This window comes from Acinetobacter chinensis, assembly GCF_002165375.2.
In the GTDB taxonomy this organism is placed as follows: domain Bacteria; phylum Pseudomonadota; class Gammaproteobacteria; order Pseudomonadales; family Moraxellaceae; genus Acinetobacter; species Acinetobacter chinensis.
Genome location: NZ_CP032134.1, coordinates 2,189,167 through 2,246,837, shown reverse-complemented (window position 1 = coordinate 2,246,837; position 57,671 = coordinate 2,189,167). Strand labels below are relative to the sequence as shown.

Genomic DNA, 57,671 nt, shown 5'->3' with positions numbered 1-57,671 from the left:
TTTGGATGATATTGGGGAAAAAGACGCCAAGTATATCCGTAAAGTGTATTCCACAATCCGCTATGCATCCATTGCAGGTCGTGCCTGTCTTTTTGCAGGATGGTTACCGCCGATGTGGCTGCTGGGTACAGGACTGCTTGGATTTGCCAAAATCATGGAAAACATGGAACTGGGGCATAATGTGATTCATGGTCAGTATGACTGGATGAGTGATCCTAAATTTCAGGGTGCGACCTATGAGTGGGATATTGTCGGAACTTCGGATAACTGGCGTCAGACCCATAACTTTAAACATCACACCTATACCAACATCAAAGGTATGGATGATGATATCGGCTATGGTTTGATCCGACTGTTTCCTGAACAGCGCTGGAAACCTGGCTATTTGCTGCAGCCGTTATACAGTATTCCTTTCTGTTTATTGTTTCAGTGGGGTGTTGCTATTCAGAACCTTGAAATTGGTCGGGTGCTTTATGGCAAAAAAACCAAAAAAGAATTTATGGAAGAATGGAAACCTTTACAGCGCAAAATGACGAAACAGCTGTTTAAGGATTATGTGTTTTTTCCTTTAATTGCAGGACCTGCGGCATTACCGGTATTGACCGGAAACCTGGTTGCAAACGGTATCCGTAACGTCTGGACTTTCAGTATTATTTTCTGCGGTCATTTTACCAAGGATGTGGAAGTTTTTCCGAAATCTGTTATGCAGAATGAAAGCCGTGGACACTGGTACATGCGTCAGATCCGTGGTTCATCCAACCTGACAGGCTCTGAAGCATTTCATATTCTGACGGGGCATTTGAGTCATCAGATTGAACATCATTTATATCCGGATATTCCAGCAAGACGTTACCGTAAAATGGCACCGAAAGTGCAGGCTGTATGTGAAAAATATGGTCTGAATTATAATAATGCGAGTCTGTTCAAACAGTATGGCAGTGTCATAAAACGGATCGTGAAATACGCATTTCCATTCAAAAAATAAATAAAACAACCACCTGCAAACAGGTGGTTGTTTATATGGGTTAGAGATGAAACAGGTTCAGACTGCTTCATCTGTCTCCCGATCAGTAATGCTGAACTGAGTGCGTAAAGCAGGAAGCTGAGAGCTTTCACCCACCATATAAGGATGATGTGCCAGTTCCAGCATGTCTAGGTCTTCATGGCTGTTGCCATAGGCATAAATGTGCCTGTAGCTGGACAGATCGTATTTATCTGTGACTCTGATTTTTTTCTGTTCACAGCTACAGTCTGCTGTGCTGTAAAGTCCCGTCAGTTTATCGTTTTTAATTTCAGGTTCAGTACAGATCAGGTCAATATCCAGCATTTCACAGACAGCGCTTAAATACAGACTGACCGATGCCGATACCAGCACAACATCGTCGCCCTGTTGCTGATGCTGTAACAGCTGTCTGAATAATTCAGTGTTGAAATGTGCAGGAAGTTCTTTGGCATATTCGTGAGCAAGTGCCTGTATTTCATTGAAATCAGCATTTCTGAACATCACATTGAACAGTCTTGCCCGCATGGCATGAGCAGGGTAGATATTTAAATAATAAGCCTGAACCCAGGGAATAATTTTAATGCCCCGACGCACAATCTGCCGTTTTTTTAAGGCATAAAAAATAAACCCTGTAAAACTGTCTTTGTTGTACAGTGTTCCGTCAAAGTCAAAAAGTGCTAAATTTTTATTCGTTTTGCCCGTTGCATACATGTCTGATAACGTCCGTTTACTCGTGTGGCAAACCAGTTGGTATTATAGTCACGACTCAGTTTGGGTCCTGAAATCACGACCTGAGGCATAATTGCATAAAAAGCGTCTTTACCTGTTTTTTCCCGATACAGCTTGGTCACTGCTCTGTATGTCGCTGTTTTTTCAAAGTCCTGATCTTTTTCTTTTTTCAGATCGGAACGGATCTGACGCGGAGTCACCAGTATATTATGGGTTGCAAATACATTGGTCAGCTCCCGTTCAGATTCACTCTTGGTCGCACGTGGTGAACCATCTTTGTTATAAAGCAACAGATCGCCATCGAGTGTCAGTTCAGCTGTGGTCAGATCATTCAGCATGCTCTGGAACGCGGCGTTTCGACTTGAATAACGACCTGAATTGTAATCGGCAAATCTGTAAAGAGGCTTATCATAGTCAGCAGGATACATCATCAGGCGGTGGATACCGTAATATAAACCGCCATACTGACTGTACATATCTGTTCTCAGTGCTGCAATGTTGCCACCCTGGCGTTTATGGTCTTTTGCGTACCCGATATGTACCTGCATTGACCCCAGTGTGGTAATAGGATTCAGCTTTTCACCAATGTCCTGACCAACCAGTCGGGCTGCACCAGTCAATGCACTGACATGATAATGCTTGGACATATAGTCAAAAATTTCACGATAAAGTTCATCCAGCTGACGCTCTGTTTTGACTCTGCGCATCTGACTTAAATAATTGTCTTCTGGGCTGGGCTGATTTTTCAGTACATCCTGAAAATATCCTGCAACTGTTCCCCCTATGGAGTCTCCCAGTTTATCTTTAAACTTTTCTTCCAGACGATCCTGTACTTCACGGACTGCTTTTTCACCCAGACCAGGTACCTGCGGATCAGCAACAAAATTGGATTCCTGATCAACGACCGCAACAATAGTGCAGATGTTTTCTTTGGTCTGGGGAATACCGAGCTGATCTGTAATATCGTAAATATCTTTTGCCCAGGACGGGCGATCACTGACCCGTGCAGGAATCAGTTTACGGATCTGTTCACTTTCAAGTGTTGGCTCATTATTTTTAGACCACCAGGAATTATCACCACAGGCTGTAATTCCAATAGACAATGACAGAATGGATAGAGATTTCAGAGAGCCTGTCAAAAAACTTTTTTTCATGCTGTGAAAAACCGTTCCTAAATAAATGAGCCAAAAGTGCAGACGAAGTATACTATGCTGGCAATAAAAGTTCAGAATATATATGTATATTGCATGGCAGAATCTGTCAAATGATTTGGTAGGCTGTTCTGTATGTATATGTCGTTGCTGATCAGGCTTTTCAGAGCCAGTTATACCTGTAGTCTCGATAAGACAGAGCGAGCGAATGGATATTTTCAGCTGAATTTACTAAAATACGCACCTTGTTGCAGTACCGGCTGCATCTATTCATCTGTTTTATCTCTCCAGTCACTGAGCGCGCAAAAGCGGTCATGCACCATGATGCTGGAAATGAAACAATCAGGCAAAGTTAAATGAGGCGACTGAATTGAGTCAACACAGTGTAATCAATGAATTGTTTGACAGATCAATTGATAGAAAACTTTGGGTCGCTCCCATGGCAGGCGTGACTGACAGGCCATTCAGAACGCTGTGCAAGTATTTTGGTGCAGGTCATGCTGTCAGTGAAATGATGACCTCTGACAAAACCTTGCGTATGAGTAAAAAAAGTCTGTACCGCGCAAATTTTGATGGTGAAATTGCTCCGATCTCAGCTCAGATTGCAGGTTCTGAACCGGCTGATCTTGCTGAAGCGGCGCGTTATCAGGTTGCAAATGGCGCTCAGATTGTAGATATCAATATGGGTTGTCCTGCCAAAAAAGTCTGTAACAAACTGGCAGGTTCTGCTCTTTTAAAAGATGAAGATTTGGTTGCACGTATTCTGGATGCTGTAGTTGCAGCCGTGGATGTTCCTGTAACACTGAAAACCCGTCTCGGTTTTTTAAATGGTCATGAAAATATTATGCGGGTTGCAAAGCGTGCAGAAGAAGCAGGAATTGCTGCTCTGGCACTGCATGGGCGTACCCGTGAAGATATGTACCTGAATACTGCGCGTTATTCATTGATTAAAGAAGTGAAGCAGCATATTGCAATTCCTGTGATTGCTAACGGTGATATTGACAGTCCTGAAAAAGCAAAATATGTACTGGATTATACGGGTGCAGATGCAATTATGATTGGTCGTGCTGCACAGGGGCGTCCGTGGATTTTTCGTGAAATTGGGCATTATCTGCAAACCGGAGAACACCTGGCAGCACCTTCCATACAGGAAGTGAAAGATGTTCTGCTTGGGCATTTATCTGAGCTGTATGAGTTTTATGGTGAATACTCAGGTTGCAGAATCTCCAGAAAACATATTGCCTGGTATACTAAAGGGCTGCGCAGCAGCAATGAATTCCGTCAGAATATGTATAAAGTTGAAAGCACAACAGCGCAGTTTAAAGTAGTGGAAGACTATTTTAATCAGTTGCTGGTACATGGCGAAATCATGAGTGATGTTCAGATTGAACAGGTCAATCTGCTGGACACAAAGTAAGCTCTGATCTAAAGAAAGTTACTTACTTTTAGTAATAACCATGCTTTGCAGTGTTTCAGTTGTTTCCGCTGTAACCTGATTCTGATCCGGCTGATTTTTTTCTGAATGTTCAGCCTGAGTGGCAGTTTTATTTTTCGTAATTTTTTCAGCCTGATAATGCTGTACGCTGTCTACTGAAAAGCCAATCAGCACCAGGCAAAGTAATGCAATCCCCATAATTGTACAACTTAAAAAGTTAAATAATTATGAGGCAAATTACAGGGGATATGATGCAAAATATATCCCCAGAACTGGGGATATTGTGACCGGTTCAGGTGAGATTCATTTCAAGTATTAACTGATTCATCAGGTCTCTGGCATCCATGTCTCTGATCTGAGCAACATTTGTGCCTGCCCAGAATGCACCATAACCTGAATCACCAGCTTTAGTTGCTGCTGCGTGCAGCTGTTTACCCAGATCATAGGCATATGGATAGGCGGGTACAGCCAGACGATCTGGCTGATCTATATCGCAGTGCCAGTGATTGATGATACCTCGTGCAGGGCGTCCCGAAATACTGGCAGTAATCTGCGTGGCGGGTTTGCTGAACAGGGCTTTTCTGTATGCGTCATTGATAGCAGATGATTTGCACTGAACAAATGCAGTGCCCATCTGTACAGCATCCGCTCCTGTCTGAAGCATCAGGCGTGCCTGTTGACCATTCATAATACCTCCTGCTGCGACAACAGGGATGCTGCAGTATTTTTTACAGAGCCGAACCAGGTCAGCGGTCTGAACTGCACTGTCATAGGATTCATTGAAAATCCCACGATGACCGCCAGCCTCAATGCCCTGGGCAATAATGATATCAATACCGGCCTGTTCAATCATTCTGGCTTCAGCAATATTTGTTGCAGAGACCATGGTGATAATACCAGCTGCTTTCAGTGCCTGAATCTGGTGTGGATGAGGAATTCCAAAATGAAAACTGACTGCCTGGGGAGAGGTTTCCAGTACCAGGTTCAGAAAGTCATCATTGTCTTTAAAACTTGGGTAAATACAGTTCAGGCTTTCAGGTGCAGCAGCATTGAATTTTTCAAATAATGGGCTGAAACTCTTGATCCACTGTTGAGTGATCTGTGGATTCTGTTCAACACTTTCATGACAGAAAAAATTAACCTGAAAAGGTGCATCTGTCAGAGATTTCGTCTCGATAATCTGTTTTCTGGCTGCTTCAACAGATGCTGCACCCAATCCGAGTGAGCCTAAACCGCCCTGATTGGAAACTTCTGCTGCAAGCTCAGGTGTGGAAACCCCAGCCATTGGTGCCAGTAGAACAGGATGTTTAATTCCAAGTAGTTGAAGTATAGACATGATCAGGCTCCCTTAGTTCATTATCACTTTGCCTAAGAGTGCAGGCTTTGGCAAATTATATTCGCTATTTCGTTTTTTAATATTTATACCGAAACATTGGCAGAACGTGGGTTTGTTGGATGGAAGTGTACAGATAGCAGTTAACAGACTGAGTATATTTCAGTCTGTTAACTCAATAAAACTGATCAGCAGGAGCTGAGTTTTTCAGGTTGTGGTTTTTCACTTGGAAAGAAGAAAGGTCGTAACTTTACACCAAAGCTGTTGCCGGTAAATGCACAGATCAGCCATAACCAGCCGTGTAAACTGCCTGAAGCAATACCACTGAAATATGCACCGATATTACAGCCATAAGCGAGACGGGCACCATATCCCAGCAGTAAGCCACCGATGACTGCAGCAATCAGAGAGCGTTTTGGAATATTCAGATTAGGTGCAAATTTACCTGCCAGGCTTGCAGCCAGTAATGCACCCAGCATAATGCCGAAGTTCATCATGGATGTTACATCCTGCCATAAAGGACTGTTCAGTGCTTTTGCATTGCCTGCCTGTTGCCAGTAGTGCCAGCTGCTGACATCTATGCCCACTGTGCTGACCGCTTTTGCTCCCCATAATGCCAGTGCTGATGTGACACCCCAGGGTTTTCCTGCCAGTGCAAGCGTTGCAAAGTTCAGCAGGGTCAGAATAATCCCGCCCAGAATGAGTGGCCAGGGACCTTGCAGAAAGCGTTTCCAGCCATGAATCTGAGATGTACTGACGGTTTCAAGTGAACCGTGGCGTTTCTTTTCCATTTTTACAGTAATAAAAGCAATGACTGCGAACAGGATTAAGTTCAGTAATATGGCAGGAGTAGCGCCGAACTGATCAATCACTGAAATGGGAGCCAGATGGGGCAGATTGAACCACCAGTCCAGGTGCGATGTTGCAATCACAGACCCCAGGCAAAAGAAAAGTAAGGTCACCACCATGCGGGCACTGCCACCGCCTACAGTATAAAGTGTGCCTGAAGCACAGCCACCACCGAGTTGCATCCCTATACCAAAAATGAAAGCACCAATGGCAACAGACATGGAAACAGGACTGACATTACCTTTTACGGGGTTGCCAAATAGTTCTCCTGCGCTGAGTGCAGGGAAGAACAGAAGTACCGCAAGTGTAAGCATAATCATCTGTGCACGCAGACCACGACCTCGGCGTTCTTTAATAAATACCCGCCAGCTAGAGGTAAAGCCAAAGGATGCATGATACAGGGTCATTCCCAGTGCACCGCCAATTAAAAACAGCAGTGCCTGATTGATGCCTACCAGGCTGTAAGCACTTATTGTTCCAACAGACAGCAACAGTAAAGCAACCCAGACGGTGGTGCTGGGTCGGCTGGTTTTTTCGGTAATTACAGACATGAAATTAAAGTAAATCTAAACAAATAATGTGTCGATATTTTAATTCAATCTGATCGCCATATATTATGTAAATACATAGAATATTAAAAATTCAACTGAGTATTTCTTATAATTTATATTGGTAAAAGTGATTTAAATTTCATTTAAAAATTCAAACATTTTGCTGTTTATTCACTCGATAAAGAGCTAAACAGGCGTGACATTAAAGAGAGAGCCAATCCAGCTGGCAAATGCCATGGCAAGAATGCCCCATAGGGTGACTCTTGCACTGCCTCTGAAAATGGATGTTCCTGCAAAATAGCTGGACAGACCACCCAGTGTTGCTAAGGACAGTATGCCAACAATCATAACAACCGTGGAAATATACTGATCTGGACTGAGCAGTATAGAGCACATTGGAAACAGTGCGCCCAGTGAAAATGCAAGTGCTGAGGAGCCTGCTGCCTGAACAGGATTTGCAGCAGTATTTTCATGTATGCCTATCTCATCACGGGCATGTGCTTCCAACGCATCTTTGGCAGTCAGCTGAACAGCAACTTCATGTGCCAGTTCTGGAGTTAAGCCACGCAGGGTATAAATATGGGTCAGTTCTTTAAGTTCATGCCCAGGATTTTTTTCAAGTTCGCGGGCTTCCATATGCAGGTCTGCTTTTTCAATATCGACCTGTGACTTTACAGAAATGTATTCTCCTGCTGCCATGGAAGTTGCACCGGAAATTAATCCCGCAATGCAGGTGACCAGCAGGGTATGAGTGGATGCTCCACTGGCAGCCATCCCCATGATTAAACTGGTGACTGAAATAATCCCATCATTTGCTCCCAGTACAGCTGCACGTAACCATCCGGTACGGTGGATATAATGCTTTTCCTGATGGTGGGAGTAACTCATTGTAAAGCTGTCCTTTATAACGAAGTCCGGTGATGACTGTTTATGTGATGATCTGTTTTCAGGCAGGATGCAGACTTAAAGCTGCATCAGAAATATTATTAAAAATAATACAGTTATTCGTTCAATTAAGCTATGGCGAAGTGTTTTTTGATGCCAGTGTCCTGGTTGAATATTAAAAAAGAAAATAATCAGTTATCAGCAGGCAGGATTCAGCAGGCAATAAAAAGCCTCCATCCCAGGATGAAGGCTTTTTTTATATTATTGCTGAGCTTTCTCTTTTACATCTGCAGCACCCTGTTCAACTGCAGCAGCAGTTGCAGCGGTTGCATTTTTAGCAGCATCAGTTGCATGTGCAGCAGCATTTTCAGCATGAGCCGCGGCATTGTCAGCAGCCTGAACCGCTGAGTCAGCAGCATTATCAACAGCTGTTGCAGTTGCATTGGCAGCATCAGCAGTTGCATTTTTCACATCTTCACCAGCTTGTGTAGCAGCATTTTCAAGATGCTCACCTGTAGTTGCACCCGTTTCAGGCGCTTTGTCTTTATTACAGCCTACAAGAGCAACGGTGGCAGCCAGACTTAAAGCAATAAGTAGTTTATTCATTTTCATTTTCCTTTTATTTTCATCTCCACAGTATGCGGATATATGGAATATAACGGAAAAAATGAACAGAAAAAGATCAAAAATTGTTAATGAAATGTAATTTTTAGATTAAAAAAGAATGCTGTATGTCTGTACTTCACATGACTTAAATTTTTGTATTGCTTTCCTGAATATCGCTATGGAGCTTAGGTTATATATCTGTGATTGAGAATGAAGCGGTGAATATTTCATGAATTTTTTGGGGGGGATGATGGATGTATCCGCTTTTCCTGATCAGTGGTCTGTCCAGATAGATATTATTTCAGTTCATTATTTAGATAAATAAAAAAGAATAAATAATCCCTGTATAGGATGGTTTTTTAACCTGCTTCAGGTGATTTGATCATTTCAACTGGTTCTATAAGATAATTATTACTGATAAATATAGAAAAATTCTTGTTAGTAGGAAAGTATGATATTTGAACATTAAAATTGGACTTATATAAAAAAACGATTAATTACAAAAGTTAACAATTCATCAGGCATCAAGTTTTCAGCGGAAAAATGCCGTAAATTTATTGATTGGTATAAATATATAATAAATATTAGATATTTAATAAAATCAGTGTACATTGCATTTGTTCGCATTTATGTGAACTTAATCATTATTTTTTAAAAAATTGAGTTTCTTAAGTGATTTTTCAGCAATATAAAATTGCCTTTGGGGGAACAATGGGAGCAGGTAAGTCTGCTGCCATTAAAGTGTTATCCGATATTGATGTCGTTTCAACTGAAGCACGTAATACAGACGTTGAATCACATACTAAATATCTGACAACGGTTGGAATTGATTATGGGGAAATCTGCCTCGAAGATGGTATCAAAATAGGTCTGTATGGCACGCCAGGTCAGGACAGATTTAATTTTATGTGGTCCATTGTGTGTAAAGGGGCTTTGGGCACAGTTATTTTAATTGATCATTCACGGACTGAGCGTTTACAGGATCTTGAGTTTTATCTCGATGCATTTAGAGCTTATGGCAATAATATTGTCATTGGGATCACTCATCTGGATGAAAAGGATGATCAGGTTCTGAAAATATATCGTGACTGGATGCTGATCCGTGATCTGCATTTTCCTCTGTATGCAGTGGATGCCCGTAATCGGGATGATGTTTTGCTTATGATTGAAACCCTGATTGCATCAGTTGAGATCAATACTCAGTTCGGGCAGAAGTCCGCAGGAGTTTAAAATGAATTTAATGGAATCACGCCAGGTCCCAGAACATATTTCCAGGCTCGGAAAAGAGCATCTGACCGAACTGCTGAATTCAGTCAGTGGTATTAATTTTGTCATGCTGTGTACGTCAGATGGTTTTGAGCTTGCACTGGCTACGAAAAAAAACCTTGAAAATACAGGGAAAATCGCAGCTGTCAGCAGTTCAATTTTAGCCATGGTTTCTGCTTTTATTGCAGAAATCAGTCTGTCTGGATGTAATACCATCACTCTTGATGCAGACAATGGCAAGGTTGTACTGACAGCGGTGGATCATCCACAGTATCCCATGGCGATGGTTGCCAGTGCATCAATAGATGTTCTGATTGGGCAGTTGTTGTTTTATATGAAAAAGGAAGCTGAACTGCTTTCCCGCATTAAATAATTCAGCATCCAGCAGATAAGCTGAACGCCAATGGCTATGGTTAAAAAATGAAACATATTTTGAATATTGCGGTATTCGGTTTAAGTCTAAGCATTCAGGATCAGTTTAAAATTTCCATTAAATCTGCATTGCCGGCTGGTGTGCAGGTGTACTGGGCAGGTCTGTCTGAGCCAAATATTGATCTGTTTTTAATTAATGAAGCTTTTTATGACTCACATAATATTCAGAAGATTATAGAGCAGCAGAAACCTGTGGTTTTTAAACTGGTCAGAAGTAATGAGTCTGGTGGTCAGTTGCAAGGGGATACTTTATTTTATCCCATACTCCAGACGGATGATCTGAGAGCAGCATTACAGTCGTTGTTTTTTGATTATGAACCTGTCTCCAGACAGGTATCCAGCCTGGAGATTTTACAGGGAGAAAAAGGAATTCAGGGGCTGGAAAATGTTTTCCATGAAGTTTTTCTGCCCAGAAATGGCTATATTCAGCTTTTTGATGCCTATGGTCCAATTGCGCTGGTGGACTGTATGACCGAACGGGTCTGGCCTGTTCAGGAACACAATGGTCGCTCACTGAATATGACTTTGAACCAGTCTTATGCAACTGGACAACAGGCACTTGATATTACCCGTAATCAGCATGCTCAGGATCTGAGAATATGGTTGTGGCAGATGTTAATGCAGTCTTCAGAAATACGCATGAATGACATTCCTTTGAGTGAGAGTTTCAGGTTGGAAATGTGGCCACAATTTGAAAAAGGACTGCAACGGCGCGAACTGTTGAAAATCGCGAGCTGTTTTTCGCTGGGTGCAAATCTCAAAGATGTGCATCAGGCTTTAAATCTTTCAGCTGAGCGGGTGGGCAGATTTGTGGCAGTCGCACAGCTTTTGAATATGGGGAAAAGCATTCGCGCAGAAGATGCAGAGTTTCGGGTATCAGCTGAAAAGAATTCAGCTGAGGAACATCATGCAATTCGTAGTTTTTTTGGCAAATTGCGTAAAAAACTTGGACTTTAAGTTTTTATATAACATTGATTATGCTCTAGGAGAAAAATATGGCACGTATAACACTGGATACACTCAGTTCAATTGACGGTTTTGTTGCAGCAGCACTGATTGACAGTGACAGTGGTCTTGCACTTGCGACTCAGGGAAGTGGAATTGATCTGGAGCTTGCAGCAGCAGGGAATACGGAAGTTGTCCGTTCAAAGCGTAAAGTTGCAAAAGCACTTCAGCTGGATGACAACATCGAAGACATTCTGATCACACTGGGTAAGCAGTACCATCTGATCCGTCCACTTGATACAAATGAAGCACTGTTCCTGTATCTGGTACTTGACCGTTCAAAATCAAACCTGGCAATGGCTCGGTATGAACTGAAAGCTTTCGAAAAAGAACTCGATTTTTCTTAAGTTAAAAACCGCCGTAAGGCGGTTTTTTTATGATTGAATGTTATATTGACAGAATGATCCTAAAGGAAACGATGCATGATCGCTCAGGGTATTTATCAGCACTATAAGGGAAAACTGTATCAGGTTTTTCATGTCGCAACACACAGTGAAACAGAAGAAAAACTGGTGGTTTATCAGTGTCTGTATGGCGATTACTCGATGTGGGTCAGACCGTTGCAGATGTTTGCTGAAACTGTACAGCTTGAAAATGGTGAAGTGGTTCCCCGTTTCAGATTGATCCAGAAGACCTGAAAGCTGTCACAGGAATGACCTTTTGATTTTGCATAATAATGAATCAGTGTTGAATATGGCATGGAGTTGCTTATGAGTTTAAGTCCTGAATTTACTCAGCGTGTAAATGAGCTTTATCAAAGTTTTATTCAGTTTGATGCAACACAGTCTGACCGGATAAAGCGTTATCGGAATATTGAAACTGAATCGGCTCAGTACCTGGCGATGCTGATCCGTATTCAACAGTCTAAAAAAATATTCGAAATAGGTACATCGACTGGATATTCAACGCTGTGGCTTGCAGATGCTGCTCTTGTTACGGGTGCTAAAGTCACAACACTGGAGATTGATCCAGACAGAACAGCTCAGGCAAAAAGCTATGCTGAAGAACTGAATGTGGATCAGGTGATTGATTTCTGGACTGGTGATGCCAAAGATTTTCTTGAATCCAGTACAGAGCAGTACGATCTGATTTTACTGGATGCTGAGCGCCATACCTATATGGATTACTGGCCTTTCCTGAAAAATATGATCAGTCATTCAGGAGCAGTGCTTATTGTGGATAATGTGATTTCACATGCTGCAGAAGTTAAAAACTTTATCTGTGAAGTGAAACAGAATAGATCGTTTATGACAGCAACTTTGCCGATTGGCGCAGGACTGTTCATGGTGACGTATACCGAATAGTCTGTATAGGAATCAGGGAATATTCCCCTGATTCTGTTCAATGAAAACGAAAAGATTTATTCAATCGTAATGCGGTTAAAGTGCAGGTTATATTCTAAATATTTATGAATAAAGGCTGTTTTATCACTACAGCGGAGTAAGTTGTCATAAATGAATTCGGGCACTGGATGATACAGCTCACCAGAACCATTATTATAAAAAATTTTTAAATACCGTGAAGTCGTACTGTATTTCCAGGATGTCACAGTTAACGCTGTTCCCATAAGCAACCCCCTTATTTTTTTGATTATTTTACAGAAAATCATTTTCTGCATGCTTTGAAATTAGTTGATTTACATGCGGGACAGTGTTGCAGATTTGTAATTTATCACATTGATTTTTAACTATGTATATCCAGTTTTTGCATATTGTATAAGAGAGCAGGAAGTAAAAGGGATTTCTTGCTGAGACAGTCTGCTGATCTGATCAGTAAAATTGCTTATATCTCTGTCTGGTTTTAATCAGTCCTTTTTATTTGCTGGATTTTTCCTGTTGTTTTTAATCAAAAAACACTGACTGAAGCATATGCTTTTCAGCAGTGTCACGGTTTATGAGTCTGAAACTCATATATTGAAAAAATATATGATAAATATGATGTTCTGTTTCTGGTCTGATATCACTTATAAAAGGTGAGAGTATGAAAATTAATGAATTGTTTTCCCTGACGGATAAAGTCGCAATCGTGACCGGCGGTGCGGATGGAATAGGTAAAGCGACTGCACTACTTCTGGCTGAAGCTGGAGCGACGGTTGTTATTGCGGATCTGAATCTGGAAAAAGCACAACAACTTGTGGATGAGCTGGAAAAAAATGGTCAGAAATCTCTGGCTGTGAAATGTAATATTTTAGAAGATCAAAGCCTGGTTGATCTGGTGGATTTAACTGTCAGTACTTTTGGTACCGTGAATATCCTGATCAATAATGCAGGTGGTGGCGGTGGTGGGCGTGAAAATCCATTTAAAATCAGTGTCGATGATATTAAACGGGATTTTGATTTAAATGTCTTCAGCGGCTGGCGTCTGAGTCAGTTGTGCGCACCGCATATGAAAAAATCAGGTTATGGCTCGATTGTGTTCACATCTTCCATGTCCAGTAAAAATGCTTCTCCGAATATGAGCGGATACGGTGGATCAAAGGCAGCCGTGAATCATATGGTTGCAAACCTGGCGTTTGATTTTGGACCTGAAATCAGAGTCAATGCCGTTGGACCGGGGGCAACCCGTACCGTTGCTCTGGCCAGTGTGCTGACACCTGAAATAGAAAAGAAAATGCTGGAACATACACCGATTAAACGTTTAGGTACTGCAGAAGATATTGCAGGTGCAATGCTGTATTTTGCTTCGCCAGTGTCGTCCTGGGTCAGTGGGCAGACGATTTTTGTGAATGGTGGCGGTGTTCAGACTCTGGATTAGTGGCATACATTCAGTCATCTGAAAACTGATATAAAAAAACCACGCTGAAAAGCGTGGTTTTTCAATCAGTATGATCTAATTATAAAATTAGATTTTACCAACTAAGTCGATTGAAGGAGCAAGAGTTGCATCGCCTTCTTTCCATTTAGCAGGACATACTTCACCTGGGTGAGCGTGTACATACTGAGCTGCTTTAACTTTACGAAGAAGTTCCTGAGCATCACGACCGATACCACCAGCGTTGATTTCAACGATCTGGATTTTACCTTCTGGATCGATAACGAAAGTACCACGGTCAGCAAGACCTGCAGATTCGATCAGAACGTCAAAGTTTTTAGCAAGAGTCCAGTTCGCATCACCAACCATTACATACTGGATTTTTTTGATTTCTTCAGAAGAATCATGCCAAGCTTTGTGAGTGAAGTGAGTGTCTGTAGAAACAGAGTAGATTTCAACGCCTAATTTCTGGAATTCAGCATAGTTGTCTGCAAGGTCACCAAGCTCAGTTGGGCAAACAAAAGTGAAGTCAGCAGGATAGAAGAAAACAACAGACCATTTGCCTTTAAGATCAGCTTCAGTAACTTCGATGAACTGACCGTTCTGGAATGCAGTAGTGCTGAATGGTTTAACTTCAGTATTAATTAAGCTCATCATTATCTCCATGATTGAGGTTTGTATTTAATTTCCAATAGAGTATCGAACTTTTTGTTATTGCTGAAATGGTATTTTTACATTAACAGTATCGGAAAAACCGAATTGTGAAATGTATCAACTTTCAGCACTGACAGATTATTCTGTCCATTAAGCATCAGAATTATGATGTCTGAATGACAGAAGCATCTGTTGTTCGACCTGATAAAGAACATGATGCCTTTGGTCTTAAAATTCAAGGGTAAAATGCAAAAAAGTTAAAATTAAACAAAATGCATGTTCTTCCGCTCAGGGGGATTACAGCGTAAAATAGCTCGTTTCAGTATTTGATCAGGTATGAATTCTGTGCAGTGTGATTTAAATGTAGATAAGCTCGTTATGGTGCGTGATCGCCATCGTTTAAATCGTCTCAGAAAATCTACCGATGAAAACAGCGAGCAGTACCAAGCACTGTTTGAAAAATCCAGTCATCAGGTCAAAAAAAGATTCGCAAGTTTACCGACCATAAAGCTGAATCAGGATTTGCCCGTCACTCAGTATGCAGACAGGCTGATTGAGGCGATCCAGCAGAATCAGGTCATTATCGTTGCCGGTGAAACGGGTTCGGGTAAAACGACTCAGCTGCCTCAGATTGCCATGCTTGCAGGGCGTGGTCTGACGGGACTGATTGGTCATACTCAGCCACGCCGTCTTGCTGCCAGAAGTGTGTCAAAGCGGATTGCAGAGGAAGTGGGAGAAAAACTCGGAGAGTCCATTTCGTTTAAAGTCCGTTTTAATGAGCAGGGTTCAAATGATTCCATCGTGCGTTTGATGACGGACGGAATTCTGCTGGCTGAACTGGTCAATGACCGTTATTTATTAAAATATGACACCATTATTATCGATGAGGCGCACGAGCGTTCCTTAAATATTGATTTTATTATGGGGTATCTGAAACAGTTGCTGCCGCGTCGTAAGGATCTGAAAGTGATCATTACCTCTGCAACACTGGATGTGAACCGTTTCAGTCAGTATTTCAATGATGCCCCTGTTTTTGAAGTTGAAGGGCGCAGTTACCCCGTAGAAGTTCGTTACCGTCCGATCTCTGAGCTGAGCATTGGTGGCAGTGATGACGATGAGTTTGATGATTTTGAAGAAAATCTGCCACGGGCTGTTGTTTCTGCGGTGGAGGAATGTTTTCATGATGCGCAGAGTAAAGGTCATCCTGAACATGCAGATATTCTGATTTTTGCCAGTACGGAACAGGAAATTCGGGAACTCCAGGAAACCTTACAGAAATTTGGTCCCCGTCATACCGAAGTGCTGCCTTTATACGCACGACTGGCACTGTCTGAACAGGAAAAAATATTTAACCCATCGGGTGGTGGGCGACGGATTATTATTGCAACAAACGTCGCTGAAACAGCACTGACAGTACCCAATATCCGCTATGTGATTGACAGTGGATTTGCCCGTATATCCCGATATAACTACCGTTCCAGGGTTCAGCGTTTACCGATTGAAGCGGTTTCTCAGGCAGCAGCGAATCAGCGTAAAGGACGTTGTGGACGTATTGCCCCTGGTGTCTGTATCCGTCTGTACAGTGAGGAAGATTTTCAGAGCCGTCCTGAATTTACAGAACCTGAAATTAAACGAACCAACCTGGCATCGGTTATTTTACAGATGGCAAGCCTGGGGTTGGGTACGCTTGAAGACTTTGATTTCATTGAGCCACCTGATCACAGACTGGTGAACGATGGTCGGAAACTGCTGGTTGAACTTGGCGCGATTCACGATGAATCAGCATCAAAAAACCATGAGTCAAATTTAGAGAAACCTGCTCATTTACCCTCTAAAAAAGGCAATAAGGGCGATTTATCTAAAGGGGAACTCACCCGCATTGGGCAGCAGATGGCAAAAATGCCGATTGACCCACGACTGGCAAGGATGATTATAGGTGGCGCACATTTTGGTGTGCTGAATGAAATCCTGATTATTGTTGCTGCTCTGGCCGTTCAGGACCCACGGGAAAGACCTGCAGATAAACAGATGCAGGCAGATCAGAAACATGCACTGTTCCGTGAAGCAGATTCTGACTTCCTGTTTTATTTAAAACTGTGGGAAACCTTGCACGAAAACCGTGAAACCATGAGCGAAAACAAACGTCGGAATTTTGCTAAACAGCATTTTCTGAGCTGGCTTCGACTTCGTGAATGGAAAAAAACACATGAACAGCTGCTTGATCTGGCTCAGGGCTTGAAACTTTCATTCAATGAAAAGAAAGCAAGTTATGAAAATCTGCACAGAGCATTGCTGACAGGGTTGCTGTCTTTTATTGCCAATAAAACGGATGAGCGAAATGTCTTTATGGCTGTCCGTCAGCAAAAAGCCCGTATTTTCCCTGCATCCACTCTGCATAAAACCAATACGCCGTGGGTGATGGCTTTTGAAATGGTTGAGACCTCGCAGGTTTATCTGCGGACCATGGCAAAAATTGAACCTGAATGGATTTTACTGGCGGCACCGGATTTATTAAAGCATCATTATTTTGAGCCGCACTGGTCGAAAAAACCTGGCGTGGTCAATGCCTATGATCAGATATCACTGTTTGGTCTGATTATTGAGCCGAAAAGAAAAATTAATTATGAAAAAGTGGATCAGGCTACTGCTCATGAAATTTTTCTCAGAGATGCGCTGACCACGGGGAACCTTGGAACCACACCTGCATTTTTAAAACATAACCTGCTGAAACTTGAAGAAGTGGAGCGGGTGGAAGATAAGTTGCGCCGGCGTGATCTGGTTGTGGATGAAGAAACAATTTATCAGTTTTATGCGGCAAAAGTTCCTGAAGAAATTGCAAGCCGTCGCAGTTTTGAGGATTGGCGCGCAACCACAGAAGCAAAAAATCCCCGATATTTATATGTCGATGATGACGCTTTATGGATGAATGATCGTCCGACTACACAGCAGTTCCCAGACTGGTTAAGAAATGGTGAATTGAGACTGGCTGCAACCTACCGTTTTGATCCAGCACATGATGAAGACGGAGCTACGGTGACTGTTCCTGTTCAGGCTTTAGCTCAGCTGGATGAAAACATCTGGTCATGGGGGATTCCTGGATGGCGTCAGGATCTGATAGAGGCATTATTGAAAACACTGCCTAAAGATAAACGTCGGAATCTGGTTCCTGTTCCAGATACTGCCCGCAGACTGATCAAAGGTGTGGATGCTCAGCATCTGAATCAGCATATTTTCAGTTATCTGGCTTTTCAGCTTCGTGGTGAGCAGATTTCTGAAAAAGATTTCTCCTTTGAACGGGTTGAACAGTATCTGTTGCCTTTTATTAAGGTTGTGGATGCAAAAGGGCACATAATTGAAAAAGGGCGTGACCCATCTGAGTTAAAAGCCCGTTGCCGGACAGAAACACACAGTCCTGTCAAACAGTTGAAAGGTGAATTTCAGACGTTCCCTGAGCAGTTTACTTTTGAAGCATCGCATGAAGTGACTGGTGTGATAGTCAAGCAGTATCAGGCGCTTGTTCCAGTGAAAGCATTCAGAAAACTGGAAACGAAAGATGAGTCAGGTATTGTTATTCAGACTTTCAATGACCGGGGAGAGGCGATCCGTCAGCACCGAGAAGGGGTGATCAGGCTGGTACACATGCAGCTTGGCGATCTGATCCGACAGTTAAAGAAACAGATTTCAAAACAGCTGGCACTGGCGTATTCGCCACTGGGTGATAAAGCACAGCTTGAACAGATTTTAATTTATGCAACATTGCAGATGTCTGTGCAGAAACTGCCGGTAAATGCTGCTGAATTTACAGCACTGGTGGGCGAGGTGAAAAAGACCTATCTGTCTCATGGACAGGAAGCCTTAAAAACCATCAGTGAGATATTTATTCAGTGGCAGGAAATCCGTCAGCAGCTGTTGATGCTGAATCAGGATGTATTTGGTCGAAATATGGATGATATTGAAGATCAGCTTGATCTGATGAGTCTTGCTGATTTTGCCTATACCCGTCAGATTGATATCTGGCAGGAATATCCGCGATATCTGAAAGCGGTACTGTTGCGTCTGGACCGATTACCGAATAATCTGAAGCGTGATGATGCTGCGATTAAAGAAGTGGATTCATGGATGGATAAGCTGTTTAAGTTCAAAAATGATCCAAAATTAAAAGACTTATATTTCATGGTGGAAGAACTGAGAATTTCCCTGTTTTCTCAGCCAATGAAAACAAAGATGCCAATTTCCCCAACCAGACTGCAAAAGGTATGGGAAAAGCTTGGAATCGGTTAAAATAGATTTAATTGTTATGAATTAACCTGGCAGGTAAAAGGAGTTTTACATGGGCATCCGTATTACAGGTACTGGTCTATACCATCCTGAAGAAGTGATTACCAATGAAGAATTGGTACAAAGTTTAAATGCTTATGTGGAACAGTTTAACAGCGAAAATGCTGAAAAAATTGAAGCGGGTGAAATAGAAGCCCGTCGTGGCTCAAGCGCTGAATTTATTGAAAAGGCATCAGGCGTACAGCGTCGTTATGTCATTGAAAAAACAGGTATCCTTGACCCGCAGCGTCTGCGTCCACGTCTTGCTGAACGTTCCGATGATGAACTCTCCATTCAGGCTGAATGGGGTGTGATTGCAGCAAAACAGGCGATGGAAAATGCAGGTGTGACTGCAGAAGATATTGATGTTGTGATTCTTGCCTGTTCAAACATGCAGCGCGCTTATCCTGCGGTTGCTGTTGAAATCCAGACTGAGCTTGGTATTCAGGGCTATGCATACGATATGAATGTCGCATGTTCTGCTGCAACTTTCGGTCTTAAACAGGCTTATGATGCAGTAAAAACAGGTGCACGCCGTGTTTTACTGGTCAATGTTGAAATTACATCAGGTCATACAGACTATCGCTCCCGTGACTGTCACTTTATTTTTGGTGACGTGGCAACTGCTTCGATTATTGAAGAAACAGAAACCAAAGCAGGTTTTGAAATTCTGGATACGAAGTTGTTTACCCAGTTCTCAAACAACATCCGTAATAACTTTGGTTTCCTGAACGGTTCTGAGCTGACTTCACGTGATGATAAGCAGTTCCGTCAGGATGGCCGTAAAGTCTTTAAGGAAGTCTGTCCGCTTGTTGCTAAAATGATTATAGCACAGCTTGAAAAAAATCAGATCCAGCCTGAACAGGTGAAGCGCTTCTGGTTGCATCAGGCAAATGCGAACATGAATGAACTGATTCTGAAACTGGTGGTGGGTAAACAGGCTGCCGAAGCTGATCCTGCACTGGTTCCAATTATTCTGGATGAGTTTGCCAATACATCTTCTGCAGGTGTGATCATTGCATTGCACCGCACAGCCGATCAGGTCAATGATGGCGAGTATGGAGTTCTGTGTTCATTTGGTGCAGGTTATTCAGTTGGTTCGATCCTTGTACAGAAGCATGTAGTTTGATTATTTCTAAATCTCCCCTAACCCCTCTTTGAAAAGAGGGGAACTCCTCCCTTTTTAAAAGGTGAGGAGCACTGCTCCGCAAGGGAGGGATTAAGTTGTTCAGGAAGACAACATGACCCAAAAAGAATTAAAAATTCAGCACAATTCAAAAATTATAAAAATGATCAGTGCTTTACAACGCTATTATTTCCGACCAGCTTTTCTGGGTACAGAGCTTTTACAGCCTGACCGTCCCGCGATGTATGTCGGTAATCACACGGTATATGGTGTACTTGATTCACCTGTACTTATAGATTATCTGTTTACGGAACATAAAATTGCGGTTGTCAGCCTGGCAGACCATATTCATTTTCGCATTCCGCTGTGGCGTGAAATGGTGAAAAAAGTGGGCGGCATAGACGGTGTTCAGGAATATGCGCGTCAAGCGATGAAGCAGGGATATTCCATTCTGGTTTTTCCAGGAGGTGGGCGTGAGGTGATTAAACGAAAAGGTGAGGAATATCAGCTGATCTGGAAAGAGCGTTACGGTTTTCTTAAACTTGCTCAGGAATATGAGTACGATATTGCTCCGTTTGCAGCACTGGGTGGAGATGAAGCATTTGATCTGAAATATGATGTCAATGCACTGCTTCAGAAAAAATGGTTTCAGAAATTACTGAGCTATCCTGAAGTTGGTCGCTTACTGCGTCAGGGTGAAATGATTCCGTCCATTCCTGGTAATATCATTCCGAAACGGATTCCTTTTTATTTTAAGTTTCTTCCCCGAAAAAGCCTGATGCATGTACAGGATCTGAATGGATTGCAGCAGTTGCGCAGTCAGATTCAGCTGGATATATACACGGGGCTTGAAGATTTAAAAACCTATAGAGCACAGCATCATCCTGAGTTTCAGCGCTGAGTCAGGTTGTGTTCAGCCTGCAACTGCTTCAGTGCTTTGGCTATATTCAGGGTGTGAGCTTTATCGCCCTGTAACTCAAGGACTTTTGTTTCAACCCGCCACAAATATTCAAATATATCTGAGCTTTCAGCATTTTCACAAAGTAATTCAAAAATTCTGGGCAAATACTCTTCATATTCATCGCGCATGAATGGTCTGTTTTTAATCCCCAATGGGTCCCATTCTTTAAGCAGAATACGGTTGATGGCATGCAGCAACATGGCATCCTGACAGTGTTTGGAATTCATATTCAGTCCCCTTGTTCAGTATAATTTTTCTTTGGACAGAAATAAGTGCTGCCCGGATTTATTGTTTATGTATTTTTTTAAAGCCGATATTCTAGCATTGAGTATGGCTGAATGTATAAAATAATGATGTGTGGCAATGACTTGACATGCACGATCGACAAAAAATAAATAAGTGGATAAATGTTTTGCGGTTCATATAATCAAGGTGATACAGATCACCAAACTGGACAGGGATAAAATGGCGAAAGATTTTAACAGTGAACAGGTGGTGGAAGGTTATGATGATCATATCCGGAAACTGATTCCAGGCTATGAACAGGTACATGCTCAGGTGACCGCAATTCTGGAAACTGAACTGCAGGCTTCTGATGTTCATATTCTGATTGTGGGCTGTGGCACAGGCTATGAACTGTCTTTACTGTTAAAACAGCATCCTGAATGGAGATATACCGCGATTGATCCATCACTGACCATGATCAATAAAGCACGGGAGCGTCTAAGTGGTGTGACTGGAGCAGAGCAGGTCAGTTTTTTGCAGGGCGATACTTCCGTTTTAAATGAGCTGATGCATTCGGCGCAGTTTGATGCAGCTTTAGTCATCCTGGTGGCTCATTTTGTTCCAGAAACTTCAAAAGAACAGTTCTTTAAGGATATCTATACTGTACTGAAACCACAGGCGGTTTTGCTGACTTATGATCTGATGAAAACGGAAAGCAGTACAGATTTAAAAATATTGCAGAATTTTTGCTGTAAAAATGGGCTGACTCAGGTTCAGGGTCAGAAAATGCTTGAACGGCTTCAACATGATTTTGAATTAATCAGTGCTGAGCACTATGTCACGGTACTTAAAACATGCGGTTTCAGAACCGTATCTTCCTATACTCAGTTTCTGAGTTACACCGGATTCAGGGCAGATAAATAAATTCTGTACTGTTTTTAATGTAAAAAATGCGACCGATGACAGAATCACAGGTCGCATCATCAGTTTAGAATTTCTTTTCCACAGAAAGCAGAACGCTTGGTATCGCCTGGTTGGTGCGGGCTTCAAACAGACTGCCATCAACCGTACTGTTCAGGCGTTCCTTATAATCTGTGCTTAAAATATTGCGGGCACTCAGCGTTGTAGCCCATCCATCGGCAAAACGTCGGGTTGCGCTGATATCAATATTGAAGCGCTCGTTGCTGGAACGGATATAGGACTGATTATCCAGTTTGCGGCTGAATGCCGGCACATAATTCAGATTGATGGCGGTTGAAAGCTTCAATGGCTGATAATTATAAGATAATCCTGTACTTGCGGTGTAAGGTGCAACATCACTGACCAGTCGCTCAGTATGATTATCTTCTTCAATTTTCGCCCGCACAGTTGAAAGCTGTCCATTCAGCATAAAGGAATGTCCTTTTTCTGTCTGTTTCAGAGCATAACGACCAGAAAGTTCAACACCATAAGTGGTGGCATTGTTCTGATTCTGAGGGCGTTCGACAAAACGGGAACCTTCCTGCTGAATGACTTTTTCAATATAGTCATCTATTTCCCGATGAAAAGCTGTGAAATTGACACCTCCTGAAGCAGTATTGAACCCCAGTGTGGACTCGACAGCGGTAATTTTTTCAGGTTTCAAATAAGGATTTCCACCACGGTCAGGATTGTTCAGGCTACCCGCATCTGAACTGGTTGAAACCGACACAGTCGGCAACAGGTTATCTGTTTTCGGGCTTTTAAATGCCTGGCTGATATTGGTCTGAATGGACCACTGATCTGTCAGATCAAATCTGTGTGCCAGTACGGGGCTTAACTGCTGATCACTGTAATCGACCAGTCCGGAGCGGTTCAGCCATTCCTGACGGGCACCCAGGGTAAGGGTCTGGTGATCACTGAATTTCCAGCTGCCTTCTGCGTATAAGGCGTAGCGTTGTTCGTCCAGGGTGTCAGCTACATTGCTGTCCAGTTCACTAGTTCTGCTGTCCGCACCAAATTTAAACTGGAGTCGATCATTGAGTTTACGGACACCGTCATAAGCAAGTCCATACTCATCAATGCTTTCATCAATAATGGATGAATAATTTACTGAACGGGTTTTTTCTGTTTCATTCTGGTTTTCAGCAGAGAAACGGATTTTATCTGAACCAGCTTTGTCTTTGCGCTCGTAACGGGTATTCAGACGGATACTGTCATTGGTATCATGCTGTAGCTGCGTATTTTGCGTACTGTCATTTTTACTGTTCCGATAAAACAGTTCAGCAACCAGTTTCTGCTGATCATCCAGTTCATATTCAAGGCGAGGGGACAGCATAAATGAGTCCCGTTCACTGACTCGCTTCTGCTGCTGGCTCTGTCCCTGGCTGAGTGTTTCCGAAACTGAAACAGAGTCATTCCACATCTGATTGGCTGAAATACTGTAGAGCCACGGACCAGTACGACCATCTGCCTGTACACTCAGGTTTTTACGTTCTTCTTCTTTCTGATCAGATTCTGCAAAACCATAACCGACTTTAACCGTACCGTTTAAACCTGCATCATCCAGGGGTTCTTTTAAAATAATATTGATAACAGCAGAAGATGCGACGGAAGCATGGGCAACGCTGGGTTGCTTTGTGATTTCAATGCGTTCAATCATTTCGGGTGTCAGGGTATCCACAATGGACATACCACCACGGGGTCCGCCCTGAACAGCTTCACCATTGATCAGGAAAACAGGCGCACCACCTCCACGGAAACGCATACCGGATGCACCACTGTTACCACGTGGCCCCTGACCAGGAGATGGCATCTGAAAGCCGGCTGCCCGTCGCAGTGCATCATTTACAGACTGATCACCGTACTGAAGCATTTCCTCACGGGTCACAACAGTTTTGGCTATAGCGCTGATATCTGGGTCTTTGGGAGTGGTTGCCTGAGCTGTAAATTTGAGCGTTTTCAGTTGAGCAGCTTCAGTTTTAGCAGGGTCAGTGGCTGTATTTTGTACTTGTGTATCTGAAATATTATCATCTGCTGTTACAGACATGCTGACAGCCACAATCGCTAAACTTAAGGTGCTTAACTTCCATGAAGAAATACGCTTCATTTTTACCCATCCAGGTATGTAATTTTGCGTAAGCATAAACCACAATTATGGAGAAAATTTGCGGGAAACAGCAAAACTGAATTTATTTTTATTCAGCCATGAGGGGGATGGGAGCACTGTTTTTTATGAAAAGCCCGTTCAGATCAGGAGAGTTTATCAGGAATCATCAATGCCTGATTTACATAAAGACGGATCAGACGTTCCCGTGAACCAATGGATTTCTGATAATGCGTAGAGTTCAGTAACAGGGAAGCACCGTAAGTGACCGTCCATATATAGGACAGGTAATCACGGATGGACATGATACTGTTCAAAGACTTCAGATGTTCTCCAAACATGTCACGTATTTCCAGAATTCGGGCTTCACGAACCTGATAAAGCTCTTCAAAAAGTTCATTCAGTTTCTTTTCGTTATTGGTCAGACGCTCTTCAATCACATGCAGCAGAATAGTACGGTTGGAATTCAGCATGTTGTACAGCATGTACTGGGAGACATAGGTTTTGATGTCATCATTATGCTTTCTTGAAATTTCCAGCAGGCGACGTTCATTTAAAATGATCAGTTCCAGATACAGCTGATTTTTACTTTTAAAGTGTTTGTAAATGGTCCCTTTTGCGATATCCAGCTCAGATGCCAGTTCACCCAGGGTGATATCCTGGTTATTGTCCAGTAACAGCGTTTCAGCCATAGTTAAAATTTTCTCTTTACGGATCAGAAAATTTTGCTGGCGTACTGAATTCATTTCAAAGTTCCAAAGTAGACCACAGAAAACCTGACCAGTTTAAGTCAGAATGACAAATTAAAAAATAGCACATTGGTCGTGCAGAAAAAGTGCTCAGACCATGATTGATACGTGATAAATAACAGAAAACACAGGGCAAAATAAAAGTCAAGAAATGTGAACCAGTGAGGTCAGGAAAATGGAATAAAATTCCAATTTAAGAAAAATTATTCTATTGTCTTTTTGCTCATAACAGAGGTGTTCAGCATCAGACATGTAAAAAACACGCTGTCAGAAAAGCAAATGCGGAATGATTTTAAATATCAGATTTTACGGTTCAGATCTGAAAAGGGGCAGTCTTTTATCTGCTAGAACATCCATTGAATGGTCAGTGAATCCAGAAGTTACTGGATCATTTGGACTTCACTTCGATCATTGAAATGAAATCGATTGTCCCAGGTTTTAGAAAGCATCTGTTCAGAATAATGGGCATATTGCGCAGTGGACAAAACCACTTCTGAAGAGCGAGTGACGAACAGTTAAAAACCAGCTTTGCTGCCAGCAAAGTGATATCAAGGAATACATATATGCCGATTTATAATGCACCTTTAAAAGATATGGACTTCATTTTGAATGATGTTTTTCATGCTGAAAAATTCTGGCAGAACACTGAAAATTTAGCCCATTTGGATATGGCAACTGCCAATGCAATTTTAGAAGAAATGTCAAAATTTTCAAAGAATGTCATTCTGGATTTAAACCGTTCGGCAGATGAAGAAGGCGGTGCGCAGTTCAATCAAGGTGTGGTGACTACACCCAAAGGTTTTAAAGAAGCATTTCAACAGTTTGCAGATGGTGGTTGGATCGGTTTAGGGGCAAATGAGAATTTTGGTGGTCAGGGCATGCCAAAAATGCTGACTGTGCTTGCCGATGAAATGATCTGGAGTACCAATCCATCATTTATGCTGTATCCACTTTTGACTGTGGGCGCAGGCATGGCGATTGACCAAGCTGCATCTGAGGAACAAAAGGCAACTTATTTACCAAAATTCTATACAGGTGAATGGTCAGGAACAATGTGTCTGACTGAGCCGCACTCAGGTACAGATTTAGGCATTATCAAAACCAAAGCTGAGCCAAATGCTGACGGTTCTTATAACATCACGGGAACAAAAATCTTTATTACCAGTGGTGAGCATGACTTGTGTGAAAATATTATTCACCTTGTTTTAGCGAAAACGCCTGATGCCCCTGCAGGTTCACGTGGTATTTCACTGTTCATCGTACCGAAGTTTTTAGTCAATGAAGATGGTTCATTGGGGGAACGTAATACCTTAGGCGCAGGTTCGATTGAACATAAAATGGGCATCAAAGGTTCAGCAACTTGCGTAATGAATTTTGATGCAGCCAAAGGTTTCCTTGTGGGTAAGGAAAATCAAGGTCTGGCTGCGATGTTTATCATGATGAACTATGAACGTTTGTCGATGGGTATTCAGGGCATTGGCGCATCTGAATATGCGTACCAGAATGCAGCACAATATGCGACAGATCGTTTGCAGGGTCGTTCAGCGACTGGTGTGAAATCTCCTGAAAAACCAGTGGATTCGATTCTGGTGCATGGTGATGTGCGCCGTATGTTGTTGAATGTCCGTGCCAATAATGAAGCATCCCGTGCATTTGCCGTCTATGTCGGTCAGCAACTCGATATTACCAAGTTCTCAAATGATGCCGAAGCGGTACGTAAAGCCAATGATCGAGTCGCGTTACTGACACCAATTGCCAAAGCTTATTTAACTGATAAGGCATTAGATTCAGCTTTGGAAGCGCAAATGTGTTTCGGTGGTCATGGTTATATCCGTGAATGGGGCATGGAGCAGTGTATCCGTGACTTACGTATTTCACAGATTTATGAAGGTACAAATGGCGTTCAGGCGATTGATCTGATTGGTCGTAAAACCATTAAGTCGAATGGTACTTTTATTGCGGAATATATTACGGAGATCTGTGAGTTTGCAGCGTCTATGGATGATACTTTAAGCATTAAGGCGGCAACTTTGGATGTGTGTCATCAGGTTGAAGCATTGACGCAGTTTATTATTGAACAGGCGAAGTCTAATCCTGATTTCTCAAATGCAGTTGCCGTGGATTATTTACATACTGTTGGTTTGTTGAGTTTCACCTATATGTTTGCACGTATTGCGCAAGCTGCTCAGGCGAAACCTGAAAGTTTCTATCAGAATAAGTTAGTTCTGGCGCAGTATTATGTGGCGAAAGTACTTCCTGATCTGGCTGCGCGTGTTCAGCGTATTCAGGCGGGTGCGGAGTTGGTGATGCAGTTGCCTGAGGATTATTTTACTGCGCAGGCTTGATGAATTTTTTGTGTTAAGCCTTAGTTGAATGGTCTGCATTGCCTCAATTTATATTGAAAAGTTTTCATTGATTTGTGTAGGCGATGCCTAACTTTTGAAGGATCAAAAGTTACAAAAATCCTTTGTTGGACAAAGGGGATATCCATATCACCCTTGTCCAACGGCGACATCCATGTCGCCTAACGCGGTAGCACGACCACGTTTAAACTGATTTAAATATTTGATAGCTTTTTAATCAGTAAGTTGGGTGAAATAGAATTTTCTGGACAGTTTTGAGTTAGTGTGCTGACTCAGAATTCACAACAAAATTGAAAATAGATGGAATAGGTAGATAACAATGATCGTGATTGTAGAAGCAGTACGTACCGCAATGGGCGGTTTTCAGGGTGCATTATCAGCATGTACAGCACCTGATCTGGGTGCAGTGGCAATTCAACAAGCTGTTGCACGTGCAGGTTTGCAGCCGACAGATATTGATGAAGTGATTTTTGGTTGTGTACTTCCTGCGGGTTTAAAGCAGGGTCCTGCACGTCAGGCGATGCGTCAGGCGGGTTTGCCTGATACCACAGGTGCAACCACAATCAATAAAATCTGTGGTTCAGGTATGAAAGCGGTGATGCAGGCAGCCGATGCAATTAAAGCAGGTTCTGCAAATATCGTGGTTGCAGGCGGTATGGAGTCGATGTCTAATGCACCATATTTACTCGATAAAGCACGTGCAGGCTACCGCATGGGACATGGAAAAGTCACAGATCACATGTTTCAGGAAGGTCTGGAAGATGCTGAAACAGGTTTGTCGATGGGAATCCTTGCGCAGGAAATGGCAGATAAAAAAGGCTATACCCGTGAACAGCAGGATGCTTATGCGATCAGCTCTCTAAATAAAGCCGTTGAAGCAGTCAATAATGGTTATTTCAAAGCTGAAATCGTGTCTGTCACTGTATCATCTCGTAAAGGTGATGTGGTTGTTGAACAGGATGAACAACCTTTAAATGCTAAAGCAGACAAGATTCCAACTTTACGTCCTGCATTTAAAAAAGATGGCACAATCACAGCTGCCAATGCGAGTTCTATTTCAGATGGTGCATCAGCACTTGTCGTCACTTCAGAAGAAGTTGCAGCAGAGCGTGGCTTAAAACCATTAGCAAAAGTTGTGGCATACGCAACCAATTCACAGCATCCATCAGAGTTCACCATTGCACCTGTAGGCGCAATTGACAAAGTGTTGAAGCAAACAGGGTGGGTTGTTGAAGATGTTGATCTTTGGGAAGTGAATGAAGCCTTTGCGATGGTCGCAATGTTGGCGATTGATGGTTTTAATTTAGACCGTGAAAAAGTCAATATCAATGGTGGGGCATGTGCGCTCGGTCATCCACTTGGTTCTTCAGGTTCACGTATCATCGTGACTTTGATTCATGCTCTAAAACGCACAGGCGGTAAAAAAGGCATAGCTGCATTGTGTATCGGTGGTGGTGAAGCGACTGCAATCGCGATTGAACTGATTTAATTTTTCAATCCCTTAAATTTTAAAATTTGATTACTCAAGATTGACCAGCATCCTTGTACGCAAGGGTGTTAGATCGTTGCATGCTGTATTTTTAATTTTTTAGCTATTTTTAGATATATTTTTGAGATTTTTTGAAATGATTAACGGTTTAGAGCGTATTCGCTGTGCGGCTTTGCACGAGAAAGTCATGTCTGTAGAAAAGGCAATTGAGCTGATTCAGGATGGTGATGTGGTGGGGATGAGTGGTTTCGGTGGTGCAGGGGAAGCGAAAACAGTTCCGTTGGCTTTGGTGGATTATGCACAGAATCATCCGATGAAAATTACTTTGGCGACAGGTGCAAGTTTAGGCAATCGTATTGATGGGCGTTTGAGTGATGCGCATGCTTTGGAACGTCGTTATCCTTATCAAGCCGATCCGACTTTACGTAAAGCCATTAACAATGGTGAAGTGATGTATATTGATCAGCATTTGTCAGAACTTGCCGATAATATTCGTCATAAAAATCTACCGAAAATTAATGTCGCCGTGATCGCTGCGACTGCAATTACAGAAGATGGACAAATTATTCCTACTGGTTCATGTGGCAACACTGCAAACTTCGTTGAAATGGCAGATCATGTAATTGTTGAAATTGACAATACCATCAGTCCTGTGCTTGAAGGTGTGCATGACATTTATGTGCCAAAAGCACGTCCGAACCGTGAACCGATTCCACTGACTCAAGCAGGTGATCGCATCGGTACGATTGGTATTCAAGTAGACTCAAGCAAAATTTCTGCGATTGTGATCAATGATCTGCCTGATACTTCATTTAAAATGGATGAGGCAGATGATGAAACCCTTGCCATTGCCAAACATTTGGTTCACTTCTTTGAAAATGAAGTTGCTGTGGGGCGCTTGCCTGAAAATTTAGGACCATTACAGTCAGGCGTAGGCTCGATTGCCAACGCAGTATTTGCAGGTTTTGAACATTCTGATTTTCATGATCTGGAAATGTATTCTGAGGTTTTACAGGACTGTACATTCCAGTTGATTGATTCAGGGAAAATGAAGTTTGCTTCGGGTAGTTCAATGACCTTGTCTGATGATTGCGCTAAACGTGTAATGAATAATTTTGAACAATACAAAGACAAAATCGTGATGCGTCCGCAGGAACTGTCGAATAATCCTGAAATTATTCGCCGTCTAGGCATCATTGCCATTAACACGGCACTTGAGTTCGACATCTATGGTAATGTCAATTCAACCCATGTGACGGGTACGAAAATGATGAATGGCATCGGTGGTTCAGGTGATTTTACCCGTCATGCACATTTAGCAATTTTCGTGACCAAATCCATTGCCAAAGGTGGCGCAATTTCTTCAGTAGTTCCGATGGTGAGTCATTGTGATCATGCTGAACATGATATTGATGTATTGGTGACTGAGCAGGGCTTGGCTGATTTACGCGGACTTGCACCACGTGAGCGTGCTTTGAAAATTATAGAGAAATGTGCGCATCCAAGTTATAAGGCTGATTTATTGAGCTATTTTAATCGTGCCTGTGCATTGGGTGGTCAGACACCACATGTGTTGCGTGAAGCATTGTCCTGGCATGCACAGTTTGAAGAAATGGGTAGTATGAAGTCAGCTTGATTATTGCCGTTTATAAAAAAATCCCCACGATTGGGGATTTTTTTATTGTTGATATTTTAATGGTGTAAATATTTATTCAGACACTTCAACAGTCAGACCATAGGTAAATACTTCAGGCTGAGGTTTTTTGGTGTTGTCCGCGCTCGCTTCAGGATAAGCTGCTGTAATCAGATAAATACCAGACTGTTCAAATTTGATCTCAGTTTCGCCTTTGGCATTGGTTTTTACATGGGGCTGTTCACGTTTAGCATTCGGTTCATAGCTGCTTGCACCCTTGAAGACATCCACTTCAAGTCCAGAAATTGCTTTACCATTCATCAATGCCTGAATTTTCAGGGATTCGCCTGCATAGAGTTCATTTGGATGTGTCAGTAATTTAAATTCAAGTCCTTTGCCAGTCGGGGCAGGTACAGGTGATGGTTTGCCTTTGGTGACAAAACTTTCAGCAATAAACGTATTTTTTACTTCCATAGTCTGCGCATTTGCAGGAACCTGGTCTGCTGCAATAACACGCGGCGGCTGACTGGTTGCTGGTGCTTTCGGTGCAGTTTCAGCTGATTTTGCTGCTGCAGTGTTCTGTGGCATTGGTGGACGTGCCGGACGGACACGTAACCAGCGACCATCTACAAGCGCATATTTGCCACTGTTGCCTACAGCATCCTGAGTACGGATACGGTATGTACCCTCAGCAGGAAGATCAAATTCTGCAATTGAAAAACGTTTCAGGGAAGCTGCAGGGCTGACTGCTTTCTGAGCACCATTGGGTTCAGTTACAATATAAGTCGTTTTGAAGTTGTTACCTGGAACAAAAAACTTTTCGATGGTAATGGCACTCTGGAAACTGATATTCTGCGCTGATGCTGTATCAAAAACCTCTGGCAACAGATAAGGGCTCATGGTGTGAGCATGACTCAATACAGGGAGTGAAGTGAGCAGTGCGATTTTCAACCAGTTGTTCATTGCAGAATTCTCCAGGGTTCATTTTTTCCAATTATTGCGTGCTAATCTACTTGATAACCACTATCATTATCAATAATATTTAGAAAAATATTCTGGAGAATCAGGATGTCATCCAATCCCCCTAAGTTTTATCCAATCCGTTCTGCATTCCGTCTTACCCCATTAATGATGGCTCTGACCCTGATTGCTCCTTTCAGTCTGAATGCTGCATCTGTAAATGCTCCTGAAAGCACTGAGCTGCAGAAACAACTGACGCATCACTTTCATCAGGATCATATTTTAGGGACATCACTTGATGTGGTGGTCAACGGTGTATCACGTCAGGAAGCGAAACAGGCGATGGATGCCATTCGGGCTGAAATTGCGCAGCTGGATCAGAAACTGTCCGTATGGCGTGAGGACAGTGAAATTTCTGCACTCAACAGCAGCAGAGGAAAACAGGTTTCTCCAGAACTGTTTGAAGTGATTGCAGCCTGTGAAAACTGGCGTGATAAAACCTGCGGTGCTTTTGATGCACGACTGGGGCAGCTGATTGCGGTATGGGAGAAAACACAGGGTGTGGTTGAGCCTGATGCAGCTACCCGTGATCAGATTGTGCAGCATTTAAAAAATAATACACTGCAACTGAATGCTGAAAACCGTACTGTGAACATGCAGGAAGGTCTGAAACTTGCACCTGATGCTTATGCCAAGGGTTATATTATTGACCGTGCACTTGTTGCAGCACGTCAGAAAGTTCCTGCGCTTCAGGGACTGCTGGTTGATATTGGCGGTGATATCCGTGTATGGGGAAATGCACCTCAGAAATCAGGCTGGAGCATTGGGGTACAGGATGCCTTTAATCATCATGACCTAGCTGTACCGACACAGGTACTCAGTCTGAATGATCAGGCAGTGGCATTCAGTGGCAAAGGCTACCGTACACTTGCAGGTCAGTCACATTTAATGAACCCTCAGACAGGTTTGCCTTTACAGCAGGTGGAACAGTGTGTTGTGGTTGGAACCTGTGCAGCAGATGCAGATGCACTTGCAACAGCTCTGGCAGCCATGACGCCTGCTGAAGGACTTGAGTTGATTGAATCCCTGATTGGTTATGAAGCACAGCTGACCATGTCAAACGGGCAGACTCATCAGAGTTCAGGCTGGAACAGTCTGTTGCAGCGGACAGATCAGGCGGAAATGCTGACCGTGGCGAGTGCTGCATCGGCAAAATGGCCAGCCGGATATCAGGCAATTGTAGAACTGGTCATTCCAAAACTGGATGTGGAAAAATACCGTGCGCCCTACGTATCTGTGTGGGTGACGGATTCATCTAAAAAACTGGTACGGACACTGGCGGTCTGGGGTAAAGATGAAAAATGGATTAACTCCAACTATGTCTGGTGGAGACGATATGGTCGTCAGATGGCACAACTGGATGCCGTGGCGAAACCATCCAGACAGCCAGGTCAGTATAAACTGGCATGGGATGGCAAGGATGATACAGGTAAAGCAGTTGCTGCAGGGCATTACCAGATTCATGTAGAGACTTCACGTGAACATGGTGATCATTCTTATCAGACCATAGATCTGGACGTAAAAGCAAAAGGTGCGAGTCAGGTGCTGCCTGCACAGACTGAGATTGGCACAGTGAAAATGAATTTCCAGAAAGTAAACTGATACTTCTGACTGAATTAAGGTCGAAATAGTGTACCAACGTCGAGATTTTTACCGCCATGCACGTTATGTGCATGGCTGGTTGTCTGCATTTGCATTTATTGTGCTGATTTTTTTCTCATTGACAGGATTGTTTCTGAATCATCCCGAATGGTTTGAACCTGCAAAAGAGGAAAATACCCAGACCATTCAGATACCTGAAACTGCTTTGGCTCAGCTGAAAGCTGAAGAAAATCCATCATCAGAATTACTGAAAATTGTACGGCAGAAAGCCACGCTGACCGGACGTTATCTGAGCAGTGAAGTCATGGATAATGAGGTGATGATCCGTCTTGAAAGTCCTGCGGGTTCAACTGACATCTGGGCGATGATGGATACCGGTGAAGTTGAAATTACCACCAAACCTGCATCTACAGTGTCCCTGATCAATGACCTGCACCGAGGGAAAAACTCAGGTACAGCCTGGAGTTGGCTGATTGACCTGAGTGCAGTTCTGATCATTGCACTTTCACTGGCTGGATATATTCTGTTCATCAGCATAAAAACCCGACTGGTGACGCATCTGACGCTGACGTCAGCAAGCCTGGCGGTACTGATGTTACTGGTTTGGCTGGCAATAGGCTGAACAGTATGACTCAAGCCGTTGTGATTGTACTTGTCTGTCTGGCGATACTGCTGTGCATATTCCTGATCATTATATTTCTGCTGATTTTTCAGAATAAAAGAAAAGCAGTTCAGACAGAACAGGATTCTGCTGAATATCTGATTGTTTATGCAAGCCAGTCTGGAAATACTGAAAATTTTGCACAGCAGACCGCTCAGCAGCTGCAAAGCGTTGGAGAGCAGGTGCAATGTATGGATATCCAGTTTCTGACAGAAAGTCATTTGCATACCGCTCATAAAGTACTGTGGATGGTCAGTACCTATGGTGAGGGTGATGCGCCAGATACAGCTCAGAATTTTGTGCAGACTTTTATGAGTCAAAAATATGATCTCGCTCATCTGTCTTATGCAGTGCTGGCGTCAGGAGACAGCCGCTATCCTGATTTCTGTCGGTTTGGACAACGTCTGAACAGCTGGTTGCAGGATCAGAAAGCACAGCCTTTATTTGACATGATCTGTGTGGATCAGCAGGCTCAGACGACGCTGAATGTATGGACTCATTGTCTTGAACAGCAGACACGTCATGAACTTGGAAATTTAAACAAAGAAAAGGAATGGACGTCTGTTCAGTTGCAGAAACGTGAATTACTGAATGCGGGCAGTCAGGGCAATCCCTTGTATCATCTTGAGTTTTCATTTGAAGAACTGCAATGGCAAGCCGGCGATATTCTTGAATTACGTTGTGCCAATACTGTGACAGAAATTGAAAAATTTCTGAACAGACACGAACAGCCTGCCTCAATAGACAGTGTACATAAACTGCAGTTTAAGAATTTACGACAGCATCCTGAACAGTACCGGAATGAATCTTTTTTAAACTGGACTGAGCGTTTTGAAAACTTATCATCACGTGATTATTCAATAGCCAGTATCCCTGAGCAGAAAAAAATTGAACTGGTCGTGCGTCAGGAAATAACAGAGACTGGTCTAGGGCTGGGTTCAGGCTGGTTAACACAGGGAATTGAGCAGGGACAGTTTGCTGATGTACGGATTAGGATCAATCCATCATTTCAGGCTGAATCTGATCAGAAGCCCTGTATCCTGATTGGTAATGGATCTGGTATTGCAGGTTTAATGGCTCATCTGCATCAACAGCAACGATCACTATCTTTTGGTAATTGGCTGATTTTTGGTGAGCGTAATAAGCTGACGGATTCATTATTTCAGACGCAGCTGCAACAATGGCAGAGTAATGGCGTGCTGGCAGAACAGGATCTGGTGTTTTCACGTGATGGAAATTCGCTGAAATATGTTCAGGATGTACTGAATACCCGATCAGAACTTTTGAAGCAGATGGTTGAGCAGGGCGCGTGTATTTATGTCTGCGGCAGTATAAAAGGCATGGGACAGGCTGTAGATGATACTTTAACCAGTATTCTTGGGGCTGATTTACTGAATGATCTTAAACAGCAAAGACGTTACAAAAGGGATGTGTATTGAGATGAATAAGTCCTTTTAAAGGCAGTCATTTCAGCATTTTATAAGGCGACATTTATTGTCGCTTTATTCATTGGTCTGACTGTTGTTTTTAAGTTTTCTGATTATACTGTTCTTAACTCATTATAAATTATATAAAAATGGAACAGCTCAACCCAAGCGACTTAAAAGCAATATTACATTCTAAACGGGCCAATATTTACTATCTTGAACACGCCCGTGTCATGCAAAAAGATGGTCGGGTGTTGTATCTGACCGAAGCTAAAAATGAAAATCAATACTGGAATATTCCCATTGCCAATACCACTGTGGTGATGCTTGGCACAGGTACATCCATCACTCAGGCAGCCATGCGTATGCTTGCGAGTGCAGGGGTGTTGGTTGGTTTTTGTGGTGGAGGTGGAACGCCATTGTTCATGGGTTGTGAAATAGAATGGATGACGCCACAGAGTGAGTATCGCCCAACGGAATACATGCAGGGATGGATGCAGTTCTGGTTTGATGATCAAAAGCGTTTAGAAGTTGCTAAGCAATTTCAGCTTTCACGGATCGAATTTATCCGAAAAATTTGGGACAAAGATCGGGATTTAAAAGCCGAAGGTTTTTATTTAGATGATCTGGATATTCAGAATGCCCTGAATGGTTTTGAAAAGAAAATTCCAAATTTAAATAAAGTTGGCGATTTATTGCTTGCCGAAGCTGCAACTACCAAACAACTGTATAAAATCGCGGCAACACGTACAGGTTCTAAAGATTTTAGCCGTAATCCTGAACAGGGTGATTTAGCCAATGACTTTCTTAATCATGGGAATTATTTAGCCTATGGACTCGCTGCAACCACACTTTGGGTATTAGGGATTCCACATGGTTTTGCGGTGATGCATGGTAAAACCCGTCGTGGGGCATTGGTTTTTGATGTGGCAGATTTGATCAAGGATGCTGTGGTTCTGCCCTATGCTTTTATCTGTGCAAAGGAGCGTATGTCTGAGCAAGAGTTCAGGTCTCAGCTTTTGCAGAAATTTATAGAGCATAAATGCCTTGACTGGATGTTCGATCAAGTCAAATTGCAAGCTTGCAGAACGCATGATGTGGATGGGGATGCATGATGATCGTGACCTTTATTTCCCAATGTGAAAAGAAAGCCATTCCACGTACTCGCCGTGTACTTGATGCCTTTGCCGATCGGATCGGGGATAACACGTGGCAAACCGTAATCACGGAAGATGGTTTGATTGCTGTAAAAAAGCTGCTTCGTAAAACTGTGACCAAAAGCACTGCGGTGAGTTGTCATTGGATACGTGGGCGACGTAGAAGTGAGTTGCTGTGGGTCGTGGGGAATAGAAATAAGTTTAATTCAGAGGGAATTGTCCCTGTGAATCGGACGAAGAAGAAACTCGATCAGAATAAATGGGAAAATGATTGGCACTATTTACCTTTAATTAAATCCCTCGTTGCAATATCTGCTCTATTACATGATTGGGGCAAAGCCACAGTTTTATTTCAAAGCAAACTCACAGATAAAAATGGTACTTTTAAAGGTGATCCATTACGGCATGAATGGATTTCCTGTCTTTTACTGAATGCTTTGGTTCATTCATCAGATAATCCCAAATCGGATGATGCATGGTTAAACTTATTACTTAATAAATCATGGAGCGAACAACAGCTTAAAGATGTGGTCGCTCAAAATTTAGATAAAACCAAAGCATTAGATAATCTCCCACCATTAGCACAGTTTGTTGCATGGTTAATTGTGTCACATCATCGTTTACCAAACTTAAAAGATGATGATGAGTTAAAATCTTTTAGTGCTGAACCTGCGGAAAATATTACTGATTTATTTGAATTTATTGAAGTGGATTGGGGCTATCAAAATAAGTTTGATGAACAGGAATATCAGCAACGGCTTTTACAATGTTTTCAGTTTGAACAAGGTTTATTGAGCCAATCGGTTGAATGGACAAAACAAATTAAAAAATGGTCTGCACGCTTGTTGCAGGAAAAAGACAATATTGAACAAGTTTTGTCAGATGGCAGTTGGCGTGTGGTGCTACATCATGCACGTCTATGTTTGATGATGGGGGATCATTATTATTCATCCTGCGAAGCAGACAAAACGTGGAAAACCGATCTAAGTTTAATTGCCAATACAGATTATGAAACCAAACAACCAAAACAGTTTTTAGATGAGCATTTAGTTCGTGTCAGTGACAATGCGATGCGAGTGGCGCAATCCTTAAGCCGATTAGCGGATGAAATGGAACCTGCCTATGATATTCAAAAATTGAAAAAGAAAAGTCCACAAGGTTTTGAATGGCAGGATAATGCAGTCAAAGAGATTAAGCAATTTAAGCAAAAACATGAAGATGCACCTGAGCAAGGTTGGTTTATTGTCAATATGGCAAGTACGGGCAAGGGAAAAACCATCGCCAATGCCAAAATTATGCAAGCCTTGTCAAAAGATGGGCAGTCTTTACGTTATGTGCTCGCATTGGGACTGAGAACTTTAACCTTACAGACAGGTGATTCATATCGTACAGATATAGGTTTAAGCAATGATGAATTGGCGGTTTTAATTGGTTCTAAAGCGATACAGGAACTGCATCATAAACAACAGAATACTGCTGAACAAATAGCAGAAAATTATGATGAAATTGGTTCGGAGTCTTTAGAGAAACTTTTGGATAATGAGCTTGATTATGGCGATATGCCTCAAGCGGATTTTATGAATGTTTTATTCCCAGCAAATCAAGCTGAACGCAATAAAGCCTTTTTATACAAACCTGTTTTGGCATGTACGATTGACCACATTATGTCAGCAACGGAAACCAAGCGTGGTGGAAAATATATTTTACCAAGTTTAAGGCTTTCATCTTCAGATTTAGTGATTGATGAGGTGGATGATTTTAATGGGCAGGATTTAATTGCCATCGCTCGACTCATTCATTTAACAGCGATGTTAGGTCGTAAAGTGATGATCTCATCTGCAACGATTCCACCTGCTTTGGCTGAAGGATTTTTTAATGTCTATCAACAAGGTTGGAAGCTGTATTGCGCTTTTAAAAAGTTAAAACAGACGCAAGTGATGGGCATGTGGGTTGATGAGTTTAAGGCACAGACTCAAACTGTAGATTTAACTGAATCAGACAACATCATTAAACATTATAAGCAGGGTCATGATGCCTTTGTTGCTATTCGGGCAAAGTCTTTGGCTGAACAAATTATTAAACACAAAGCTTATATCATTGAATGTGATGATTTAGTTGCACAGAAAGAACAAAAGCAACTTGATGAAAGTATTCAACAGCAATATTTTGATCGTATTCGACAGAACATTGAGCAGTTGCATCAACATCATCACACAATAGATTCGCAAACAGGTAAAAAAGTGTCTTTTGGTGTGGTTCGGGTTGCTAATATTCCGCCGTGTGTGGCACTGACACAATTTTTACTCAATGCAGAATGGTCTGATAATATTGCACCACGTTCGATGGCATATCACAGTCGTCAGGTTTTATTATTGCGTAGTGAGCAGGAGCGACATTTAGACACGGTTTTAAAGCGTAAAGAAAAACAAGGTGAACAACCTGCCTCATTTTCCAATGACGTGATTCGTCAGCATCTAGACTGTACAGATGCCGAGCATGTGATTTTTATTTTAGTGGCAACACCTGTTGAAGAAGTTGGGCGTGACCATGATTTTGATTGGGCGATTGTTGAACCCTCATCTTATCGGTCAATTATCCAATTGGCAGGGCGAGTCTTGCGTCATCGTCGATTAGAGCAGGACATTCAAGAGCCGAATATAGCGTTATTGCAATACAACTTAAAAGGGCTTCGTGGTGCAAAAGTCGCTTTTGAGAAACCTGGATTTGAAGTTAATAATAATCAATTCAAGTTAAAGACGAAAAATTTATCTGAGTTAATTGATTTGGATGAACATGCGGAGATTAATGCAATTCCCCGTATTCAGGCACAGACCCCATTAAAAGCCACGGAAAAATTGGCTGATCTTGAACATGCTGTTTTAGTGCATAGCCTGACTAACTATAAACAAGTTGGGGCAAAGCCGTTGAATGCATGGCTAACACAGTATTGGTTTTTAACGGCTTTACCGCAAAGATTTACACCATTTCGACAAAGTACACCGAATATTCAATTTTTTGCAGTATATAAAGATCAGAAGCTTGTGTTTTCTGAGAAAGATGATTTAGGTCGTTATATTGATCGTAATGGTTTTTATAAAATTAAGCCTTATGAGTTAAATGAACTGGAACAGCAACGATTGTGGCTGAATCGAAATTATTACGACATTTTGTGTCGTATGGCTGTTGAAAAAATCTCAGAAAATCAGCATATTGATGATGAAATAGAAGAATTATCAAGACGTTATGGGGAAATCATGTTGCCACAATATGATGAAGATAAAACGCTGTTGTATTCAGACCAATTTGGTTTAGTGGTTCAATATTCAAAATAAAGGGAGGGAGACATGACAGAAAGTATTCAGACATTTTTAAATGAAAGAAAAGAACTTTGGTTAAAAGATCGAGTAAAAAAGGCTGAAAATGACACAGAAGTTGCGGAATTACAGCAACAGGCTGATGATAAATTCAGTTTGCAGGAATGGCTTCCTGATGCTGCAAAACGGGTATCGCAGTTATCCATGATGGTGAGCCATCCGAGTAAATTCAGTCATCCAAGTGCCAAAACATCGAGTGTCATTGCTCAGGTTAAGTCTGCTCAAGATGGTTATTTGCGTAGTGGCAATGTGCATTATCCATTAGATGTATTTGGAAATGCCGCTGCGATGGATGTATATAAGTTTTTATCGCTCAGTTTAACGGAAGATTCTACTGTTTTAATGGGCTTTGAAAAAGATGATCAAGATTTAAAAAGTCTGATCGAAAAATCATCTTTGGACTTTGCAAGTTTAAAACAAGCTTTCTTGGTCATTAAAAATGATGATGCTTCAAGTAAGACTGATCATTTGGTGAAACAGGTTTATTTTCCTTTAGAAAATAATGAATACCATTTATTATCTATTTTGACACCATCAGGTTTGATTACACGATTAAAGCAAAGTATTGATCAGTTGCGTTTTTCAGATGCCACTAAAGAAGCAAAAGAGAAACGTAAAAAGAATGAACATGATGCGGAAGGCTATGCCGACATTTTCGATTTAACGGTTACGGCTTATGGTGGTACACAACCCCAAAACGTCAGTGTGTTAAACAGTCAAAATGCGGGTCGTGCTTATTTACTTTCAAGCTGTCCGCCTTCATTTGAAGAGCGAAAGATAAGATTACCAACCCGAGATTTTTTTGAGCAATGTCTTTATTCAAAAGGCTATAAGCAGAGTTTTAAAGAATTACAGGTTCTTATTAGAAAAGATTTAGATGGTGAAACAGGTAAGAGAAAAAATACTTATTTAATACGTAAAGATATTGATAAAACACTTAGAAAAATCATTGAACAAATTCTGTTTAAGGCATTTTGTATTCGTAAATATAAAAAAGAGTGGTCTATAAATGATTCATATAAAACACTACCTTTATATCAACGTATTTGGCTTGATGATTTTTATGAAGAACAGCGTAAAGACGATGATGAATGGTTTGAGGAAATTAGTCTTCGTATTTCAAAATGGATAATTAATGTATATGAAGATAAAGAAATTATTGAAAACTCTTATATGTTAGGCAGCGGTGAGATATTAGCTGTTAAAGAAATTGTGAAAGAGTTGCTTGATGAAGATAAGGAGTTTTTCTAATGCGCCATTTTTTACTTATTCCGCATCTTCAACTCCATAATGCCAATGCCATGAGCAGTCCATATACCATTGGCTTTCCTGCTATGACTGCATGGCTTGGAGCAGTTCATGCTTTACAACGGAAATTAAATCAACAGGGTTGTGACTTAAATTTAAGTAAAGTTGCTGTCAGTTGTCACGATTTTAATTTACAGACCTATAAAGGTCGTGGTGATTTTGTTCACTCCATTGTCGGTACAGCCAATCCGCTTGATAAAGATGGTAATCGACCTGCTTTTATTGAAGAAGCACGTTGCCATTTGGATGTGTCGCTTTTGATTGAAGTTGACTCTTTACCAAATAAAAAAGAGAGCATCTTTTAGAAATTGTGCAGGGCATCGTCGCAAGTATGAAATTTGCGAGTGGTGATGTTCTATCGGTCAAAAAATGTAGTGTTCTGGATTTTGATGAGGATGAAGATCAGGAAAAACAACTACGCCCAATTTTAAATAAACTCATGCTTGGGCATGTGCTGATTGAACGCCGTGATCTTGTTTTAACGAGTATGCAAGAAGGCAAAGATGCTTTGGATAGCGTTTTAGATTATCTCAAAGTTACACATAGCTCGACTCAAGATGAAGAAGGCAAAGTCACTTGGACATCAAAACGTAAAGCACAAGGTTGGCTCGTACCGATTGCGGTGGGGTTTCAGGGGATTTCTGAACTCGGACAAGCAAAAAATCAGCGAGATGCTAGTACACCACATCGTTTTGCAGAAAGTGTGCTGACTTTAGGCGAGTTTGTCATGCCATTCCGCATTGAAAGCATTGATCAGCTACTATGGCAATACCATGTTGATTTAGAAAATGATTTATACCTTTGCCAAAACTTAATAACACTTTAATTGAAAATTTAAATAGGGAAAATTCTCATGGCTAAAAATGAAAAAGCGGTTGCAAGTGTACTTGCATTTGAAAAGAAACTGGTTCCATCTGATGGTTATTTTTATGGTACGACTTGGGCAAATCGTACAGAACAAGCCGCTTTAAAACTGATTGAAAAATCGGTGCGTGGTACGATTTCAAACCGTTTAAAACCTGCGGTTGCAGGCGATCCATTAAAACTCAATGCCGAAGTTGAAAAAGCCAATTTACAAAAAGTTGATGCCTGTGCTTTGGGTGAAAATCAAGACACTTTAAAAGTGGCATTTACCCTTAAAGTTTTGGGTGGAATTGAGCAACCATCTGCTTGTAATAATGAAACTTTTTTCAATTCATATCAAACCGTGGCAAAAAATTATATTGCGCAATATGGTTTTAGCGAGCTTTCAAAACGCTATGCATCGAATATTGCCAATGCACGTTTTTTATGGCGTAACCGTGTTGGTGCTGAAAAAGTTGAAGTTGTGGTAACGGTAAATGAGCAAGAAGCTGTGACTTTCAATGCTTTTGATTACCCACTACATGATTTTGACAATGTTGATGCAAAAGTTCAGCAGTTGGCAGATCAAATTGCTCAAGCTTTAAAAGGTGAAGTGCCTTATTTACTCATTAAAATCGAAGCCTATGCTTTGGTGGGCAAAGCGCAGGAAGTTTATCCAAGTGAAGAACTGGTTCTGGATAAAGGCAAAGGGGATAAAAGTAAAATCCTTTATCAAGTGAATGATGTCGCAGCGATGCATTCGCAAAAAGTAGGTAATGCGTTGCGCACTATTGATACTTGGTATCCTGAGTTTGAGGACAAGCAAACCGCAATTGCGATTGAACCGTATGGTGCAGTAACGAATTTAGGTAAAGCGTATCGTACGCCAAAAGCCAAGCAAGACTTCTTTAGCTTATTTGATAAATATGCACTTGGTGAGAGTTTGGAAAATACAGAGCAGGAGCATTATGTGATGGCTGTTCTTGTTCGTGGTGGTGTATTTGGTCAAAGTTCTAAGGATTAAATATGAAATTTTTTCAGGAAATTACCTTGATTGATCAAGCTGAAATTTCCCCATATTTCATTTGGTCTAAGCTCTATACCCAATTACATATTGGCTTGGCAGAGATCAAAGATGCAAATGAAAAAGTAAATATTGGGCTAAGTTTCCCTAAATATATTTACGAACAGGGTGATGAAGCCAAAAAATTGAAAGTGCATTTGGGAGATAAGCTTAGGATCTTTGCTGAAACTCAGGCTGAACTAGAAAAATTAAACATTTCCAAGTGGTTGGAGCGTTTAATGGATTATTTGCATATCACATCTATTCGAGAAGTACCTGAAGCAAAAATTTCAGGTTATGCAACCTATAGTCGTAAACAGGTCAAAACCAATGCTGAGCGATTGGCACGTCATCGTGCGAAACGTGGTGATATTGGTTTTGATGAAGCATTGGCACGTTATAGCAATGTAGTCACGACTACAGACTTACCTTATATTCAAATGAAAAGTTTAACGTCTGACAAAAGCTTTAAACTGTTTATCGAAAAGAAATCTGCGACAAAATCTGAAACTCAGGTTTTTAGCACTTATGGTTTGAGTTCAGTGTCGACTGTACCTGAATTTTAACCCAATATTTTTTTATTCTTTAACAGTTTAATAAAATCAATAAGTTATAAATGTGGGCTAAAACTTGGGTCTTTTATAGGTTTTAAGGTTTAACTCACTGTTATAACTTTATTTTTTGCTATAAAATTACTGTTCACTGCCATGTAGGCAGCTTAGAAATGAAACCAGTTTCGAGCAGGAACGTATGAAAGGTTCACTGCCATGTAGGCAGCTTAGAAATGTGATTTTTATAACCCTGCAGATAATTGGATGTTCACTGCCATGTAGGCAGCTTAGAAAATGCACTCCCGTCTGCAAGATGCAGATCTTATGTTCACTGCCATGTAGGCAGCTTAGAAACGGTAAAGAAATATGAACAGGCACGTATATAAGTTCACTGCCATGTAGGCAGCTTAGAAATTTTTGAGCACATTTAACCTGTACATGTCTGCGTTCACTGCCATGTAGGCAGCTTAGAAAAGTACAGTGATGAGCAGTGATGTCAGGTCGAGGTTCACTGCCATGTAGGCAGCTTAGAAAGTGAAACGAATTAAGCTGAGAAAGCCCCCAAGGTTCACTGCCATATAGGCAGCTTAGAAATATTTCATAAGTAAATGTAAATTCAGTTTCAAGTTCACTGCCATATAGGCAGCTTAGAAAACCAAAACCAATACATCCTTTGAATTTTTCTTGTTCACTGCCATATAGGCAGCTTAGAAACCGCGTATGCGTCAGGTGCCGTTCAATATTAAGTTCACTGCCATATAGGTAGCTTAGAAATTCGATCTTCGTAATCTGAATACATCTTCACGGTTCACTGCCATGTAGGCAGCTTAGAAATCTTGGTGCTTATTTCTTGTCTTATCTCGGTGGTTCACTGCCATGTAGGCAGCTTAGAAAAGAATTTTGAATGATTCAACAGACCGGCTTTAGTTCACTGCCATATATAGGCAGCTTAGACACTCAAGAATTATTCAACAAGGGGAGAGTATTGCCCAGTAAAGTACTTTAAATTTTTATATGTCTATAAAGTAGTTTGCTTATGGGTAAATAAAGAATAGTGTGGAATCACCAAACATAAAAAAGCCCCGATCTTTCGATCAGGGCTTTTCATATTCTGGAGCGGGAAAGGAGACTCGAACTCCCGACCCCAACCTTGGCAAGGTTATGCTCTACCAACTGAGCTATTCCCGCAATAGGACGCATTATAGAGAGTTTAACTGAACTGTCAACACTCGGTCATGCAAATTACATTTAATTGCTGAATTAATCAGCACGACGCCAGATTGTACCTTGACGGGTATCTTCCAGCACCACACCCTGATCAAGCAGAGACTGACGAATGTTATCTGCCTGAGCAAAATCTTTGGCTTTCTTAGCATCAACACGCTGTTGAATCAGATCTGCAATCTGTTCTTCAGTTAGACCTAAAGCTTCCTGTCCAATATCAGATTTTAAGAAGTCATCTACATGATGCTGACCTAAGCCAAGAATATTGCTGAGGTAACGTAAAGTAGAGTAGTAAATTGCAGACTGTTCAGCATTTTCTTCTTTTACAGCACGGTTCAGTTCTTTAATCACTTCAAACAGCACAGCAAGTGCTTCAGATGTATTGAAATCATCACGCATCACTGTATTGAAACGCTCAACTAAAGTTTCATCTACAGTTTCAGCAGTTTGAGTGCCATATACCTGTTCATACGCTTTAAACGCATGATAAAAACGGGTCAGGGCATTCTTGGCTTCTTTCAGGGCAACGTCAGAGAAGTTCACTGGACTGCGATAGTGTGATGACACAATGAAATAACGGATCACTTCAGGGTGGAATTTTTCCATCACATCACGAATGGTAAAGAAATTGCCTAAAGATTTAGACATTTTTTCACCATCGACATTGATGAAACCGACATGCATCCAGTAATTTACATACTGTTCGCCTGTAGATGCCTCTGATTGCGCAATTTCATTTTCATGGTGTGGGAAAGTTAAGTCTGAACCACCACCATGAATATCAAAATGATTGCCTAAGCAGCAGGTAGACATGGCAGAACATTCAATATGCCAGCCCGGACGACCATTACCCCAGGGGGATGCCCACGATGGTTCATTTTCTTTGGCATGTTTCCACAGGACAAAGTCAAAAGGATGTTTTTTCTCAACTTCCACATCAACACGTTCAGATGCGCCTGCCTGCATATCTTCAAGTTTACGACCTGAAAGACGACCATATTTTGCAAATTTTTCAACTTCAAAATACACATCACCATTTGTAGATGGATATGCAGTACCTTTATTCACCAGGTTGCCAATCATGTCCTGCATCTGGTCAATATAATCTGTTGCACGTGGTGCTTCATCAGGTTCAGCACAACCTAAACGTGCGGCATCATCATTCATGGCTTTGATGAAGCGATCAGTCAATGCTGTAATGGTTTCACCATTTTCGTTGGCACGGGCAATGATTTTGTCATCAATGTCAGTAATATTACGTACATATCTGACGTTCCAGCCCTGACTGCGCAGGAAGCGGATAATATAGTCAAATGCAACCATGACACGTGCATGCCCAATATGACAGTAATCATAAACGGTCATACCGCAGACATACATGTCGATCTGTCCTTCTTTACGTGGAACAAATTCAACTTTTTTACGTTGTTCTGAATTATAAAGAACGAATGGTTGCATAGGTCTTCTAAGTGCTTCTGTATAAGGGTGACTCATCTTAACCTAAGCACTTTTGTTCATAAAGTTAAAATAAAAATAAAGATGGGTTTTAAGAAAATAATTGATTGTTATTTTCTTAAAACGATTTAATAATCAAAATCATCGGTTTCAAATTAGTAGTTCGATGGCTTTGATCCATCACGCTCAGTCAAGTTGGTTCAAGCGGAAAAGACATCAGAACTTATACAGTATATGGAACAGATTGCAGGTGTGATGAACTAAGTGAATCAGACTTTTTCTTTGTTTGGTGAAGTGGAAAAAGTTAGACCAACGAGTCTATTAAAGAAAAATAATGGTAGCTAAATGAATAAAATTCACACAGTAAGATGGCTTGCAATATTTTGTTGTTTGACAGGTTGTGAACAAAGTAAAGAGCCTGAATTTAAAGCACCAATGGGGCCGTATGGATTACCTTATCGAGTTGGAAGCCTGGCAGGAAAACCAGTTAATTTGGGTGAAGAAGTAAGATGGTTAGAATATGAAGATTCTCCTTTACTGAAAAGTGAAAATCGTTACAAAGGATATAAACCACCACCACGGAACTATAAGTCTGTTGTCACTAGTTTTGAAATTATTATGAAATATACAACAGGTGCACCATTAATGAGATATTATAAGGCACCACAAGCCCCAGTAAAACAATATGATGCGGAACAAAGTGACCCAAATAATAAATGGATATACATAGGTGTAAATGCTGGAGTTAGATATTTAAAAAACACTAATTTAACGGAAATTTTTTTTTAAAACTTTATTGAATGAAAAAGATCAGCCTAAGAGTAAAGCTGAGAATTATAAATTTCATTTTAAATACTTACCAACAAAAAAAATAGAAGAAGGCCTCGAAAAATATATACCGCACCCTATTTGGGTTGAATTCTATGATTATGAAGATACAGACGATTTATATATCCAAAAAAATAATGAAAATAAAGTTATAACTTCTATTAGATGTTCAAATACGAACGTTGATTTAGCAAGAAAGTGTTCAATGACCTGGACTCTTGAACCAAAAATGAAAATACTTTTAAAGGTTACTTTTCAAAGAAGTAATTTAAAGGACTGGAAGTTAATAAAAAGACTGTCAGAAGAAGAAGTTAATAAATTGTTTATAAATAAGATGTTAGATTAGCAGATTTGCACTTAATTTTACCTGATGAGGTTCCAAAGCTCTTTTTCCGACGCATCAGGCTCCATTAATAATCAACGCCATTCTGACTCCTTCAATTGGTAGTCAAAATTCTCCATCAAGATAGAAATTCTGTATAAATCGTGAAAACTTACACATTTGGAAACGTGCTATTTGCACAGGTATGATAAAATTGCGAAAATTATTTTTTGCTTTCAGAGCACACCGCTCTCATGAAGTTAAGGTAAACCGACTTTGAATCCTCCAAATATACCGAATCAGATTGATTTTCAGAAAGTTGCCATTGAAACACTCTCCATAGAGCAGCATGCCCTGGAAGTGTTGGCACATCAGATTGATGAACGTTTTACCAAAGCCTGTGAAATTATCCTGCAATGCAAAGGTCGCCTTGTTGTTACAGGTATGGGGAAGTCAGGGCATATCGGTCGTAAAATGGCAGCAACTTTTGCTTCTACAGGAACACCGTCATTTTTTATGCATCCGGGTGAAGCAGGTCATGGTGATCTGGGAATGCTGGTCCGCGGCGATGTGCTGATCGCCATTTCCAACTCAGGCAAAAGCGATGAAATCATGATGCTGATGCCTCTGATCAAGCATCTGGAAGTTCCTTTAATTACTATCAGTGGTGATGACAAAGGTCCTATGCCACAGAATGCAGATGTTGCTTTAACTCTGGGTAATATTCAGGAAGCCTGCCCACTGGGTCTGGCACCGACCTCCAGCACCACAGCGACGCTGGCACTGGGGGATGCACTGGCTGTTGCTTTACTTGAAGCCCGTGGTTTTACCGCAGATGATTTTGCAATGTCACATCCGGCAGGTGCACTGGGTAAACGTCTGTTACTGCATGTGAAGCACTTAATGCATACAGGTGATGAACTTCCAAAAGTTTCGCCAGATACACCAATGAACAAAGTTCTGTACGAAATCTCCAACAAAAGACTCGGTTTGACCACAATTGTAGATAAAAATGATACCTTACAGGGCATTTTTACCGATGGTGATTTACGTCGTCTGATTGACCGTCAGCAGGGTTTTGATGTCAACCTGCCGGTGTCGGAAGTGATGGTGAAAAATCCGTCTACCATTTCCCAGGAAGCTCGGGCAGTTGAAGCACTGGAAAAAATGAACGAAAAGAAAATTAACCAATTTATTGTGGTTGATGACGCAAACAAAGTGATTGGCGTGATCAGCATGCATGATCTGATACAGGCTGGAGTAAACTGATCCATGGCTTCTTATGTTTTACTTGAACAGGCACGTCATATTGAAGCTCTCGTTCTGGATGTGGACGGCATACTCAGCGATGGTTTTGTCACACTGACCAACAGTGGTGATGAAATAAAATCTTTTGATATCCGTGATGGACTGGGAATGAAACTGGTTCAGCAGGCAGGTGTCAAGGTCATTATTATTACGGGTCGAAGCAGCAAAATTGTTGAAAAACGTATGTCTGATCTGGGGGTGGATCTGGTTTTTCAGGGGCGTGAAGACAAAGGTACAGCATTAAGAGAAGCGTGTGCTCAGCTGGGTTTAAAACCTGAAGACTGTCTGTATATGGGAGATGACTGGCCTGATCTGTCAGCATTTGCAGTTGCAGGCATGAAAGTGACCGTACCGAATGGTCATGTGGAAGTTCGCCGTCGTGCAGACCTTGTGACTCAGGCTTATGGTGGACGGGGTGCTGTCCGTGAAATATGTGACATGATTCTGAAATCAAAAGGTGTTTACGAAGAGTTACTTGAAAAGTACATCGCAATCCCACATTAATTGTTCATCTATCAAAGGTTTGAGTCTGGCACCACGCTTATGGATACAAAGATTATATATGTAACGGCAATTGCCATTGCTGCTGTAAGTGGTGGATATTACTATTACAGTGGTAAAGGTAAGAAGCTTGACGTGGATTCTGCCAGAAACATGACGTATTCAGCAGAGAAAATAAATCTTACGCAGACCGATGAGAATGGAGATCTGCATGTGCGTGCTCAGGTGGATAAACTTGAGCAGGACATGCAGCAGAAGACGTCAAGTCTGAAAAATCTGAATGCTTCCATGTATAAGGATGGAGCCGTGGATTCGACCTTTTTTGCCAGAACTGCAAAAGGGTTTAATGACAATGAAAAAGTGATTCTGTCTGATCAGGTTGTCGTTGTCAGATTAATGCAGCAGGGAAAAATGGAGTTTCTGACGGATGAGCTGACCGTATTGCCTAAAACACGGGAGCTTGAAACAGAAAGTCAGGTGACAGTCCATTCACCACAGGCAGAATTTGTCAGCCAGGGGTTGAAAGCCAGTTTAAATGATGGTCAATACGAATTTTTTAATATTCGAGGAAAGTATGAACCTAAATAATCAACAAAGTTTTGCCAGAACTTTCCTTAAACAGATAATGCTGACCGGACTGACTGCACTGACAGCTTCAATGGCTTTTGCAGTGCCATCAGACCGTAATGAACCAGTTTCACTGGTTGCTGACCGTGCGACGTTTAATGAAAAAACAGGGATTACCACATATACAGGTAATGTCATCATTGAACAGGGAACTATGAAGCTTCAGGCAAACTCCATTGTTGCGAATCTGAACAGCAACAAAGAAATCAGTGTCATCACTGCAACCGGCAGTCCAGCACGTTTTCAGCAGAAAACTGACCAGGCAAAAGGTCTGGCAAAAGGACAGGCGCAGAAAATTGTGTATAACGCAGAAACAGGCATTCTTACACTGGTGGGCAATGCATTACTGCAACAGGATGGCGCAAGTATTCAAGGGAACAGTTTACGCTACAGTATGAATAAAGGGGATATTGAAGCAACGGGTACACCGAACAGTACAGGTTCGTCCGCTGGTCGTGTAAAAATTGTTATTCCACCATCCAGTAAAAAATCTTTCCCGGGAGCCCGTGACTGATGGAGCAGACTCAGAAACAGGTACAGACCCTGTGTATCCGGCATCTTGCGAAAAACTACAGTAAGCGCTGGGTGGTTAAAGATGTTTCTTTTAAAATGCAGAGCGGTCAGATTGTAGGTTTACTTGGACCTAATGGTGCAGGAAAAACAACCAGTTTCTATATGGTGGTCGGTCTGGTCCGTATGGATAAAGGTGAGATACATCTGGATGATCTTGATCTGTCTGATCTGGCGATGCATGAGCGTGCTCGAAAAGGTATTGGATATCTGCCACAGGAAGCTTCCATTTTCAGAAAGCTGACCATTGCTGATAACATCATGTCCATTCTTGAAACAAGAAAAGATCTGAATAAACAGCAAAGGCAGCAAAGACTGGAAGAGCTGCTTGCCGATTTTAAAATTACCCATATTAAAGATTCTCTGGGTATGAGTGTGTCAGGTGGTGAGCGTCGACGTGCTGAAATTGCACGTGCACTGGCAGCCGATCCTAAATTCATGCTGCTGGACGAACCCTTTGCAGGTGTCGATCCGATTTCAGTGGGTGACATTAAAGATATCATCCGTACACTGAAAGACCGTGGAATTGGCGTACTGATTACAGATCATAACGTAAGGGAAACACTGGCAATCTGTGAGCATGCGTATATTGTCAGTGAAGGTGCGGTGATTGCTGAGGGGGCTCCACAGGAAATTCTTGAAAATGAAACAGTTCGGCAGGTTTATTTAGGTGAAGATTTCACCGTTTAATCTTGTATAAGCTCTGACGATCATGTATTAATGAATACATGATCGTGAAAATACTTTAGAATTAAAATGACGTACAGTTCACAAAAAAACAATTATTTGTGAATAAAAACGTTAAAATACCAGAATAACATGATACCAAGTTAAAACATGCAAAAAAAATATCAAATACGGGAACTGAGATTCAGTGTCACTAAAGGGATTCAATGCCTTATCTGCATTGTACCTCTACAGATGCTGCATGCTGAAACCACAAAGGGTATTGTGGATTCCATTAAAACAGGAGCATCGCAGTTACTTGCGCCTAAGCCTGTGAAAAATGTCAATCAGGCAAATATTCAGAAACTCAGTAATTTTCAGGTCGATACTTCACGAGTGGATGATCTGCCTGTTCTGACAGGAAATTTCCCGGTTCTGGATCAGAACTCAAGAACTGTAAATGTACAGCGAGCTCCTCAGCTCAGTTTTAATGAGTCTATTCTGAGAGCTTTGCAGCGCAGTCCAGATGTTACACGCAGTCTTTCAACTCTTGCAGCGCAGGGTGCAAATATTGATGTTGCAAAAGCAGGATATTACCCACAGATTTCAGGTGGGGTGAGTACGGCTGATTTAACGCGTGGTGAGCGTGGCAGACAGCTCTTCAATATTACGGCTACTCAGATGGTCTATGACTTTGGAAAAATCCGCAGTGCTGTGGATGTTCAGGAAGCAAAACTGGCATCTGAACAGGCACTGGTGCTGGTCAGCCTGGATGACGTAGCACTGCAGACTGCCAGCGCGATTGTAAATACAGAGCGGTATAAAAAGATCACCCAAATCGCACAGCAACAGATTGAAGGTATTTCCAGGATTGCGGAAATTGCAAATCTACGGGCAAAAGCGGGTATCAGTACGCAGGCAGATCCTGTGCAGGCACAGTCCAATCTTGAAGCGGCACAGTCCAATCTGATTGTTCAGCAGAATTTACTGAATCAGTATAAACAGAAGCTGAAAACTTTACTCGGCTACGATGTCAGTAATGTTGGATGGAATATTCCTGACCGTATTGTGCAGCAGTCAGCGCTGTATCAGGACCCTGAATTTAACCGTATTCCAAAAATGATCGCGGCCCAGGCTTCAGTTGAAGTGGCTAAGTTCCAGAAAAAACAGGTTAAACTCAGCAGTTATCCGACCCTGAATTTAAAAGGTTCACTCAGCCAGGCTGTTAACGGTGTCAATCCAAACAACAACGAAGATGATGGCTTCTATAGCTCAATTATGCTTGAAGCATCCAGCAGTTTTTATCAGGGTGGAGCAGTTTCCTCGCAGACCCGTGCAGCCAGTTATGCCGAAGAAGCAGCAAAGGCTGAGGTGAATGCAGTCTATCTGGATGTACAGGATGAAGTTCGTTTACTCAGAGAAGAAATTGAAAATAAACAGCGGCAGATGAGTGTTCTTGTTGCCCGTAAGCAGACCGCAATCCGGACCAAAGAGCTGTATCAGGAGCAGTATAAGCTGGGTACACGCTCTGCTGTGGATCTTCTGACTGCGGAGCAGACCATTCACAGTTCAGCATCAGAAATTGAAAATGCCCGTTATGACATGTATGCCGCAATTATTAAATATATTGCAGTGACAGGGCGTTCACGAGATGTCTATGACCTTAATAATATTTCGATCCAGGGGTTTGAGATACAGCCATGAACAATACAATAAATTATCAACCCTGGTTACAGGCAGTTTTAACGATTGCGAAACATTATCGCATAGAAGCATCTGAAGAACGTATCCGTTTGCAGTTGGACTGGAATCCTAATCAGAGTACCGATGACATTATGTCCCTGATGACCCGTCAGATGGGGATGAGTGCCCGTAAAGTTGATTTCAGTGTGGATCAGGTCAATCCGTGGAGATTGCCCATTGTCGCTGAATTTAAGGATGGTCAGGTTGCTGTTGTCGATAAACTGGATATAGACGGTAATGTGAGTTTGCAGTTCAGTGGCGATCAGGGGCTGAACCAGACTCTGACGCTGGATGAACTCTCACGGAACGTCAGCTCGGTTTATATTATCCGTCCAGAAAAGTCTGTACCTGATGCTCGTGTAGATGAATACATCAAGCCTTATGAGTCCAGCTGGTTTTGGGACATCGTTTTAAAAGACTGGCGCCGTTATATCGACATTATGTTTGCATCCATGCTGGCAAATATACTGGCACTGGCGACGATAGTTTTCTCTATGAACGTCTATGACCGGGTTATTCCGGCTCAGTCCATTCCAACCCTATGGGTTCTGTTCTCAGGTGTGTTGATTGCCGCGATCTTTGAGTTTTCTCTCAGGGTTGCCCGTATTTATCTGTCGGATATTATTGGAAAGCGTGCAGATCTGAGGATTTCAGATCGGGTCTTTGGGCATGCACTTCGAATTAAAAACAGTGAGCGTTCAAAGTCTACGGGGACATTTATTTCTCAGATCCGTGAGCTTGAAGGCGTCCGTGAACTGGTGACCTCAACCACGATTACCGCTTTGGCTGATCTGCCATTTTTCCTGCTGTTTCTTGCCATTTTCTGGGTCATCGGTGGTCATGTCTTCTGGGTTGTAGTCGCTGTAGTCCCTTTGATGATCATCCCAGGTATTCTGGTACAGAAGACTTTAGCGCGCCTGGCAAATGAAGGTATGCGTGAAAGCTCGATACGTAATGCCATGCTTGTTGAGTCTGTTCAGGGTATTGAAGACATTAAACTTTTACGTGCGGAAGCTAAATTTCAGAATCAGTGGAATCATATGAATGAAGTTTCTGCTGATATCGCAATGCGTCAGCGTAAAATTGTGGGTGTACTGACGGCATGGACACAGAAACTGCAGGGTCTGACATTTGCGGTTGTGGTACTGGTAGGTAGTTATGCTGTAATGAAAGGTGAAATGTCTACCGGTGCGCTTGTAGCCTGTTCAATTTTATCATCACGTATGCTTGGACCGATTTCACAGCTGGCAGGGGTGCTTGGACGTATTCAGCAGGCAAAAGTTGCGAAAATGAGTCTTGATGAGCTGATGAAAAGACCCGTGGATCAGCCTGATCGGGCACACCTGATTCATAAACCTGTGCTGAACGGTGAATATGAGTTAACCAGTGTCGCATTTAAATATTCAGAAGATGACTCACGTTACGGTATTGCCATTGGTAAGCTGATGATTAAACCAGGTGAAAAAATTGCGATTCTCGGACGCAATGGTGCAGGTAAATCGACTCTTCTGCAGTTGTTGTCTGGTATGCAGTTCCCAACCCAGGGTAAGGTGAAACTGGATGGTGTTGATCTTTCTTTGATTGATCCTTCAGATGTGCGCCGTGATATGGGGCTGCTGAATCAGAATGCCTATCTGTTCTATGGAACGGTCAGGGAAAACCTGACTCTTGGTGCGCCTCTTGCAACTGATGAAGAAATTCTGAAAGTACTGTCCATTACGGGTGCATTGAGTTTTGTTCAGGAGAAAAAAGAGGGACTGGACCATATTATTCTGGAAGGTGGTATCGGTTTTTCAGGTGGTCAGCGTCAGGCACTGATTCTTTCAAGACTGCTGTTAAGACAACCCAATATTCTGTTGTTGGATGAACCTACCGCTGCCATAGATGATGTTTCAGAACAGCAGTTGATTCAGCATTTAAAAACATGGCTTGGAAACCGGACACTTATTGTGGCAACACACCGCAGAGCAGTACTGGAGCTGGTTGACCGCATACTGGTGGTCAATGACGGTAAAATTGTCATGGATGGACCTAAAGAGCAGATTCTGAATCAGAACCAGCCACAGCAACAAAAAGATTCGGGGGCTTCATCATGAGCAAACAGAAAAAAGAAATAAGCCGTGGAATGAAAGTCACTGAGCTGGAACCACCATTACCCAGATCCAGCATGTTTATCTGGATTATTGGTATTGGGCTTGTGGCTCTGCTGACCTGGGCATGGCTGTTTAAGCTGGAAGAAGTTTCCAAAGGGACAGGTAAGGTTGTACCTACTTCAAAAGAGCAGGTTGTACAGTCTTTTGATGGTGGTATTCTGACTAAGCTGAATGTCAGAGAAGGCGAAATTGTTCAGAAAGGACAGGTGCTTGCACAACTTGATCCAACACGGTTTGAATCCAATGTTGGTGAAACGGAGTCTTTACTGATTGCATCCAAAGCAACATCTGCCCGTTTAAGAGCAGAAGTTAATGGAACTGCCTTAAGTTTTCCGCCAGAAGTTATGGCCGACAAAAAACTGGTTCAAGAAGAAACAGCGCTGTATAACTCACGTCGTGCAAATCTTGATCAGTCTACAGCGGGTCTGCAACAGGCTTTGTCACTGGTTGAGCAGGAACTGAAAATGACTGAACCACTGGTTGCTAAAGGTGCTGCCAGTGAGGTTGAGGTTCTGCGTCTGAAGCGTCAGGCAAATGAATTACGTAATCAGATGAATGATATCCGTAACCAGTATTATGTGAAATCACGGGAAGAACTTTCCAAAGCAAATACGGATGTTGAGACCAATCAACAGGTTGTTCGGGGAAAATCCGACACATTAAGCCGTACAGTGTTTAAATCACCGGTACGAGGTGTGGTGAAAGAAGTTGATGTCATGACGATTGGTGGTGTCGTTCCTCAGAATGGCAAGCTGATGACCATTGTACCGCTGGATGATCAGTTACTGATTGAGGCTCGGATTTCACCGCGTGATATTGCATTTATCCGCCCAGGTCAGAAGGCTCTGGTGAAAATTACGGCTTATGATTATTCCATTTTTGGTGGCTTGAGAGGCCATGTTACTGTTATTTCACCGGATACTATCCGTGATGAAGTGAAGCAGGATCAGTTTTATTATCGGGTCTATATCCGTACAGATTCAGATAAACTAGTGAATAAAGCAGGTAAACACTTCAGTATCACGCCAGGTATGGTGGCAACAGTAGATATCAGAACAGGTGAAAAAACGGTACTGGATTATCTGATCAAACCATTCAACAAAGCACGTGAAGCATTACGCGAACGTTAATCCTTTTAACGGTAAATAAAAACCTCCTTCAAAGGAGGTTTTTTTATGCTTTGATGGTGAGAGATACAGACCTCAGGGTATAATTCCATTATTCAGGTCAGACACCAGTTTATATGCCATACACGATTTCCTCTTTGGTCAGTTTTGAAGAAGATATTAAAAAAAGCCGTTTCCAGGCTTTTGCTGTCCCTGTAGAAAATGAGGAAGCCGTCAGAGAGTTTCTGGATCAGTATCGTGATATTTCAACCACGCATCAGTGCTGGGCATGGAAAATTGGGCACAATGTCCGTTTTAATGACGATGGTGAGCCATCTGGGACAGCGGGGCGTCCAATCCTGGCAACCATTGAAGGGAATGAGCTGACCAATGTTCTGGTTTTGGTAAACCGCTGGTATGGTGGCATAAAGCTCGGTACAGGTGGGCTGGTCAGAGCTTATGGTGGATGTGCAGGGCAATGTCTGCTGCTGGCAGAAAAAATTGAACTGATTGAAAAAAAGAAAATCTGGTTTCAGTGCCTGTTTTCTGAATGGTCAATTTTTCAGTATGAATTAAACAGTCAGCAGATCGAATTCAGTGAAGAATATACAGCGGATGGCGTGAATGTAACGGCTTTGGTGCAGTTACATCAGATTGAAGCACTGGCCGTTAAAATTCAGGATATCAGTCGTGGACGGGCACAGTTAAAAATAGTGGAAGAAGAAAATGTCTGAAAGCGATCCATTACTCAAATACAGAGAGCAGCATAAGCACCGCTTGAACTATATGCCGTGGCTGTATTACAGCCTGAAAGAAAAAAACAGAGTCTGGGCTGAGCAATGGCAGAATGAGTATCAGCAGTATCTGATGTCCATGGAAACTGTTGAAATTGGTGAAAACTGCTTTATTTCACCATTGGCTCATATCTTTGCAGAACCAGGCCGGAAAATCACAATCGGGGATAATACCTTTATTGCAGCCGATTGTACTCTGCATGGACCGCTGGATATTGGCAGTGAAGTCGCCCTGAATCATCACTGCATCCTGGATGGTGGACGGGCAGGAATTAAAATAGGCAATCAGGCACGTATAGCAGCTTATTGTCATCTGTATGCTTTTGATCATGGGATGGATCCGGAACAGCCCGTATACCGTCAGCCTGTCCGTTCCAAAGGCATTGAGATCGGTTGTGATGTCTGGCTGGGTGCTCATGTCGGTATTAAAGATGGAGTGACTGTACATGACTATGCCGTGGTGGGCATGAACAGTATGGTGACCCATGATGTTGAAGCAAAAAATATTGTGGCAGGGAATCCAGCCCGATTTATCCGTTTCAGGGAATAACTTTAATCCATAATTTTTTTATGTGATTAATTACATAAATTTGTGCAATCCTTTTTTTAACTGTGATAAGTTAAAAACATAAGAGACCTGAAAGCCTGATGTGGCGAAAGAGAGGCGAAAATGAAGCGGGTAATTGCATGTATTGATTCTTCTCCATGCATTAATGCACTGGCAGAAGCAGCCGCCTGGATTGCAACACAAACCCATAGGGAGCTCGTCCTGTTGCAGGTGCTGGATTATT

Annotated in this window: 51 protein-coding genes, 1 tRNA gene, 2 pseudogenes and 1 CRISPR repeat array (2 of these 55 only partly in view); of the genes and pseudogenes, 39 read left to right on the top strand and 15 right to left on the bottom strand. The window is 42.0% G+C overall.

Translation table 11 applies throughout. The features are described 5' to 3' along the window. Positions 1-985: the 3' portion of a fatty acid desaturase family protein gene (locus tag CDG60_RS11630; RefSeq protein WP_087512510.1), read on the top strand. The gene continues 110 nt to the left of window position 1, outside the view; only the last 985 of its 1,095 coding nucleotides appear in the window; the start codon falls outside the window, past its left edge; its stop codon occupies positions 983-985. A gap of 57 nt (positions 986-1,042) precedes the next feature. On the opposite strand, the gene CDG60_RS11625 is transcribed toward CDG60_RS11630, so the two are convergent. Both CDG60_RS11625 and CDG60_RS11620 read right to left on the bottom strand, forming a co-directional pair. Beyond that, positions 1,043-1,714 (bottom strand): HAD-IB family hydrolase, encoded by a 672-nt coding sequence (locus CDG60_RS11625; RefSeq protein ID WP_087512511.1) that lies wholly within the window; start codon positions 1,712-1,714, stop codon positions 1,043-1,045. Next, complete coding sequence (locus CDG60_RS11620) at positions 1,681-2,886, bottom strand: DUF1615 domain-containing protein (protein ID WP_087512512.1); 1,206 nt, start codon at positions 2,884-2,886, stop codon at positions 1,681-1,683. Before CDG60_RS11620 ends, CDG60_RS11625 begins: the two co-directional genes overlap by 34 nt. A 436-nt stretch (positions 2,887-3,322) precedes the next feature. Between CDG60_RS11620 and dusB the strand changes: the two genes are divergently transcribed. Continuing rightward, positions 3,323-4,300 (top strand): tRNA dihydrouridine synthase DusB, encoded by a 978-nt coding sequence (dusB, locus tag CDG60_RS11615; protein ID WP_264757122.1) that lies wholly within the window; start codon positions 3,323-3,325, stop codon positions 4,298-4,300. Between the two features lie 18 nt (positions 4,301-4,318). On the opposite strand, the gene CDG60_RS11610 is transcribed toward dusB, so the two are convergent. The 5 genes from CDG60_RS11610 to CDG60_RS11590 all read right to left on the bottom strand — a co-directional run bounded on the left by CDG60_RS11610 (position 4,319) and on the right by CDG60_RS11590 (position 8,542). Next, on the bottom strand, positions 4,319-4,516 hold the full coding sequence (locus tag CDG60_RS11610) for a hypothetical protein (RefSeq protein WP_087512514.1): 198 nt from the start codon (positions 4,514-4,516) through the stop codon (positions 4,319-4,321). 94 nt (positions 4,517-4,610) lie between these two features. Continuing rightward, positions 4,611-5,654 (bottom strand): NAD(P)H-dependent flavin oxidoreductase, encoded by a 1,044-nt coding sequence (locus tag CDG60_RS11605; protein WP_087512515.1) that lies wholly within the window; start codon positions 5,652-5,654, stop codon positions 4,611-4,613. Between the two features lie 185 nt (positions 5,655-5,839). After that, positions 5,840-7,051: a YeeE/YedE family protein gene (locus CDG60_RS11600; protein WP_087512516.1), complete on the bottom strand. Its 1,212-nt coding sequence runs from the start codon at positions 7,049-7,051 to the stop codon at positions 5,840-5,842. Positions 7,052-7,237: 186 nt separating this feature from the next. Beyond that, on the bottom strand, positions 7,238-7,939 hold the full coding sequence (locus CDG60_RS11595) for a VIT1/CCC1 transporter family protein (RefSeq protein WP_087512517.1): 702 nt from the start codon (positions 7,937-7,939) through the stop codon (positions 7,238-7,240). Positions 7,940-8,197: 258 nt separating this feature from the next. Next, positions 8,198-8,542, bottom strand: a complete 345-nt coding sequence (locus tag CDG60_RS11590; RefSeq protein WP_087512518.1) for a hypothetical protein — start codon at positions 8,540-8,542, stop codon at positions 8,198-8,200. A 672-nt stretch (positions 8,543-9,214) separates the two neighbouring features. Between CDG60_RS11590 and CDG60_RS11585 the strand changes: the two genes are divergently transcribed. From CDG60_RS11585 to CDG60_RS11560, 6 genes are all read left to right on the top strand, one after another. Further along, the gene (locus tag CDG60_RS11585) at positions 9,215-9,772 is read left to right on the top strand and encodes a GTP-binding protein (protein WP_087512519.1); all 558 of its coding nucleotides are present in this window, start codon (positions 9,215-9,217) and stop codon (positions 9,770-9,772) included. A 1-nt stretch (position 9,773) separates the two neighbouring features. Further along, positions 9,774-10,181, top strand: coding sequence for a roadblock/LC7 domain-containing protein (locus CDG60_RS11580; RefSeq protein WP_406565288.1), 408 nt, complete (start codon positions 9,774-9,776; stop codon positions 10,179-10,181). Between the two features lie 47 nt (positions 10,182-10,228). Then, a complete protein-coding gene (locus CDG60_RS11575; protein ID WP_087512520.1) occupies positions 10,229-11,197 on the top strand; it encodes a hypothetical protein in 969 nt (322 codons plus the stop codon). A 38-nt stretch (positions 11,198-11,235) separates the two neighbouring features. Then, entirely contained in the window at positions 11,236-11,592 is a 357-nt protein-coding gene (locus CDG60_RS11570; protein WP_087512521.1) for a roadblock/LC7 domain-containing protein, read from the top strand. A gap of 75 nt (positions 11,593-11,667) precedes the next feature. Beyond that, positions 11,668-11,883, top strand: coding sequence for a DUF1653 domain-containing protein (locus CDG60_RS11565; protein ID WP_087512522.1), 216 nt, complete (start codon positions 11,668-11,670; stop codon positions 11,881-11,883). A gap of 72 nt (positions 11,884-11,955) precedes the next feature. Then, positions 11,956-12,549, top strand: coding sequence for an O-methyltransferase (locus CDG60_RS11560; protein ID WP_087512523.1), 594 nt, complete (start codon positions 11,956-11,958; stop codon positions 12,547-12,549). Positions 12,550-12,605: 56 nt separating this feature from the next. On the opposite strand, the gene CDG60_RS11555 is transcribed toward CDG60_RS11560, so the two are convergent. Continuing rightward, a complete protein-coding gene (locus CDG60_RS11555) occupies positions 12,606-12,812 on the bottom strand; it encodes a KTSC domain-containing protein (protein ID WP_087512524.1) in 207 nt (68 codons plus the stop codon). A 413-nt stretch (positions 12,813-13,225) separates the two neighbouring features. Here CDG60_RS11555 and CDG60_RS11550 point away from each other — a divergent pair, with 413 nt between their 5' ends. Continuing rightward, complete coding sequence (locus tag CDG60_RS11550; RefSeq protein ID WP_087512525.1) at positions 13,226-13,999, top strand: glucose 1-dehydrogenase; 774 nt, start codon at positions 13,226-13,228, stop codon at positions 13,997-13,999. A gap of 87 nt (positions 14,000-14,086) precedes the next feature. Here the strand turns inward: CDG60_RS11550 and ahpC are convergent, their stop codons facing one another. Then, positions 14,087-14,650: an alkyl hydroperoxide reductase subunit C gene (gene ahpC, locus CDG60_RS11545; RefSeq protein ID WP_087512526.1), complete on the bottom strand. Its 564-nt coding sequence runs from the start codon at positions 14,648-14,650 to the stop codon at positions 14,087-14,089. 345 nt (positions 14,651-14,995) lie between these two features. Between ahpC and hrpA the strand changes: the two genes are divergently transcribed. From hrpA to CDG60_RS11530, 3 genes are all read left to right on the top strand, one after another. Further along, entirely contained in the window at positions 14,996-18,931 is a 3,936-nt protein-coding gene (gene hrpA, locus CDG60_RS11540; protein ID WP_087512574.1) for an ATP-dependent RNA helicase HrpA, read from the top strand. Positions 18,932-18,980: 49 nt separating this feature from the next. After that, complete coding sequence (locus tag CDG60_RS11535) at positions 18,981-20,096, top strand: beta-ketoacyl-ACP synthase III (RefSeq protein ID WP_087512527.1); 1,116 nt, start codon at positions 18,981-18,983, stop codon at positions 20,094-20,096. A gap of 112 nt (positions 20,097-20,208) precedes the next feature. Further along, the gene (locus CDG60_RS11530; RefSeq protein ID WP_087512528.1) at positions 20,209-20,994 is read left to right on the top strand and encodes a lysophospholipid acyltransferase family protein; all 786 of its coding nucleotides are present in this window, start codon (positions 20,209-20,211) and stop codon (positions 20,992-20,994) included. On the opposite strand, the gene CDG60_RS11525 is transcribed toward CDG60_RS11530, so the two are convergent. Then, positions 20,985-21,281, bottom strand: coding sequence for a hypothetical protein (locus CDG60_RS11525; RefSeq protein WP_087512529.1), 297 nt, complete (start codon positions 21,279-21,281; stop codon positions 20,985-20,987). The two genes, CDG60_RS11530 and CDG60_RS11525, sit on opposite strands and share 10 nt — an antisense overlap. 238 nt (positions 21,282-21,519) lie before the next feature. Between CDG60_RS11525 and CDG60_RS11520 the strand changes: the two genes are divergently transcribed. Further along, a complete protein-coding gene (locus CDG60_RS11520) occupies positions 21,520-22,203 on the top strand; it encodes a class I SAM-dependent methyltransferase (protein ID WP_087512530.1) in 684 nt (227 codons plus the stop codon). 64 nt (positions 22,204-22,267) lie between these two features. Here the strand turns inward: CDG60_RS11520 and CDG60_RS11515 are convergent, their stop codons facing one another. Together CDG60_RS11515 and CDG60_RS11510 are read right to left on the bottom strand one after the other, a co-directional pair. Beyond that, positions 22,268-24,346 carry a TonB-dependent receptor plug domain-containing protein gene (locus CDG60_RS11515; protein WP_087512531.1) on the bottom strand — a complete coding sequence of 693 codons (2,079 nt, stop codon included), beginning with the start codon at positions 24,344-24,346 and terminating at the stop codon, positions 22,268-22,270. Positions 24,347-24,489: 143 nt separating this feature from the next. Beyond that, complete coding sequence (locus CDG60_RS11510) at positions 24,490-25,089, bottom strand: TetR/AcrR family transcriptional regulator (RefSeq protein WP_087512532.1); 600 nt, start codon at positions 25,087-25,089, stop codon at positions 24,490-24,492. Positions 25,090-25,655: 566 nt separating this feature from the next. On the opposite strand from CDG60_RS11510, the gene CDG60_RS11505 reads away from it, so the two are divergent. The 3 genes from CDG60_RS11505 (at position 25,656) to scpC (ending at position 30,580) form a co-directional block, all read left to right on the top strand. After that, positions 25,656-27,437: an acyl-CoA dehydrogenase C-terminal domain-containing protein gene (locus CDG60_RS11505; protein WP_087512533.1), complete on the top strand. Its 1,782-nt coding sequence runs from the start codon at positions 25,656-25,658 to the stop codon at positions 27,435-27,437. Positions 27,438-27,768: 331 nt separating this feature from the next. Beyond that, complete coding sequence (locus CDG60_RS11500; RefSeq protein WP_171405506.1) at positions 27,769-28,944, top strand: thiolase family protein; 1,176 nt, start codon at positions 27,769-27,771, stop codon at positions 28,942-28,944. Positions 28,945-29,080: 136 nt separating this feature from the next. Further along, positions 29,081-30,580, top strand: coding sequence for a succinyl-CoA:acetate CoA-transferase ScpC (gene scpC, locus CDG60_RS11495; protein WP_087512535.1), 1,500 nt, complete (start codon positions 29,081-29,083; stop codon positions 30,578-30,580). A 72-nt stretch (positions 30,581-30,652) separates the two neighbouring features. Here scpC and CDG60_RS11490 read toward each other — a convergent pair whose 3' ends face one another. After that, positions 30,653-31,540 carry a DUF4198 domain-containing protein gene (locus tag CDG60_RS11490; protein WP_087512536.1) on the bottom strand — a complete coding sequence of 296 codons (888 nt, stop codon included), beginning with the start codon at positions 31,538-31,540 and terminating at the stop codon, positions 30,653-30,655. Between the two features lie 105 nt (positions 31,541-31,645). Here CDG60_RS11490 and CDG60_RS11485 point away from each other — a divergent pair, with 105 nt between their 5' ends. The 9 genes and pseudogenes from CDG60_RS11485 (at position 31,646) to cas6f (ending at position 43,598) form a co-directional block, all read left to right on the top strand. Next, complete coding sequence (locus CDG60_RS11485; RefSeq protein ID WP_087512537.1) at positions 31,646-33,199, top strand: DUF2271 domain-containing protein; 1,554 nt, start codon at positions 31,646-31,648, stop codon at positions 33,197-33,199. Between the two features lie 28 nt (positions 33,200-33,227). Further along, the gene (locus CDG60_RS11480; protein ID WP_087512538.1) at positions 33,228-33,821 is read left to right on the top strand and encodes a PepSY-associated TM helix domain-containing protein; all 594 of its coding nucleotides are present in this window, start codon (positions 33,228-33,230) and stop codon (positions 33,819-33,821) included. Positions 33,822-33,826: 5 nt separating this feature from the next. Next, positions 33,827-35,299, top strand: coding sequence for a sulfite reductase subunit alpha (locus CDG60_RS11475; protein WP_087512539.1), 1,473 nt, complete (start codon positions 33,827-33,829; stop codon positions 35,297-35,299). 137 nt (positions 35,300-35,436) lie between these two features. Beyond that, positions 35,437-36,402 carry a type I-F CRISPR-associated endonuclease Cas1f gene (gene cas1f, locus CDG60_RS11470; protein WP_087512540.1) on the top strand — a complete coding sequence of 322 codons (966 nt, stop codon included), beginning with the start codon at positions 35,437-35,439 and terminating at the stop codon, positions 36,400-36,402. After that, positions 36,402-39,776: a type I-F CRISPR-associated helicase Cas3f gene (cas3f, locus tag CDG60_RS11465; RefSeq protein WP_087512575.1), complete on the top strand. Its 3,375-nt coding sequence runs from the start codon at positions 36,402-36,404 to the stop codon at positions 39,774-39,776. Before cas1f ends, cas3f begins: the two co-directional genes overlap by 1 nt. A 12-nt stretch (positions 39,777-39,788) precedes the next feature. Next, positions 39,789-41,069, top strand: coding sequence for a type I-F CRISPR-associated protein Csy1 (csy1, locus tag CDG60_RS11460; protein WP_087512541.1), 1,281 nt, complete (start codon positions 39,789-39,791; stop codon positions 41,067-41,069). After that, positions 41,069-41,952: pseudogene (gene csy2, locus CDG60_RS11455) on the top strand (type I-F CRISPR-associated protein Csy2). Before csy1 ends, csy2 begins: the two are co-directional and overlap by 1 nt. A gap of 27 nt (positions 41,953-41,979) precedes the next feature. Further along, on the top strand, positions 41,980-42,993 hold the full coding sequence (gene csy3, locus CDG60_RS11450) for a type I-F CRISPR-associated protein Csy3 (protein ID WP_087512542.1): 1,014 nt from the start codon (positions 41,980-41,982) through the stop codon (positions 42,991-42,993). A gap of 2 nt (positions 42,994-42,995) precedes the next feature. Next, positions 42,996-43,598, top strand: a complete 603-nt coding sequence (gene cas6f / locus CDG60_RS11445) for a type I-F CRISPR-associated endoribonuclease Cas6/Csy4 (protein WP_087512543.1) — start codon at positions 42,996-42,998, stop codon at positions 43,596-43,598. A 131-nt stretch (positions 43,599-43,729) separates the two neighbouring features. Next, a CRISPR array of direct repeats spans positions 43,730-44,477; the repeat unit is 28 nt; unit sequence GTTCACTGCCATGTAGGCAGCTTAGAAA. Between the two features lie 218 nt (positions 44,478-44,695). On the opposite strand, the gene CDG60_RS11440 is transcribed toward cas6f, so the two are convergent. Further along, positions 44,696-44,771 (bottom strand) — tRNA-Gly (locus CDG60_RS11440). 72 nt (positions 44,772-44,843) lie between these two features. Continuing rightward, a complete protein-coding gene (gene cysS, locus CDG60_RS11435) occupies positions 44,844-46,265 on the bottom strand; it encodes a cysteine--tRNA ligase (RefSeq protein ID WP_087512544.1) in 1,422 nt (473 codons plus the stop codon). 159 nt (positions 46,266-46,424) lie between these two features. Between cysS and CDG60_RS18440 the strand changes: the two are divergent. The 14 genes and pseudogenes from CDG60_RS18440 to CDG60_RS11370 all read left to right on the top strand — a co-directional run. Beyond that, positions 46,425-46,607: pseudogene (locus tag CDG60_RS18440) on the top strand (hypothetical protein); the annotation flags it as partial. Then, positions 46,608-47,051 (top strand): hypothetical protein, encoded by a 444-nt coding sequence (locus CDG60_RS18435; RefSeq protein WP_227542872.1) that lies wholly within the window; start codon positions 46,608-46,610, stop codon positions 47,049-47,051. A gap of 7 nt (positions 47,052-47,058) precedes the next feature. Beyond that, entirely contained in the window at positions 47,059-47,436 is a 378-nt protein-coding gene (locus tag CDG60_RS18430) for a hypothetical protein (protein ID WP_227542871.1), read from the top strand. 267 nt (positions 47,437-47,703) lie between these two features. Beyond that, positions 47,704-48,681 carry a KpsF/GutQ family sugar-phosphate isomerase gene (locus tag CDG60_RS11420; protein ID WP_087512576.1) on the top strand — a complete coding sequence of 326 codons (978 nt, stop codon included), beginning with the start codon at positions 47,704-47,706 and terminating at the stop codon, positions 48,679-48,681. A gap of 3 nt (positions 48,682-48,684) precedes the next feature. After that, the gene (locus tag CDG60_RS11415; protein ID WP_087512545.1) at positions 48,685-49,224 is read left to right on the top strand and encodes a KdsC family phosphatase; all 540 of its coding nucleotides are present in this window, start codon (positions 48,685-48,687) and stop codon (positions 49,222-49,224) included. A 39-nt stretch (positions 49,225-49,263) separates the two neighbouring features. After that, entirely contained in the window at positions 49,264-49,809 is a 546-nt protein-coding gene (gene lptC / locus CDG60_RS11410) for an LPS export ABC transporter periplasmic protein LptC (protein ID WP_087512546.1), read from the top strand. Further along, a complete protein-coding gene (gene lptA, locus CDG60_RS11405) occupies positions 49,796-50,362 on the top strand; it encodes a lipopolysaccharide transport periplasmic protein LptA (protein ID WP_087512547.1) in 567 nt (188 codons plus the stop codon). The genes lptC and lptA overlap by 14 nt, the downstream gene beginning before the upstream one ends. Then, positions 50,362-51,108, top strand: coding sequence for an LPS export ABC transporter ATP-binding protein (lptB, locus tag CDG60_RS11400; RefSeq protein WP_087512548.1), 747 nt, complete (start codon positions 50,362-50,364; stop codon positions 51,106-51,108). Before lptA ends, lptB begins: the two co-directional genes overlap by 1 nt. A 147-nt stretch (positions 51,109-51,255) precedes the next feature. Continuing rightward, the gene (locus tag CDG60_RS11395) at positions 51,256-52,788 is read left to right on the top strand and encodes a TolC family protein (protein ID WP_087512549.1); all 1,533 of its coding nucleotides are present in this window, start codon (positions 51,256-51,258) and stop codon (positions 52,786-52,788) included. Further along, a complete protein-coding gene (locus CDG60_RS11390) occupies positions 52,785-54,923 on the top strand; it encodes a type I secretion system permease/ATPase (protein ID WP_087512550.1) in 2,139 nt (712 codons plus the stop codon). The genes CDG60_RS11395 and CDG60_RS11390 overlap by 4 nt, the downstream gene beginning before the upstream one ends. Then, entirely contained in the window at positions 54,920-56,110 is a 1,191-nt protein-coding gene (locus CDG60_RS11385; protein WP_087512551.1) for an HlyD family type I secretion periplasmic adaptor subunit, read from the top strand. The genes CDG60_RS11390 and CDG60_RS11385 overlap by 4 nt, the downstream gene beginning before the upstream one ends. Positions 56,111-56,223: 113 nt before the next feature. Next, the gene (locus CDG60_RS11380; protein WP_087512552.1) at positions 56,224-56,820 is read left to right on the top strand and encodes an IMPACT family protein; all 597 of its coding nucleotides are present in this window, start codon (positions 56,224-56,226) and stop codon (positions 56,818-56,820) included. Continuing rightward, positions 56,813-57,430: an acyltransferase gene (locus CDG60_RS11375; RefSeq protein ID WP_087512553.1), complete on the top strand. Its 618-nt coding sequence runs from the start codon at positions 56,813-56,815 to the stop codon at positions 57,428-57,430. The genes CDG60_RS11380 and CDG60_RS11375 overlap by 8 nt, the downstream gene beginning before the upstream one ends. Before the next feature lie 120 nt (positions 57,431-57,550). After that, on the top strand, positions 57,551-57,671 hold the 5' portion of the coding sequence (locus CDG60_RS11370; protein WP_087512554.1) for a universal stress protein. It continues 722 nt past the right edge of the window; only the first 121 of its 843 coding nucleotides appear in the window; its start codon is at positions 57,551-57,553; the stop codon falls past the right edge of the window.

What these genes read in the sequence shown, in the direction of transcription:
- CDG60_RS11625 (WP_087512511.1), bottom strand. Translation starts at nt 1,714, where the DNA reads ATGTATGCAACGGGCAAAACGAATAAAAATTTAGCACTTTTTGACTTT.
- CDG60_RS11620 (WP_087512512.1), bottom strand. Translation starts at nt 2,886, where the DNA reads ATGAAAAAAAGTTTTTTGACAGGCTCTCTGAAATCTCTATCCATTCTG.
- dusB (WP_264757122.1), top strand. Translation starts at nt 3,323, where the DNA reads ATGGCAGGCGTGACTGACAGGCCATTCAGAACGCTGTGCAAGTATTTT.
- CDG60_RS11610 (WP_087512514.1), bottom strand. Translation starts at nt 4,516, where the DNA reads ATGGGGATTGCATTACTTTGCCTGGTGCTGATTGGCTTTTCAGTAGAC.
- CDG60_RS11605 (WP_087512515.1), bottom strand. Translation starts at nt 5,654, where the DNA reads ATGTCTATACTTCAACTACTTGGAATTAAACATCCTGTTCTACTGGCA.
- CDG60_RS11600 (WP_087512516.1), bottom strand. Translation starts at nt 7,051, where the DNA reads ATGTCTGTAATTACCGAAAAAACCAGCCGACCCAGCACCACCGTCTGG.
- CDG60_RS11595 (WP_087512517.1), bottom strand. Translation starts at nt 7,939, where the DNA reads ATGAGTTACTCCCACCATCAGGAAAAGCATTATATCCACCGTACCGGA.
- CDG60_RS11590 (WP_087512518.1), bottom strand. Translation starts at nt 8,542, where the DNA reads ATGAATAAACTACTTATTGCTTTAAGTCTGGCTGCCACCGTTGCTCTT.
- CDG60_RS11580 (WP_406565288.1), top strand. Translation starts at nt 9,774, where the DNA reads ATGAATTTAATGGAATCACGCCAGGTCCCAGAACATATTTCCAGGCTC.
- CDG60_RS11575 (WP_087512520.1), top strand. Translation starts at nt 10,229, where the DNA reads ATGAAACATATTTTGAATATTGCGGTATTCGGTTTAAGTCTAAGCATT.
- CDG60_RS11570 (WP_087512521.1), top strand. Translation starts at nt 11,236, where the DNA reads ATGGCACGTATAACACTGGATACACTCAGTTCAATTGACGGTTTTGTT.
- CDG60_RS11565 (WP_087512522.1), top strand. Translation starts at nt 11,668, where the DNA reads ATGATCGCTCAGGGTATTTATCAGCACTATAAGGGAAAACTGTATCAG.
- CDG60_RS11560 (WP_087512523.1), top strand. Translation starts at nt 11,956, where the DNA reads ATGAGTTTAAGTCCTGAATTTACTCAGCGTGTAAATGAGCTTTATCAA.
- CDG60_RS11555 (WP_087512524.1), bottom strand. Translation starts at nt 12,812, where the DNA reads ATGGGAACAGCGTTAACTGTGACATCCTGGAAATACAGTACGACTTCA.
- CDG60_RS11550 (WP_087512525.1), top strand. Translation starts at nt 13,226, where the DNA reads ATGAAAATTAATGAATTGTTTTCCCTGACGGATAAAGTCGCAATCGTG.
- ahpC (WP_087512526.1), bottom strand. Translation starts at nt 14,650, where the DNA reads ATGAGCTTAATTAATACTGAAGTTAAACCATTCAGCACTACTGCATTC.
- CDG60_RS11535 (WP_087512527.1), top strand. Translation starts at nt 18,981, where the DNA reads ATGGGCATCCGTATTACAGGTACTGGTCTATACCATCCTGAAGAAGTG.
- CDG60_RS11530 (WP_087512528.1), top strand. Translation starts at nt 20,209, where the DNA reads ATGACCCAAAAAGAATTAAAAATTCAGCACAATTCAAAAATTATAAAA.
- CDG60_RS11525 (WP_087512529.1), bottom strand. Translation starts at nt 21,281, where the DNA reads ATGAATTCCAAACACTGTCAGGATGCCATGTTGCTGCATGCCATCAAC.
- CDG60_RS11520 (WP_087512530.1), top strand. Translation starts at nt 21,520, where the DNA reads ATGGCGAAAGATTTTAACAGTGAACAGGTGGTGGAAGGTTATGATGAT.
- CDG60_RS11515 (WP_087512531.1), bottom strand. Translation starts at nt 24,346, where the DNA reads ATGAAGCGTATTTCTTCATGGAAGTTAAGCACCTTAAGTTTAGCGATT.
- CDG60_RS11510 (WP_087512532.1), bottom strand. Translation starts at nt 25,089, where the DNA reads ATGAATTCAGTACGCCAGCAAAATTTTCTGATCCGTAAAGAGAAAATT.
- CDG60_RS11505 (WP_087512533.1), top strand. Translation starts at nt 25,656, where the DNA reads ATGCCGATTTATAATGCACCTTTAAAAGATATGGACTTCATTTTGAAT.
- scpC (WP_087512535.1), top strand. Translation starts at nt 29,081, where the DNA reads ATGATTAACGGTTTAGAGCGTATTCGCTGTGCGGCTTTGCACGAGAAA.
- CDG60_RS11490 (WP_087512536.1), bottom strand. Translation starts at nt 31,540, where the DNA reads ATGAACAACTGGTTGAAAATCGCACTGCTCACTTCACTCCCTGTATTG.
- CDG60_RS11485 (WP_087512537.1), top strand. Translation starts at nt 31,646, where the DNA reads ATGTCATCCAATCCCCCTAAGTTTTATCCAATCCGTTCTGCATTCCGT.
- CDG60_RS11475 (WP_087512539.1), top strand. Translation starts at nt 33,827, where the DNA reads ATGACTCAAGCCGTTGTGATTGTACTTGTCTGTCTGGCGATACTGCTG.
- cas1f (WP_087512540.1), top strand. Translation starts at nt 35,437, where the DNA reads ATGGAACAGCTCAACCCAAGCGACTTAAAAGCAATATTACATTCTAAA.
- cas3f (WP_087512575.1), top strand. Translation starts at nt 36,402, where the DNA reads ATGATCGTGACCTTTATTTCCCAATGTGAAAAGAAAGCCATTCCACGT.
- csy1 (WP_087512541.1), top strand. Translation starts at nt 39,789, where the DNA reads ATGACAGAAAGTATTCAGACATTTTTAAATGAAAGAAAAGAACTTTGG.
- csy3 (WP_087512542.1), top strand. Translation starts at nt 41,980, where the DNA reads ATGGCTAAAAATGAAAAAGCGGTTGCAAGTGTACTTGCATTTGAAAAG.
- cas6f (WP_087512543.1), top strand. Translation starts at nt 42,996, where the DNA reads ATGAAATTTTTTCAGGAAATTACCTTGATTGATCAAGCTGAAATTTCC.
- cysS (WP_087512544.1), bottom strand. Translation starts at nt 46,265, where the DNA reads ATGCAACCATTCGTTCTTTATAATTCAGAACAACGTAAAAAAGTTGAA.
- CDG60_RS18435 (WP_227542872.1), top strand. Translation starts at nt 46,608, where the DNA reads ATGAATAAAATTCACACAGTAAGATGGCTTGCAATATTTTGTTGTTTG.
- CDG60_RS11415 (WP_087512545.1), top strand. Translation starts at nt 48,685, where the DNA reads ATGGCTTCTTATGTTTTACTTGAACAGGCACGTCATATTGAAGCTCTC.
- lptC (WP_087512546.1), top strand. Translation starts at nt 49,264, where the DNA reads ATGGATACAAAGATTATATATGTAACGGCAATTGCCATTGCTGCTGTA.
- lptA (WP_087512547.1), top strand. Translation starts at nt 49,796, where the DNA reads ATGAACCTAAATAATCAACAAAGTTTTGCCAGAACTTTCCTTAAACAG.
- lptB (WP_087512548.1), top strand. Translation starts at nt 50,362, where the DNA reads ATGGAGCAGACTCAGAAACAGGTACAGACCCTGTGTATCCGGCATCTT.
- CDG60_RS11395 (WP_087512549.1), top strand. Translation starts at nt 51,256, where the DNA reads ATGCAAAAAAAATATCAAATACGGGAACTGAGATTCAGTGTCACTAAA.
- CDG60_RS11390 (WP_087512550.1), top strand. Translation starts at nt 52,785, where the DNA reads ATGAACAATACAATAAATTATCAACCCTGGTTACAGGCAGTTTTAACG.
- CDG60_RS11385 (WP_087512551.1), top strand. Translation starts at nt 54,920, where the DNA reads ATGAGCAAACAGAAAAAAGAAATAAGCCGTGGAATGAAAGTCACTGAG.
- CDG60_RS11380 (WP_087512552.1), top strand. Translation starts at nt 56,224, where the DNA reads ATGCCATACACGATTTCCTCTTTGGTCAGTTTTGAAGAAGATATTAAA.
- CDG60_RS11375 (WP_087512553.1), top strand. Translation starts at nt 56,813, where the DNA reads ATGTCTGAAAGCGATCCATTACTCAAATACAGAGAGCAGCATAAGCAC.